56 protein-coding genes and 1 pseudogene (1 of these 57 cut by a window edge) are annotated in these 56,164 nt (G+C 63.3%); 22 read left to right on the plus strand and 35 right to left on the minus strand.

What is annotated here, in order from left to right:
• A protein-coding gene (locus tag ACYVKM_RS06755; RefSeq protein ID WP_460876847.1) for an NAD(P)-binding domain-containing protein crosses the window boundary here: on the plus strand, positions 1-450 show its 3' portion. Its footprint begins 345 nt before the window's first position; 450 of the gene's 795 nt are visible here — the last part of the coding sequence; its start codon lies off the left edge, out of view; it ends in the stop codon at positions 448-450.
• Positions 451-536: 86 nt separating this feature from the next.
• A complete protein-coding gene (locus ACYVKM_RS06760; protein WP_460876848.1) occupies positions 537-1,019 on the plus strand; it encodes a hypothetical protein in 483 nt (160 codons plus the stop codon).
• 94 nt (positions 1,020-1,113) lie between these two features.
• On the opposite strand, the gene ACYVKM_RS06765 is transcribed toward ACYVKM_RS06760, so the two are convergent.
• On the minus strand, positions 1,114-2,025 hold the full coding sequence (locus ACYVKM_RS06765; RefSeq protein WP_460876849.1) for a LysR family transcriptional regulator: 912 nt from the start codon (positions 2,023-2,025) through the stop codon (positions 1,114-1,116).
• 116 nt (positions 2,026-2,141) lie between these two features.
• Here ACYVKM_RS06765 and ACYVKM_RS06770 point away from each other — a divergent pair, with 116 nt between their 5' ends.
• Complete coding sequence (locus ACYVKM_RS06770) at positions 2,142-3,116, plus strand: MBL fold metallo-hydrolase (RefSeq protein ID WP_460876850.1); 975 nt, start codon at positions 2,142-2,144, stop codon at positions 3,114-3,116.
• A gap of 92 nt (positions 3,117-3,208) precedes the next feature.
• Here the strand turns inward: ACYVKM_RS06770 and ACYVKM_RS06775 are convergent, their stop codons facing one another.
• The gene (locus ACYVKM_RS06775) at positions 3,209-3,793 is read right to left on the minus strand and encodes a DUF1579 family protein (protein WP_460876851.1); all 585 of its coding nucleotides are present in this window, start codon (positions 3,791-3,793) and stop codon (positions 3,209-3,211) included.
• Positions 3,794-3,881: 88 nt separating this feature from the next.
• Positions 3,882-5,207 (minus strand): MFS transporter, encoded by a 1,326-nt coding sequence (locus ACYVKM_RS06780; RefSeq protein ID WP_460877794.1) that lies wholly within the window; start codon positions 5,205-5,207, stop codon positions 3,882-3,884.
• Between the two features lie 434 nt (positions 5,208-5,641).
• On the opposite strand from ACYVKM_RS06780, the gene ACYVKM_RS06785 reads away from it, so the two are divergent.
• Entirely contained in the window at positions 5,642-8,572 is a 2,931-nt protein-coding gene (locus ACYVKM_RS06785; RefSeq protein ID WP_460876852.1) for a ligand-binding sensor domain-containing diguanylate cyclase, read from the plus strand.
• Positions 8,573-8,616: 44 nt separating this feature from the next.
• Here the strand turns inward: ACYVKM_RS06785 and ACYVKM_RS06790 are convergent, their stop codons facing one another.
• The gene (locus ACYVKM_RS06790) at positions 8,617-9,003 is read right to left on the minus strand and encodes a hypothetical protein (protein ID WP_460876853.1); all 387 of its coding nucleotides are present in this window, start codon (positions 9,001-9,003) and stop codon (positions 8,617-8,619) included.
• Positions 9,004-9,209: 206 nt separating this feature from the next.
• On the opposite strand from ACYVKM_RS06790, the gene ACYVKM_RS06795 reads away from it, so the two are divergent.
• The 3 genes from ACYVKM_RS06795 (at position 9,210) to ACYVKM_RS06805 (ending at position 13,208) form a co-directional block, all read left to right on the plus strand.
• Positions 9,210-10,322, plus strand: a complete 1,113-nt coding sequence (locus tag ACYVKM_RS06795) for a sensor histidine kinase (protein ID WP_460876854.1) — start codon at positions 9,210-9,212, stop codon at positions 10,320-10,322.
• A complete protein-coding gene (locus tag ACYVKM_RS06800; RefSeq protein WP_460876855.1) occupies positions 10,319-11,107 on the plus strand; it encodes a LytR/AlgR family response regulator transcription factor in 789 nt (262 codons plus the stop codon). Before ACYVKM_RS06795 ends, ACYVKM_RS06800 begins: the two co-directional genes overlap by 4 nt.
• A gap of 223 nt (positions 11,108-11,330) precedes the next feature.
• Positions 11,331-13,208 carry a M61 family metallopeptidase gene (locus tag ACYVKM_RS06805; RefSeq protein WP_460877795.1) on the plus strand — a complete coding sequence of 626 codons (1,878 nt, stop codon included), beginning with the start codon at positions 11,331-11,333 and terminating at the stop codon, positions 13,206-13,208.
• 98 nt (positions 13,209-13,306) lie between these two features.
• Here ACYVKM_RS06805 and ACYVKM_RS06810 read toward each other — a convergent pair whose 3' ends face one another.
• Positions 13,307-14,710 carry an FUSC family protein gene (locus tag ACYVKM_RS06810; protein WP_460876856.1) on the minus strand — a complete coding sequence of 468 codons (1,404 nt, stop codon included), beginning with the start codon at positions 14,708-14,710 and terminating at the stop codon, positions 13,307-13,309.
• Positions 14,711-14,888: 178 nt separating this feature from the next.
• On the opposite strand from ACYVKM_RS06810, the gene ACYVKM_RS06815 reads away from it, so the two are divergent.
• The 3 genes from ACYVKM_RS06815 (at position 14,889) to ACYVKM_RS06825 (ending at position 17,227) form a co-directional block, all read left to right on the plus strand.
• Complete coding sequence (locus ACYVKM_RS06815; protein ID WP_460876857.1) at positions 14,889-15,236, plus strand: YciI family protein; 348 nt, start codon at positions 14,889-14,891, stop codon at positions 15,234-15,236.
• Between the two features lie 2 nt (positions 15,237-15,238).
• On the plus strand, positions 15,239-16,489 hold the full coding sequence (locus tag ACYVKM_RS06820; protein ID WP_460876858.1) for an RNA polymerase sigma factor: 1,251 nt from the start codon (positions 15,239-15,241) through the stop codon (positions 16,487-16,489).
• 96 nt (positions 16,490-16,585) lie between these two features.
• Positions 16,586-17,227: a dihydrofolate reductase family protein gene (locus tag ACYVKM_RS06825; protein ID WP_460876859.1), complete on the plus strand. Its 642-nt coding sequence runs from the start codon at positions 16,586-16,588 to the stop codon at positions 17,225-17,227.
• Between the two features lie 6 nt (positions 17,228-17,233).
• On the opposite strand, the gene ACYVKM_RS06830 is transcribed toward ACYVKM_RS06825, so the two are convergent.
• From ACYVKM_RS06830 to ACYVKM_RS06840, 3 genes are read right to left on the minus strand one after another with little or no spacing between them, the layout of a single operon-like run.
• The gene (locus ACYVKM_RS06830; protein WP_460876860.1) at positions 17,234-17,998 is read right to left on the minus strand and encodes a DUF899 domain-containing protein; all 765 of its coding nucleotides are present in this window, start codon (positions 17,996-17,998) and stop codon (positions 17,234-17,236) included.
• A 50-nt stretch (positions 17,999-18,048) separates the two neighbouring features.
• Positions 18,049-18,588 (minus strand): SRPBCC family protein, encoded by a 540-nt coding sequence (locus ACYVKM_RS06835; protein ID WP_460876861.1) that lies wholly within the window; start codon positions 18,586-18,588, stop codon positions 18,049-18,051.
• Positions 18,585-19,007 carry an ArsR/SmtB family transcription factor gene (locus tag ACYVKM_RS06840; protein WP_460876862.1) on the minus strand — a complete coding sequence of 141 codons (423 nt, stop codon included), beginning with the start codon at positions 19,005-19,007 and terminating at the stop codon, positions 18,585-18,587. Before ACYVKM_RS06840 ends, ACYVKM_RS06835 begins: the two co-directional genes overlap by 4 nt.
• Before the next feature lie 125 nt (positions 19,008-19,132).
• On the opposite strand from ACYVKM_RS06840, the gene bla reads away from it, so the two are divergent.
• The gene (bla, locus tag ACYVKM_RS06845; RefSeq protein WP_460876863.1) at positions 19,133-20,038 is read left to right on the plus strand and encodes a subclass B3 metallo-beta-lactamase; all 906 of its coding nucleotides are present in this window, start codon (positions 19,133-19,135) and stop codon (positions 20,036-20,038) included.
• Between the two features lie 79 nt (positions 20,039-20,117).
• On the opposite strand, the gene ACYVKM_RS06850 is transcribed toward bla, so the two are convergent.
• Together ACYVKM_RS06850 and ACYVKM_RS06855 are read right to left on the minus strand one after the other, a co-directional pair.
• On the minus strand, positions 20,118-20,663 hold the full coding sequence (locus ACYVKM_RS06850) for a peroxiredoxin (protein WP_460876864.1): 546 nt from the start codon (positions 20,661-20,663) through the stop codon (positions 20,118-20,120).
• Positions 20,664-20,791: 128 nt separating this feature from the next.
• Positions 20,792-21,634, minus strand: a complete 843-nt coding sequence (locus ACYVKM_RS06855; protein WP_460876865.1) for a class I SAM-dependent methyltransferase — start codon at positions 21,632-21,634, stop codon at positions 20,792-20,794.
• Between the two features lie 218 nt (positions 21,635-21,852).
• On the opposite strand from ACYVKM_RS06855, the gene ACYVKM_RS06860 reads away from it, so the two are divergent.
• Positions 21,853-22,260 (plus strand): hypothetical protein, encoded by a 408-nt coding sequence (locus tag ACYVKM_RS06860; RefSeq protein ID WP_460876866.1) that lies wholly within the window; start codon positions 21,853-21,855, stop codon positions 22,258-22,260.
• Between the two features lie 14 nt (positions 22,261-22,274).
• Here the strand turns inward: ACYVKM_RS06860 and ACYVKM_RS06865 are convergent, their stop codons facing one another.
• Entirely contained in the window at positions 22,275-23,390 is a 1,116-nt protein-coding gene (locus tag ACYVKM_RS06865; protein ID WP_460876867.1) for a hypothetical protein, read from the minus strand.
• Positions 23,391-23,802: 412 nt separating this feature from the next.
• On the opposite strand from ACYVKM_RS06865, the gene ACYVKM_RS06870 reads away from it, so the two are divergent.
• Complete coding sequence (locus ACYVKM_RS06870) at positions 23,803-24,174, plus strand: YciI family protein (protein ID WP_460876868.1); 372 nt, start codon at positions 23,803-23,805, stop codon at positions 24,172-24,174.
• A gap of 90 nt (positions 24,175-24,264) precedes the next feature.
• On the opposite strand, the gene ACYVKM_RS06875 is transcribed toward ACYVKM_RS06870, so the two are convergent.
• Entirely contained in the window at positions 24,265-24,420 is a 156-nt protein-coding gene (locus ACYVKM_RS06875) for a hypothetical protein (protein WP_460876869.1), read from the minus strand.
• A 354-nt stretch (positions 24,421-24,774) separates the two neighbouring features.
• Here ACYVKM_RS06875 and ACYVKM_RS06880 point away from each other — a divergent pair, with 354 nt between their 5' ends.
• On the plus strand, positions 24,775-25,908 hold the full coding sequence (locus tag ACYVKM_RS06880; protein ID WP_460876870.1) for a flavin-containing monooxygenase: 1,134 nt from the start codon (positions 24,775-24,777) through the stop codon (positions 25,906-25,908).
• Positions 25,909-25,945: 37 nt separating this feature from the next.
• On the opposite strand, the gene ACYVKM_RS06885 is transcribed toward ACYVKM_RS06880, so the two are convergent.
• Positions 25,946-26,656: a DUF899 family protein gene (locus ACYVKM_RS06885; RefSeq protein ID WP_460876871.1), complete on the minus strand. Its 711-nt coding sequence runs from the start codon at positions 26,654-26,656 to the stop codon at positions 25,946-25,948.
• A gap of 32 nt (positions 26,657-26,688) precedes the next feature.
• Complete coding sequence (locus ACYVKM_RS06890) at positions 26,689-27,543, minus strand: glutathione S-transferase family protein (RefSeq protein ID WP_460876872.1); 855 nt, start codon at positions 27,541-27,543, stop codon at positions 26,689-26,691.
• Positions 27,544-27,823: 280 nt separating this feature from the next.
• On the opposite strand from ACYVKM_RS06890, the gene ACYVKM_RS06895 reads away from it, so the two are divergent.
• From ACYVKM_RS06895 to ACYVKM_RS06905, 3 genes are all read left to right on the plus strand, one after another.
• Positions 27,824-29,413: a multicopper oxidase family protein gene (locus ACYVKM_RS06895; RefSeq protein WP_460876873.1), complete on the plus strand. Its 1,590-nt coding sequence runs from the start codon at positions 27,824-27,826 to the stop codon at positions 29,411-29,413.
• 225 nt (positions 29,414-29,638) lie between these two features.
• A complete protein-coding gene (locus ACYVKM_RS06900; RefSeq protein WP_460876874.1) occupies positions 29,639-31,681 on the plus strand; it encodes an alkaline phosphatase family protein in 2,043 nt (680 codons plus the stop codon).
• A gap of 112 nt (positions 31,682-31,793) precedes the next feature.
• Positions 31,794-32,270 carry a hypothetical protein gene (locus tag ACYVKM_RS06905; protein ID WP_460876875.1) on the plus strand — a complete coding sequence of 159 codons (477 nt, stop codon included), beginning with the start codon at positions 31,794-31,796 and terminating at the stop codon, positions 32,268-32,270.
• Between the two features lie 147 nt (positions 32,271-32,417).
• Here ACYVKM_RS06905 and ACYVKM_RS06910 read toward each other — a convergent pair whose 3' ends face one another.
• Entirely contained in the window at positions 32,418-33,968 is a 1,551-nt protein-coding gene (locus ACYVKM_RS06910) for a glycosyltransferase family 39 protein (RefSeq protein WP_460876876.1), read from the minus strand.
• Positions 33,969-34,241: 273 nt separating this feature from the next.
• On the opposite strand from ACYVKM_RS06910, the gene ACYVKM_RS06915 reads away from it, so the two are divergent.
• Positions 34,242-34,985 (plus strand): glutathione S-transferase family protein, encoded by a 744-nt coding sequence (locus ACYVKM_RS06915; protein ID WP_460876877.1) that lies wholly within the window; start codon positions 34,242-34,244, stop codon positions 34,983-34,985.
• 81 nt (positions 34,986-35,066) lie between these two features.
• On the opposite strand, the gene ACYVKM_RS06920 is transcribed toward ACYVKM_RS06915, so the two are convergent.
• The 10 genes and pseudogenes from ACYVKM_RS06920 to ACYVKM_RS06965 form a co-directional block, all read right to left on the minus strand.
• Positions 35,067-35,564 (minus strand): energy transducer TonB, encoded by a 498-nt coding sequence (locus ACYVKM_RS06920; protein ID WP_460876878.1) that lies wholly within the window; start codon positions 35,562-35,564, stop codon positions 35,067-35,069.
• A gap of 221 nt (positions 35,565-35,785) precedes the next feature.
• On the minus strand, positions 35,786-36,994 hold the full coding sequence (locus ACYVKM_RS06925; protein ID WP_460876879.1) for an MFS transporter: 1,209 nt from the start codon (positions 36,992-36,994) through the stop codon (positions 35,786-35,788).
• A gap of 430 nt (positions 36,995-37,424) precedes the next feature.
• Positions 37,425-37,949 carry a Spy/CpxP family protein refolding chaperone gene (locus ACYVKM_RS06930; RefSeq protein ID WP_460876880.1) on the minus strand — a complete coding sequence of 175 codons (525 nt, stop codon included), beginning with the start codon at positions 37,947-37,949 and terminating at the stop codon, positions 37,425-37,427.
• A gap of 64 nt (positions 37,950-38,013) precedes the next feature.
• The gene (locus tag ACYVKM_RS06935; protein ID WP_460876881.1) at positions 38,014-38,352 is read right to left on the minus strand and encodes a hypothetical protein; all 339 of its coding nucleotides are present in this window, start codon (positions 38,350-38,352) and stop codon (positions 38,014-38,016) included.
• Between the two features lie 453 nt (positions 38,353-38,805).
• Positions 38,806-39,171, minus strand: coding sequence for an ArsR/SmtB family transcription factor (locus tag ACYVKM_RS06940; RefSeq protein WP_460876882.1), 366 nt, complete (start codon positions 39,169-39,171; stop codon positions 38,806-38,808).
• A complete protein-coding gene (locus ACYVKM_RS06945) occupies positions 39,155-39,616 on the minus strand; it encodes an SRPBCC family protein (protein WP_460876883.1) in 462 nt (153 codons plus the stop codon). Before ACYVKM_RS06945 ends, ACYVKM_RS06940 begins: the two co-directional genes overlap by 17 nt.
• A gap of 278 nt (positions 39,617-39,894) precedes the next feature.
• Positions 39,895-40,452 (minus strand): NADPH-dependent FMN reductase, encoded by a 558-nt coding sequence (locus ACYVKM_RS06950; RefSeq protein WP_460876884.1) that lies wholly within the window; start codon positions 40,450-40,452, stop codon positions 39,895-39,897.
• Positions 40,449-40,865, minus strand: coding sequence for an OsmC family protein (locus ACYVKM_RS06955; protein ID WP_460876885.1), 417 nt, complete (start codon positions 40,863-40,865; stop codon positions 40,449-40,451). Before ACYVKM_RS06955 ends, ACYVKM_RS06950 begins: the two co-directional genes overlap by 4 nt.
• Before the next feature lie 99 nt (positions 40,866-40,964).
• Positions 40,965-42,995 (minus strand): LTA synthase family protein, encoded by a 2,031-nt coding sequence (locus ACYVKM_RS06960; protein WP_460876886.1) that lies wholly within the window; start codon positions 42,993-42,995, stop codon positions 40,965-40,967.
• 205 nt (positions 42,996-43,200) lie between these two features.
• A pseudogene (locus ACYVKM_RS06965) lies at positions 43,201-43,377 on the minus strand (VOC family protein); the annotation flags it as partial.
• A gap of 232 nt (positions 43,378-43,609) precedes the next feature.
• Here ACYVKM_RS06965 and ACYVKM_RS06970 point away from each other — a divergent pair.
• The gene (locus ACYVKM_RS06970; protein WP_460876887.1) at positions 43,610-44,278 is read left to right on the plus strand and encodes a 2'-5' RNA ligase family protein; all 669 of its coding nucleotides are present in this window, start codon (positions 43,610-43,612) and stop codon (positions 44,276-44,278) included.
• Between the two features lie 265 nt (positions 44,279-44,543).
• Here the strand turns inward: ACYVKM_RS06970 and ACYVKM_RS06975 are convergent, their stop codons facing one another.
• Positions 44,544-45,524 carry a YXWGXW repeat-containing protein gene (locus tag ACYVKM_RS06975; protein ID WP_460876888.1) on the minus strand — a complete coding sequence of 327 codons (981 nt, stop codon included), beginning with the start codon at positions 45,522-45,524 and terminating at the stop codon, positions 44,544-44,546.
• 383 nt (positions 45,525-45,907) lie between these two features.
• Here ACYVKM_RS06975 and ACYVKM_RS06980 point away from each other — a divergent pair, with 383 nt between their 5' ends.
• A complete protein-coding gene (locus tag ACYVKM_RS06980) occupies positions 45,908-46,438 on the plus strand; it encodes a PepSY domain-containing protein (protein WP_460876889.1) in 531 nt (176 codons plus the stop codon).
• A gap of 76 nt (positions 46,439-46,514) precedes the next feature.
• On the opposite strand, the gene ACYVKM_RS06985 is transcribed toward ACYVKM_RS06980, so the two are convergent.
• Together ACYVKM_RS06985 and ACYVKM_RS06990 are read right to left on the minus strand one after the other, a co-directional pair.
• On the minus strand, positions 46,515-46,940 hold the full coding sequence (locus ACYVKM_RS06985) for an organic hydroperoxide resistance protein (protein ID WP_460876890.1): 426 nt from the start codon (positions 46,938-46,940) through the stop codon (positions 46,515-46,517).
• Positions 46,941-47,037: 97 nt separating this feature from the next.
• Positions 47,038-47,505, minus strand: a complete 468-nt coding sequence (locus ACYVKM_RS06990; RefSeq protein ID WP_460876891.1) for a MarR family winged helix-turn-helix transcriptional regulator — start codon at positions 47,503-47,505, stop codon at positions 47,038-47,040.
• A 145-nt stretch (positions 47,506-47,650) separates the two neighbouring features.
• Here ACYVKM_RS06990 and ACYVKM_RS06995 point away from each other — a divergent pair, with 145 nt between their 5' ends.
• The gene (locus tag ACYVKM_RS06995; RefSeq protein ID WP_460876892.1) at positions 47,651-48,778 is read left to right on the plus strand and encodes an FAD-dependent oxidoreductase; all 1,128 of its coding nucleotides are present in this window, start codon (positions 47,651-47,653) and stop codon (positions 48,776-48,778) included.
• A 40-nt stretch (positions 48,779-48,818) separates the two neighbouring features.
• Here the strand turns inward: ACYVKM_RS06995 and ACYVKM_RS07000 are convergent, their stop codons facing one another.
• The 7 genes from ACYVKM_RS07000 to ACYVKM_RS07030 form a co-directional block, all read right to left on the minus strand.
• Complete coding sequence (locus tag ACYVKM_RS07000) at positions 48,819-49,619, minus strand: siderophore-interacting protein (protein ID WP_460876893.1); 801 nt, start codon at positions 49,617-49,619, stop codon at positions 48,819-48,821.
• 209 nt (positions 49,620-49,828) lie between these two features.
• The gene (locus tag ACYVKM_RS07005) at positions 49,829-49,957 is read right to left on the minus strand and encodes a hypothetical protein (protein ID WP_460876894.1); all 129 of its coding nucleotides are present in this window, start codon (positions 49,955-49,957) and stop codon (positions 49,829-49,831) included.
• A gap of 57 nt (positions 49,958-50,014) precedes the next feature.
• Positions 50,015-50,689 (minus strand): PadR family transcriptional regulator, encoded by a 675-nt coding sequence (locus tag ACYVKM_RS07010; protein ID WP_460876895.1) that lies wholly within the window; start codon positions 50,687-50,689, stop codon positions 50,015-50,017.
• 198 nt (positions 50,690-50,887) lie between these two features.
• The gene (locus ACYVKM_RS07015) at positions 50,888-51,655 is read right to left on the minus strand and encodes a TIGR00266 family protein (protein WP_460876896.1); all 768 of its coding nucleotides are present in this window, start codon (positions 51,653-51,655) and stop codon (positions 50,888-50,890) included.
• 199 nt (positions 51,656-51,854) lie between these two features.
• A complete protein-coding gene (locus tag ACYVKM_RS07020) occupies positions 51,855-53,216 on the minus strand; it encodes a sensor domain-containing protein (RefSeq protein ID WP_460876897.1) in 1,362 nt (453 codons plus the stop codon).
• 172 nt (positions 53,217-53,388) lie between these two features.
• Complete coding sequence (locus tag ACYVKM_RS07025) at positions 53,389-53,760, minus strand: DUF5329 family protein (protein WP_460876898.1); 372 nt, start codon at positions 53,758-53,760, stop codon at positions 53,389-53,391.
• Positions 53,761-54,013: 253 nt separating this feature from the next.
• On the minus strand, positions 54,014-55,594 hold the full coding sequence (locus ACYVKM_RS07030; RefSeq protein WP_460876899.1) for a phospholipase D-like domain-containing protein: 1,581 nt from the start codon (positions 55,592-55,594) through the stop codon (positions 54,014-54,016).
• A gap of 337 nt (positions 55,595-55,931) precedes the next feature.
• Between ACYVKM_RS07030 and ACYVKM_RS07035 the strand changes: the two genes are divergently transcribed.
• Entirely contained in the window at positions 55,932-56,120 is a 189-nt protein-coding gene (locus tag ACYVKM_RS07035) for a CsbD family protein (protein ID WP_460876900.1), read from the plus strand.
• Positions 56,121-56,164 lie beyond the last annotated feature (44 nt).

The following is a 56,164-nucleotide window of genomic DNA, read 5'->3' on the forward strand; positions in this document are numbered from 1 at the left end:
TCCGTTGCATTTCGGCGTGGCATCACTCCCTTGTACCCCGCGGCTGATCCTGCACGCGGCCTGTTCAGTCGACTCGGCCGTGTCATCGAGGTTGCAGACGAAACCGCTTTCGACCTCTTCTCGGCCTCGACGGCGACGATTGCCGCGCATTTCGCTTATCTGAATCGGATAAGTGACTGGCTTGCCGCCCGCGGGATCTCGCAACCGGCAGCTCGACAATATGTCGCAGCGATGTTTGGGGAGGTCGCCGCATCCCTGCAAGGGAGTGATCCGGATTTCAGAGAACTGGTGCGAGAACACGCCACGCCGGGTGGCATCAACGAGCTTTTCTGCCAGGTGATTGGCGACAGGGGTGTATGGGAAACCGTCGATACTGGTCTGGACCGTGTCCGGCAAGCGTTATTGGATCGGGGAAATGGTTTCCGGGCGGGAAAGACGGTAGTGGATTGAGTTGAAAGATCGCGCAGCGGCTTGGAGGAGGGGTCCTCAATGCTCTTTGTCGTACTCTGCCACTCGCCAATCCACGCGGAGGTCATGTGAAAACACTCGTTGCCGTCCTGCTGATCGCTGGTGTGGTTCAGGCCACACCGATTCTTGCGCAGTCATCCGCCGCTTCCCCTTTGCTCGGCAGCTGGGCGGTCGATGTTACGCGTTTGCCGATTCCGCTGGCGGCGCGGCCGAAGAGCGTCACGATAATGTTCAGCGACGCGGGCAACGGGAAGTGGACGACGCATGTCGACATCATCGACGCCAGTGGAGCGGCGAGCCACGCCGTAAGCTGCGCCGCCCTTGATGGCACAGCCGCGCCTGTCAAGGACAGCATCGAGGCCGATACCGTCGCCTTGAAGCTGCCCGCACCCAATGTCCTGGTCATGGATCTGGTGAAGAAGGGTATTCCGGCGTCGACGCGCGTCTATACCGTCGCTTCGAACGGCAGGACGCTGACCGAGACCGCTGCCTATGCTGGGGGCAACGGCATGCCGATGATGCGGACGAACTATTTCACGCGCGTGCGGTAGCCGACGCAGGCGGTGCCGATCCAGGGATATTTCCCTCGGTTGAATATCGCTGATCCCTTTTGTTGCTGTTCCGTTTGCCGCTCTTCGCCAACAGTCAGAAGCGATCCCAATACGGCGGGTCGTCGAAGCGGCTTTTAAGGTGAGAGATAAAGAGCTTTGCCTTCGTCGTGTGCGAGCGCCCCGGCATGCGGACGGCGTGAATCGCTGACCCGGATGCTTTTGGCGATGCGGGTATTTCAGGAAACAGGGACACCAGTTTTCCCGCCCGGACGAAGTCGCCCACCAGCCAGCTGGCGAGGTGGACGATGCCGATGCCGGCGACGGCGGCCTCCAGCAGCGCCTCGGTGTCGTCGGTTCGCAGCGAGCCGCGGACCGGAAGAGCGGTGTCCCGATGAACTCCTGCAAAGCACCACCATCCCGGTGGTGGTGCCGACGCGAACGTGAGGCAGTTGTGTTCCACCAGTTGCTCGGGTGTCGCGGGACGACCACAGCGAGCCAGGTAGTCGGGACTGGCGCACGCCAGCCTCCTCGACGGTGCCAGGCGTGTGGCGACCAGGTCGCTGTCCGGCAGTATGCCGATGCGAATCGCGACATCGACGCGCTGCGCCATCAAATCCACGCGTTCGTCGCTGAGATGCATGTCGATTTCGATCAGCGGATAGCGCTTCAAGAAATCGGCGATGGCGGGAACGACATGTCGGCGGCCAAATGCGGCCGGCGCGGTGACCGTCAACAGGCCGCGAGGATCGGCGTGAAGATCCGCCAATCCGTGTTTGGCGTCATCCATTTCAGAGACGATGTTGCGGGCGCGCGGAAGGAATTGCTCGCCGGCGTCGGTCAGCACGAGCGACCTCGAACTTCTGGCAAGCAGCTTCACGCCCAGCTCGGCCTCGAGTGCGTCGATCTTGCGGGCGATGGAAGACACCGCTACATCGCGACGCTTCGCAACGGTCGTGAAGCTGCGTTCCGTTGCAACCTCAATGAAGGCCCTGATGGCATCGAGCATTGCCGATGTTCCTTTGCGTAAATCGCAAAGGAAGTTTGCGATTGTCTTTATTGTAGTGAAATTCGCAATCTTCCACTATCGCTTCGCCATCAACCCATCCCATTCAAGGAAAACCCATGCCATCGAACATGCTCAGCAAAGCCATCCGCCTCGCGACCGTTGCGACTGTCTTCGGACTCACCGCATCGCACGCCTTTGCGGGTGCGCCGATGGCCAGGACCCCTGCACCGGGCTATTACCGATTCATGCTCGGCAACTTCGAAGTCACCGCGCTCAGCGATGGCACGGTGGATCTGCCGGTCGAGCAATTGCTGCAGGAACCTGCCACGAAAACCGTCGCCGCGCTGGACAACGCGTTCCTGAAAACGCCGCTGCAGCTTTCGGACAACGCTTACCTCATCAATACCGGAAAGCGCCTGGTTCTGGTCGACACGGGCGCCGGCGATCTGTTTGGCCCGACGCTCGGAAAGTTGATGAGCAATCTGAAGGCCTCGGGCTACAAGCCCGAACAGGTCGATGACATTTTCCTGACCCATATGCATCCGGATCACGTCGGCGGCCTGTCGGCGAACCACGTGATCCAGTTCCCGAACGCGGTCGTTCACGCCGACCGGCATGAGGCCGACTATTGGCTCAGTCAAAAGAACCTGGACAGCGCGCCGGCGGCGTCCAAGGGCTTTTTCCAGGGCGCCATGGCTTCGGTCAACCCGTATGTGCAAGCCGGTAAATTCAGCCCGTTCGACGGCAGTGTCGAGCTGGTTCCTGGCGTCAGGTCGTACCCCAGCTTCGGGCACACAGTGGGGCACACCTCTTACATGATCGAAAGCGAGGGGCAGCAATTGCTGCTGATGGGTGATCTGATCCACGTGCCGGCGGTTCAGCTCGATCACCCGAACGTGACCATCGCCTTCGACACCGACCCCAAAGAGGCAGCCGCCTCCCGTATCAAGGTATTCAACGAGATGGCCAGGGAGCGCCCGCTCGTTGCGGGGGCGCACCTTCCGTTTCCGGGCATCGGTCATCTGCGTGCCACCGGAAAGACCTATCAATGGGTGCCGGTCAACTTCACCCGGATGCCTGCCGGACAGTAGAAGCCGCACGGACACCATTGCTTTGAAGGCCGACTAGTGGCCTTGGACGAAAACTGTGGAAAGCGGGGGCGGAAAACGGTCCGTATCCCTGGTTACCGAACCCGCTCCAGCGTCTGAACCCAGTTCGTCTCCCACGTCTTGCCGCCGTCGGGCGAGTAGGCCTGCTCCCAATGGGCGGTGTTGCGGGTTATACCCGACCAGATAAAGCGGACCTTGATCGGTTTTCCCCTGAGCGTGTCATCCGCATAGAAGGTGCCGACGCCGTGCACGAAGCGTCCCTTCACCGGCGGATCCAGATTGCCGAACGGATTGCGGCCGTCGATCCACCAGATGGCCCACTGGCCGGTTTTCGGATCGTACGCGCGGGGTGCCACGCCCCGATAAATACCGCCCGGCATGTTGAACACCGTGTCATCCACGTTTGCCCGGCCTTCCATCAGCCTGCGCGAGCTGATCGTGCCTTCGAATTCGATCCAGTCCTGGTGACCGGACAAGGGCTCCTTCAACTTGCGGCTGTGGACGCGCCAGTCGCCAACCAGGAAATCGAAGTCGTGCAACCCGCTCATGTCGGGTCGGTCCAGGGGCTTTGGGGTGTCTTGCGAGGCAAAGGCCGGCGGCACAAGAGCGGCCACGGCCATCATCGCGATGATCGCAAGCACGGTACGGGAACGCTTCACGCAACACCTCCTTTCAGTCAGTGTCCTGTCCAGCTTTGAGCAAGGCTGACATCGGGCGCCATCGGCCAGCAAGTCCCTTTCGCGCTGGTTAAATATCTCTGACCTCTTTTGCGGCCCGCTCACGGGCATGGGCTCCGACCAGGCCCGGATGCGTCTCCGGCATGGTCAGGAGCACGGGCATGACGGCTAGGGCGACCACGGCGATCATGGCGCCGGGCACGGCGGTCCATCCGGTCATCCGGACGAAAAGCCCGGCGAGGAAGGGTGTCAGGCCGCCGAAGATGGCAGTGGCGACGGTCACGCCCAGTGCCAGGCCGCTGAGCCGGCCTTCGCCGGGAAACTGCTCGGCGGTCGCCGGGGCGCCTACCGCGCTCACGCCACCGGCGAGGCAGGCCAGCACGATCGCGCCCGCCACGATGTGCAGCTCGCCGCCGCCTGCCATCAGGCCGAACATCGACAACGGCAGCAGCATGCCGGCGACACCCAGCCAGATCAGCATCGGCTTGCGTCCAACCCGGTCGGAGAGCGCGCCCGCCAACGGCGTGACCAGGATGACCGCCACCGCGGCGAGGGTCGACAGCCCCAGCGAACGACCCTCGGCAAGGATGCCGGACGAGCTCAGGAACGCCGGCACATAGGTGATGCCGACGTAATAGGTGATGGAGCCAAGCGCCGAGATGGCGAAGGTGCGCAGCAATGCGGGCCGGTGATCGGCGAGTGTGAGGCGGAGCGGGGACTCGGGCACGGTGTGCTGCTTCACCTGGCGCAGGAAGTCCGGCGATTCCTCCATGGTGGATCGCGCGAACCAGACGCAGCCGGCCAGCGCCGTGCCTACGAAGAACGGAATGCGCCAGCCCCAGCCGCCGAGATGGGCGGTACTCATCGTGCCGACTACCAGGGCGGAGATCGCCACGGCCAGCAGCGCGCCGACCTCGCTGGCGGCGGAGGCCAACGAGGTAATCAATCCGCGGCGGTCCTCGCGCGCGCCCTCCAGCAGGTAGGCGACCACGCCCGTGTATTCGCCGCCGACCGAGAACGCCATCAAGCAACGCAGCAGGATCAGCAGCCCGCCCGCCGCCGGCCCGATCGCGGCATAGTCGGGCAGCAACGCCGTGGCGAGCATCGCCATCGTCATCAGCATCATCGACAGCACCAGCGTGCGCTGCCGCCCGATGCGGTCGCCGATATGGCCGAATACCATCGCGCCCAACGGCCGCATGCCATAGGAAACGGCGAACCCGCCCAGCGTGGCCAGCAGCGAGTTTTCGCCGCCACCGAAAAACACCCGCGACAGCACCGTGGCGAAATACAGGTAGAGCGTGAAGTCGTACCACTCCACCACCGTCGACAGCGCCGCGACAATCATGGAGCTGCGCGAGACTTCGGGAGCGCTGTGCTTTTCGGACCAGGTCATGCGGGTGGTGTGCCGGAAGAAAGGGAAAGGCAGAGGTGAGAGTGCGCCTTTGGAAATGCGTTTCTCATGCAGAGGGCCTGGGAGACGATCCCGCAAGGTACCGGTGGGACTTTGGGAAAGTAAACCTGACATCGTTAGCGTGACGTCCTTGGAGAAGCTGGCCGGGGAGGCAGCGACACGAGTTTCAGGTTCTTCACCGTGTGCATCGGAGGCTTGCTGCAGCGCGCTCATCGCCGGGCTCAGCACCGAATCGCTGCCCCGGATCAGGCCTTGGTGGCTTGACCACACTCTGTGAGCACGCGGTAGAGCCGCCAAATCACCGGGATATGCCATAGTTCGCGCATCGGTCTTCCGGACCGACGGCTGATGGGCGCGCTGCCGGATGGCACGGTGTCGCGGCGAAAGCCGGATCGCAGGGGGCGGTTGGATTGCGCATGAATCGTTGTATCGGGGGCTGGTGTTCGCTTGTCCTGGTGCTGTGCGGCCTGCTGGCGGTTACGCCGGCTCGCGCGCTCGACCCCGATCGCGCGATCGGGCAGTTGACCCACGTCTGGTACGAGAACCAGTTGCCGCAGGGCACGGTGCTGTCCATTGCGCAGGGCAAGGGCGGCTCGATCTGGCTGGCGACGTACGGTGGCCTGGTTCATTACAGCGGCGCGGAATTCGACACCATCGACCCGCGCGTGGCACCAGTATTGAAGAGCACGGCGATCACGGCGGTCTATGTCGATCGCGATGGCACGCTCTGGGTCGGCACGTTGAACGATGGACTGTACCGCCGCCGGGGGGGCGAGCTGGAGCAGGTGACGCTGCCCGCCAGCATCAAGAGCGTGTTCGGCATCATGCAGGATCGCGGTGGCGCGCTCTGGCTGACCACCAACGCCGGCGTCGCGCGGATGGGCGCGAAGGGGATCCGTCTGCTCGGCGAGGAAAGCGGGTTTCCGCCGCGCGGGTTCTATCACGCGATCGTGGCCGATGCGGCGGGCGGGGTGTGGATCGCTGCTGATGACTTCGGTGTCGTGCACTGGCTGAATGGCCACGTCGAGACGTTCGATACCCGGCGCGGCCTGCCGACCAACGCTGTCCACAGCCTTGCGATCGATCATGCCGGCACGGTCTGGGTCGGCACGCAGGACGGGCCCGTGCGCTACCGCGACGGGCATTTCGAGCGTGACCCGCGTCTGGCCGCGCTCGATGGGAAGCGTATCTATTCCCTGTACGGCGACCGTGACGGCAACATGTGGTTTGCGCCGCTTGGCGGCGTGGGTATCTGCCGCCTGACCGCTGCACGCTTCGATTGCGACAACACGCTGACCGGCCTGGTCGGCGAGACCGTGCGCTCGATGTTCGAGGATCGGGAAGGCAACCTCTGGCTGGGAACCACCTCCAGCGGCATCCACCGCTTCAGTGATTCGAAACTCGTCACCGTCACCGGGAAAATGGATTCCAACGCGGTGCGCGCCGTCTACCAGGATCGCGCGGGCACGTTATGGATCGGCACCGACGGCTCGGGGTTGTCACGATACGAGAACCAGGTGCTGGTGCCGGCAACGGCGATCAACGCGAAGCTGTCGAGCCTGCTGCTGCGCGCGATCGAGTCCGATGCGACCGGCAACCTCTGGGTGGGGTCGGTCGATGGGGTGAGCCGGATCTCGCCCGATGGCACGGTACGCAACTTCGGCATCGGTGATGGCCTGCCCGGCACGATCGTGTTCGCGTTCGCGCCGAGTCGCGATGGTGGCATGTGGGTGGCGACCCTGCAGGGCGTGGCGAAGATCACGTCGAACAAGATCGGTGGCGACAAGGTCAGCGTGCTCCAGGGAACACGCGGCGACGACACGCGTGCGCTGTACGAGGATCCGGCCGGGCGCCTGTGGATCGGCGAGCGCAGCGGCTTGCGCTGCCTGCGCGATGGGGTGGTCGACCGCTGCGGCACCGATGGCCTGCCGGGCATCAGCGTATTCGCGTTTCATCCGGAACCCGATGGCGACCTGTGGCTTGGTACCAGCGTGGGGCTCATGCGCGTGCGCGGGCAGGCAGTGCAGGCCTTCACCGAGCGGGCAGGCTTCTATGGCGACGCGGTGTTCGCCATGCTCGACGACGGCGATGGTCACTTCTGGGTAAGTTCCAACCGCGGCATCGCGCGGCTCGCGTGGGCCGATATCGATGCGCTCGATCGTGGTGTCGCGAAGCAGATAGAGCCGCGCTGGTACGGCAAGAACGACGGCATGCTGTCGCAGCAGGCCAATGGCGCTTCGCAGACACCGGCTTGGCGTACGAACGACGGGCGGATGTGGTTCGGCACGGCGAACGGCGTGGTCATCGTTGATCCGAAGCACGAGCGCGTTAACCGGCTGCGTCCGTCGGTGGCGATCGAGCACGTGCTGGTGGACGGCAAGGACATTGCACCGGAGCACATCGGCCGGATCGGTCCCGGCGTGGAGCGTATCGAATTGCACTATGCCGCGATGAGCTATGTGGCGCCTGCCGCGGTGCAGTATCGCTATCGCATCGATGGCTTCGACCATGGCTGGATCGACGCCGGCAACAGTCGCGTTGCCTACTACACCAATCTTCCACCCGGCGACTACGTGTTCCGGGTGATCGCCAGCAACAACGACGGCGTATGGAATGACGACGGCGCGAGTGTGGGCTTCACGATCGTGCCGAGCTGGTACGCCAGCTGGTGGTTCCGCACCCTCGTGGCAATGGCCATCATCGGCCTGCTCGGCGTGATCTATCGGCTGCGCGTGTGGCGCCTGCACGAGCGCCAGCGCGAACTGACACGTGAGGTCGCGCAGCAGACCGAGGCGTTGCGGAACGCCAACGCCGAGCTGAAACGCATTGCCGCGTTCGACGGCCTTACGCACATTGCGAATCGCGGTGCGTTCGATCAGAGGCTCCGCGAGGCCTTTGACGAACACGCGACATGCGGTGCGTCACTCGCTGTCCTGATGTGCGATGTCGACGCATTCAAGGACTATAACGATACCTATGGTCATCTCGCCGGCGATGTCGCGTTGACAGCCGTTGCCGGTGCGCTGACGAAGGTGCTGCATCCGGACACTGACCTCGCCGCACGCTATGGCGGCGAGGAATTCGCCGTGTTGCTCGGCGGACGCGATGCCACCGAAGCGGCAACGGTCGCGCAGCGCATGCTCGAGGCCGTGCGTGCGCTGGCGATCGAACATCGCTGCTCCGATGTGGCGCCACACGTGACGATCAGCGTCGGCATCGCCGCCGTCATGCCAACCACAACGGACTCGCCGGAACAATTGCTACGCTGCGCGGACGAGGCCCTGTATCGCGCCAAGGCAGCGGGGCGAGATCGCATGGGCGGCGGCCTCGGGCTTGCGGGGCGATAGCTCCGACCACGAAGGGGAAACCTCAGACCCTGACCTTGGCTTGATCATGCTCCGGAAGGTTTCGGGCTGCCGTTGTGTGGCATCAGGCGCAGGCCACTGCTTCGGCAGACATCGATGCGCGGAAAGAGCTGGGTATGTCCGTCGTGGAAGATGACACGCAGGTCGCGCAGGCATCCGCCGGCAGGGACGTCGAAGGTCATTGATGTCAGGCCGCCCCGCAGTGGCTGGCCAAGAGTGATGTCCTGGAAGGCATCACGGTCGGCAGGCGCGATGGCGAGCGCGATGACACTGTCGAACGTGGCGTTCACCAGATTGAAGTGTCGCGCGGGTTTGCGCATTGCGTTGGCGCTGGCCGCCGATGGAACGACGAACAGGTTGCCAAGCGCGACAGCAAACATGGTGACGAGGATGGTGGCGCGGGTCGGATTCATGGAGGTGCTCCGGCTGAGGTGAGGTGCCGCCGGTGGCTCGTAAGCACATGGTCGGCACCGCGATATGGCCGGATGGAGGTGTTCTGCGAAAGCGGTTCGGGATGAATCGTCGTAACGTGGTGGTGAATCGTAGTGGCGTGGCGTTTTGCTTTTCAGCGCGATGCGGCGCCCCTAGGATGTTCTCCAACATCCGCAGGATACTGACGATGAAGATCCGTCTGGGCAATACGAAAATCGGCCTGTGGCCCTATCTCGGCCTGTGGACGGCGGTGGTCATGCTGTTCGCGATGCAGAATTTTGTGGCAGATGTAATGAATGGACGCACGTGGTCGGCGTGGGATTATCTGCGTTGGTCGGGAATCCGCTGGTACACCTGGGCGGCACTGGCGCCGCTGGTGTTCCGGCTTGCCGAACGCTATCCCATACATGCGTCGCTGCGTCTGCGCGGCCTTGGCGCCCAACTGATCGCGAGCATGACGGTCACCTTGCTGGCGTTGGTGATCGGGGCGTTTGTTTCAACCGCGTTTGAGCCTAGTAGCTTCGATGAGCAACTGCGCTATTTCCTGGGCTTTTATGTCGCTACAGGATTGCTGACTTATTGGGCCTTATATGCGGTACAGCGTGCCGTGCAGTTCTACGAAGAGAAAACGCACCGCGAAGTGGAAGCGAGCCAGTTAGCCACGGAACTCGCGCAGTCGCGCCTGCGAGCGTTGAAGTCGCAATTGCAGCCGCATTTCCTGTTCAACACGCTGCACGCGATAGCGACCTTGCTGGATGAGGACACGTTGTCGGCTGAGGACATGCTGCTGCGCCTGAGCGATCTGTTGCGTGCGTTCCTGGAGGACTACGACGGTCAGGAAGTCAGCTTGCGGCGGGAGCTGGTGCTGCTGGATCTCTACCTCGGCATCCAGCGCATACGCTTCAAGGATCGCCTCACCACGCAGATCTACGTCGCCCCGGATACGCTGGATTGCGCCGTGCCCAGCCTGATCCTGCAGCCGATCGTGGAGAACGCCATCACTCATGGGATCAGCAAGCGCATCGGCGTGGACTGCATCGAGATCGAAAGCCGGCGCGAGGGCGACACGCTGTGCATCGATGTGCGCAACCGCAACAGCACGCTGGAGGCCGGAGCTGCATCTGCGTCGGGGCATGGTATCGGCCTGTCGAACACCGATTTGCGCCTGCGCGAACTGTATGGCGATGTTGCGCAGGTGCGCCTGGACATGATCTGGCCCGAGGGCGTGGTCTGCCGGCTGCGCCTGCCGTTTCGCGAGATCGACGAACAGGACGATGCGCCCGAGGTCGCGTCCACATGAGCATCGCCACCCTGGTCGTGGACGACGAACCGATTGCGCGCCATGCCATCGTGCGCCTGCTGCGTGACGATCCCGACATCGAGCTGCTGGCCGAATGCGGTGATGGCGTGTCGGCGGTCGAGGCGATACGCAGCCAGTCGCCGGACCTGGTCTTTCTCGACATCCAGATGCCTGCCATGAGCGGCATGGACGTGGTGGCGACCATTGGCGCAGAGCGCATGCCGGCGACGGTGTTTGTCACCGCCTTCGAGCAGTACGCAGTGCGGGCGTTCGAGGCGAATGCGGTGGATTACCTGGTCAAGCCGTTCAGCCGGGAACGTTTCGCGAACACGCTGCGGCGTGTGAAGGCGCGACTGTCCACCAGCGAGGGTGTGGGTGGGGCGGCCTCCGTTCGGATCCTGCAGGCGCTCGATGCCTTGCGCCAGCGCGACGACTATATCCAGCGCCTTCCCGTGCGCATCGACGAGCACATCAGTTTCATCGACGTCGACCAGATCGTGTGGATCAAGGCCAGCGGCAACACCGTGCAGCTCCACCTGGCCGACGGCGTCCACGAAATGCGCGAGACCATGAGTGCACTCGCGGCGCGACTCGATCCGCGGCATTTCGCGCGCGTCCACCGCTCGGCCATCATCAACGTACGCCGGATCCAGGCCATCCACCCGTGGTTCAACGGCCACCACGTCGTCACGATGGATACCGGCCAGAAGCTGCGCATGAGCCGCTACCAGCACGAAACCTTTCTGCGCCTGGTCTCCGCCAGCGGCGGGAAACGGGTGGAATAGGGAAGCGGGGCAAACGGCAAAGCGGGGCTTCATTTCGACCTGGCCGGGTTCTTTCCCCGTGCCCGGAAATAAACTGAGCCTGGCTACATACGCTTGTGCGGTGGTGTTAAGTTGTGCGGATTCTTGGGTCCGCCTGCTGGAGTCCTTCATGTCCGTTGCCTCTTCCTCCCGGTTGCCATCCGATGCACGTCGCACGCTTGTGCGTCTTGCTGTGGCCATATCGATGGCCCTGACGACCGGTGCTGCATGCGCGCAGGATCCGCGAACCGACCAGGTGCCCCCGCCACAGGACACGCCCTATGCCGGCACGGTTGCGCTCCATGTCGATGCCAGCGACACGTTGCAGGGCATCTTCCGCGTGCACGAGACGATCCCGGTGAAGGCCGGCCCCACGACGCTGCTGTACCCGCAATGGATTCCCGGCGACCATTCGCCGAGCGGTCCCATCGCCATGCTCGCCGGTCTCAGGCTCAGCGCCAACGGCAAGCCGCTGATGTGGAAGCGTGACAAGTACAACGTGTACGCGTTCCATCTCGACGTACCCGCGGGTGTGTCCAGCATCGATGCCGATTTTCAGTATCTTTCCGAACGCAGTGGCGGGTTCGAGATCACCGATCGCATGATGGACATGGAATGGAGCAAGGTGGCACTGTATCCGGCTGGCCACTTTTCGCGTGACATCACCTTTGCGCCCAGCGTGACGCTGGCGCATGGCTGGCAGCTCGGCACTGCGCTGGAGACGGCCTCGCAGTCGGGTGACACCATTACCTTCAAACCGGTGACGTTCAACAATCTGGTCGATTCGCCGATCTACGCGGGCCAGTATTTCAAGCGTGTCGACCTCAACCCGGGCGGCGACGCTACGGTGCACCTGGACATCGTCGCCGACGCGCCGAAGTACCTGGAGATGACGCCCGAACAGGTGCAGGTGCACCGCGCCCTGGTGACGCAGGCGGTGAAGCTGTTCGGCTCGCACCACTACGACCATTACGACTTCCTGTTCTCGCTGTCGGATGTGCTGGGCGGCAATGGCACGGAGCACCACCAGTCCAGCGAGGATGGCCTGGGCACGGACTACTTCACGGCCTGGGCCGACAACGCGACCGATCGCGACCTGCTGGCGCATGAATACACGCATTCGTGGAACGGCAAGTTCCGCCGTCCCGCCGATCTGTGGACGCCCAACTTCAACGTGCCGATGGGCGATTCCCTGCTGTGGGTGTACGAGGGGCAGACGCAGTACTGGGGTTACGTGCTGACTGCGCGCGCCGGCATGTGGACGGCGCAGCAGTTCCGCGACGCGCTGGCCATGGTGGCGGCCAACTACGAGCGCAACCGCGAAGGTTTCCAGTGGCGCACGCTCGAGGACACCACCAACGATCCCACTGCCGCACATCGCATGGGCCTGCCGTACCGCAGCTGGCAGATGAGCGAGGATTACTACAGCGGCGGCCAGATGATGTGGCTGGAGGTGGACGCCAAGCTGCGCGCCCTGACCCATGACGGCAAATCGCTCGACGATTTCGCGCGCGCGTTCTTCGGTATCGACAACGGCAGCTACGTGACCAGGACCTATGACTTTGACGACGTGGTGGCGGCGCTGAACGGCGTGGCCAAGTACGACTGGGCGAGTTTTCTGCACGCACGCGTCGACGCGCTCGACCCGCCGCTGCAGAACGGCATCGCGGCGACCGGCTGGAAGCTTGTCTACACCGATCAGGAAAGCGCGTACGAGAAGCAGTACAACAGCCGACCACAAGCGCCGCGTCACTTGTACAACTTCGCCTGGTCGATCGGTTTGACGATGAACGACAAGGGACAGGTCAACGACGTGCGCTGGGATGGGCCGGCGTTCAAGGCTGGCGTCAGCACCGGCGCCACCCTGGTCGCGGTGAACGGGCAGACCTATTCGAGCGATGTGCTGAAGAGCGCGATCGCGGCAGCCAAGGGCAGCAAGACGCCGATCCAGCTGCTGCTGAAGTACCAGGGCGGCTACCGCACGGTACCGGTGGATTACCACGGTGGCCTGCAATACCCGCATCTGGTGCGTGTCGAAGGCACGCCGGATTATCTGAGCCAGATCATCGCGGCGCGCAAGTAGAGGCGGGGCCACCGCAGCGCCTCGATTCTGGCGAAGTGCGCGTGTGATCCGGGTTGCAGATTCGCCTGCCTCACCTGGTGCTGGTGCGGCAAGCGAATTCAGGTAATCACCGCCTTGCCCTTTGACACTTCCGTCAGCGAATGGTGCAGGTTCCGCAAGGCCGGCAACAACGCCTCCGGCTCGCGCAGCGCCTTGCGCGCGACGGCGATGGCCTTGCGCACGCCGCCTGGCGTCTCGCCCTGGTCGATCAGCGCGATCGCCGGCTCGCGACAGGCCAGCAGTGCATCCGCCCAGTCCGCGGGCTGCAGCAGCCGGAAGTGCCGTGTTGCAAGGCGGCTTGCCCTGAATGCCGGGGCGATCTGCATCACCTGGCTCACTGCCATCGCGAACTCGTCGGTTGTTCGCATGGGCGTGGCGGGATCAAGCGCATCGGCCAGCGTCGCCAGTGCGTCGGCAATGCGCCGTCGCAGCACGGCGGTCGAGCGAACGGGATAGACCAGCCATGCGGAGGCGACACCGATGATCGCGCCGATCACGATTTCCTCCATGCGCAGCCCCAGGATGTGCGATGCCGACGAACCCTCGAAACCCTGCAGCAGGGCAAGCGCGAGCGTGACAAACAGCGCCCACCATGCGTAACCGAGCGGACGCAACCATATGCCGAGAAAGACGGCGACAAGGATCAGTACGATGGTGGCCGTATCGTGAGCACCGATGTGCAGAGTGAATGTCATCGCCATCAGTGTGCCGGTGGCCGCGCCCAGTACGCGCAGCACACTCTTGTAGGCGACATCCAGCCGGCCGCGATTGCCGCTGTTGACGATGAACGCGGTGAGCACGATCCAGGCCCAGCGTTCGGCGAAGAATAGGTAGCCGATGAGGAAGGAAGTGGTCAATGCGACAGCCATCTGGATGGCCATGCGCGTACTCGCGATGGGGTGCAGCGAACTTTCATGTACCGGTGTGCTTGCCGAAATCGCCGTCACGTGTGCGGGCGGCAGCACGCGCAGGCGACGGGCTGTTGCGTGGAAGACAGCCACCCACACCAGTGCCAGCAGCGCGACGATCACCGGGATGAGTAGAGCCATGAGGTGGCTCGCGTGGCGTGTCGGCACATACGGCGTGGTGAGGATCGCCACGAAAGGCAGCGCAATCAGCGAACCAGCACGACGCGCCATCGGGCCGAACCGGCGCAGCCAGATCGACACGAACATGCCCGTCACGAAGATGGCCGCGCCGATCCACGGCATGCGCAACAGCAAGAAGCCGACCCCAGCCGCAACGAGGCCGACCACCGGCAGCATGACAAGGGCTTCCAGCCGGCCACGCAGGTCGCGATCGAGATGGCTGCGCGAGAACGACAGGCACAACACCACCGCGAGCACGCCCGGGCCGGGTTCCGGATCGATCGCCATGGTGCAGGCCAGCGTGGTCAGCATGGCGAGCATCGTCACAATGGCTTCCCGCAACGCGCGACCGGTTGCACCGACGCCCATGGCCATGCCCTGTTCCCGTGCGTTGGAGGTTGTGGCGGTCATCCGGCATAGAGTATTCGAGATGTGAGCCGGGTTGCCCGGGTCGATCCCTGACAGGATCAACCCTGTCCAAATCGCCGAACCTCGCGCGTCATGGGAATGGCGGCGCACACTGCCCGCCGATCACTCATTGCGGAGAATCCCGATGCAATACCTATTGATGCTGTATGCGAACGAGAACGAATGGTCGCAGATGACGCCGGCCGAACAGGAGCAGGGCGCCGCGGCCTATGGAGCCTATACGCAGGCGTTGAAGGCGGCGGGTGTACTGGTCGGCTCGAACCGCCTGCAAGACAGCGTGACGGCGACCACCGTGCATGTGGCGGACGGTAAATCGCAGGTGCTGGATGGCCCCTACGTGGACTCCAAGGAGCAGTTGGGCGGCTACTACCTGATCGACGTGCCTGATCTGGATGCGGCACTGGCCTGGACGGCGCGCTGCCCGGGTGCGAGCCATGGCACGATCGAAGTGCGACCGGTCTGGAGCATGTAGGGTTGGATAGCGCGGCGCAGGCGCGCAGTACCGCGGACGCCGTCGCACGGCGCAGCTACGGCAAGCTGGTCGCCTTCCTGGCCGCCGCCATGCGTGATGTGGCGGCGGCCGAGGATGCGCTGTCGGAAGCGTTTGCCGCGGCGCTGGCAGACTGGCCGCTCAGCGGCTGTCCGGCGAATCCGGAAGCGTGGTTGCTGACCGTGGCCCGACGCAAGGGGATCGATGGCATCCGGCGCCGCCGCAGCGGTGAAGCAGCGGCCGTGCAGTTGCAGGTCCTGGCGGAGCTCGACGCAGCCACATCGACGGTGATGGATGACGCGGCCATTCCGGATCAGCGTCTGGCGCTGCTGTTCGCCTGCGCACATCCGGCCATCGATGCCGGCATCCGCGCACCATTGATGTTGCAAGCCGTGCTCGGGCTGGATGCGAAGACCATCGCCTCGGCGTTCCTCGCTTCACCGGATGCCATGGGCAAACGCCTCGGGCGGGCGAAGCAGAAGATCCGCCAGGCCGGCATCCGGTTTGCCATCCCGGCGCGCGACGAGCTGGCCGGACGACTGGACGGCGTGCTGGATGCGATCTACGCCGCCTTTGCGGAGGGCTGGAGCGATCCCGGCGGCACCGATGTGATCCGGAGCGATCTCACTGCGGAAGCGCTGTTCCTTGCCGGGCTGGTGGCCGGGCTGCTGCCGCAGGAACCGGAAGCGCTGGGCCTGCTGGCCTGCATGCTGCATGCGGAGGCGCGGCGTCGCGCACGCCGTCATGCGGACGGCGATTACGTGCCGCTGGCGGAGCAGGATGTCATGTTGTGGGATGCGGCGATGATCGACGAGGCCGAGGCGCTGCTGTTGCGTGCGAGCACTTTGGGCCGCATCGGCCGCTATCAGCTTGAAGCGGCGCTGCAGTCGGCGCATGTCGAGCGCCGCCGCAGCGGGCGCACCGACTGGACGCCCGAGGTGCAGATCTACGACGCGCTGCTCGCACTCTCCGGTTCGCCGGTGGTCGCGCTCAATCGCGCGCTGGCCATCGCGGAACTGCAAGGTCCGCACGCCGCACTCGAGATCGTGGATGCGCTCGCCGCCGACGGCCGGCTCGTCGATTACCAACCCTACTGGGCAGCGCGGGCGGCGCTACTGGCCAGAATCGAGGCCTACCCCGAGGCCCGTGATGCCTTCGATATCGCGATTGGCCTCGCCAGCGACCCCGCCGTCCGCCGCTTCCTGCAGGAACGTCAGGCCGCGTTGCCGCGCTGAGTTCGCTGCGCACCGGGCACGAGATGGTCGATGTGGCACTCCTGGCATCCGTTGCCGTGTGGCAAGGTATCGGTCATCGTCATTCCGGAGTCGGTCATGGGCAAGGTGCGCGTTGCGGGTTTTTCGGTGTCGATCGATGGCTTTGGTGCGGGCCCCGAACAAAGCCTCGAAAATCCGCTCGGCAAGCGCGGACTGGAATTGCATCAGTGGTTCTTCGGTACCCGGACCTTCAGAGCCATGACCGGCGAGGGGGGCGGATCGGACGGGGTGGACGAGGCGTACGCGCGGCGCTCGATGGAAGGCGTCGGTGCGTTCATCCTCGGCCGCAACATGTTCGGCCCGGTGCGTGGCGACTGGCCCGACGAGTCGTGGAAGGGCTGGTGGGGAGACAATCCGCCGTACCACGCGCCCACCTTCGTGCTGGCCCACCATCCGCGCAAGCCGATCGAGATGGAGGGAGGCACCGTGTTCCATTTTGTCACCGACGGGATCGAGGCCGCGCTGCGCGAAGCCCGGGTGGCGGCTGGCGATCTCGACGTCAAGATCGGTGGTGGCGTATCGACCGTGCGGCAGTACCTTGAGGCCGGTGCGATCGACGAGCTGCACTTCGCCGTCTCGCCAATCGTGCTCGGACGGGGCGAGGCGATGTTCGCCGGCATCGACCTGCCATCGCTTGGTTATCGCGTGGTCGAGTACGTGGCGACCGACAACGCCATGCACGTCGTGCTGCGGAGATAGCGATTCCTAGTACTCGTCGTGCCGGCGCCACCACAGGCCTGTCTCGTTGCGCCCCTTCGGTGCGCGGTCGAGCCACTGGTACATGCCCCAGAGGCCGTCCAGTCCGCGCGCATAGGTGGAATAGGTGTGGTAGACGACACCGTTCTCGAGCATGAAAGCGCTCAGGCCCGGCCGCTCGCGCATAAAGGTGGCCACATCGGTTCCGGTCGTGGCCGCGAACGCGGCGGCACCTTCGTTGCCGCTCTCCGGATTCTCGCGTCTCGGCAACGCAGCCTCGTGCCGGTAGTTGTATTCGATGCCGCCCGCGTGCTGCTGTGCCTCGGTGAACCAGACATTGAAGTCGGTGTTGAAGTCGCCACCGAATGAGGATGCCCACGGAAACGTCCACTCCATCCGCCGTTTGTACGCCTGCAGCTTTGCGAGCGGCGCCCGGGATACGGCCGAAAGTGTGACGTCATGGTGCGCCAGGTGGGCGACGAAGCCGTTGAAGCCGTCTGCGATCGACGAGCAGGACGGACACCCTGCGGTGTAGTCGGGGCCGAACATGAAGTGGTAGACGAGGAGCTGCGAGCGTCCTTGAAAGAGATCGGCAAGCGATGCCGGGCCCGCGTCGGTCTCGAAGCGGTATTCCTTGTCGATCCGGACCCAGGGCAGCGCCTGCCGTTGGCGTGCCAGCTCGTCGCTGCGTCGTGTCAGCTCCTTCTCCGCCTCGAGCAGGTGCAGCCGGGCTGCAAGCCACTGTTCATGGGTACCTGTCGTGTGGTCGGTCATGATCTCTCTCCGTCGTGTTGGAAGAGCCGTGCCTGCACTCGTGCGTTGCGTCAGGCCGGCAGGCGTTCGTCGTATTCCGCCCGTAGCCGGCTCCAGCCGTCCCAGAACGGCTCCGTCGTCGTGCCGCTTGCACGGGCGACGAGCAAGTTCAGATGCATGTGCCAGCCGGCACCGACCAGCAGCATGGTGCCGCGCTCGAGCAGGCGGCGATGGATCACCGTAAGCAACACGTCGTCGCCCTTCGGTTGCAGTTCGATGGACACGTCGCCTCCAGCGCGTCCATTCCAGGTAAAGGCGAGCTTGCGCGGTGGATCGAGCTCGGTAATCTGGCTTTGCATCCGGTGCTCGGCGGAGAAGCCATCCGGTCGCTGGCCCGGCGGATCGGTCAGCTCGTCGTTGTGCCAGACGAGTTCGAAAGGCGCGCCGATTTGCATGTCCATCACACCGGCTGCCAGCCACTGGCGGCGCAGATCGCTTTCCGTGAGATACGCCCATATGCGCTCGATCGGACCGGGCAGGAGTCGCTGGATCGTCAGCGTGGTGGGTTCGGTCAATACACCGTAGGCATCCGGGGTCTCGAGTTCAATCATGGGTTCTCTCCCTTTTTGGGTGGGGTTTTGCGTGCATCCGCCTCGCGGAGCAAGCGTTCGAGCACGTCGAGACGACCCGTCCAGAAGTGCTCGTAGAAATTCAGCCACTCGTGGGCGCTAGCCAGCGGTCCCGGGTCGAGCCGGCACAGGTGGGTGCGGCCACGTACCTCGCGCCGGACCAGTCCGGCGTTTTCCAGCGCCTTGATGTGCTTCGAGGCGGCTGCCAGCGAGATGGCGAAAGGTTCTGCAAGCTGGCCTACCGTTCGCTCGCCATCGGCCAGTTCGCGAAGCATCCGCCGGCGCGTGGCGTCGCCGAGGGCATGAAAGATGGAATCCAGCTGGGGTGTTTGTAATTCAACCATGTGGTTGAATATAAGCGTGCGTTTTCGGAAAGTCAACCGATTGGTTGAATGAAGCAAGGCGAGGGGCGCGACTTCTTGACCGTTCTTCGACGGGCTGGATGTCCGCAAAGCGTCAGGATTTCGCCTGCCGCGGGTCAGGCGCGGTGGCGATGCTGTGCGCTTTATGACGACGGAGCTTTCTCATGTCTTTACGCCTGCTGGCCGTTATCGCACTGACGTTCAGCCTGACCCTGCCGGCCGCCCATGCGGAACAGCCGTCGATGAAAACATCGCATGGTATCGACCGCGGAGCGTGGAACGCACCGCAGAAGCCGTTCCGCATCTACGGCAACACCTGGTATGTGGGGCCGTACGGCCTGTCCTCGATCCTGCTGGACACGGGGCAGGGACTGGCGCTGTTCGACGGCGACCTGCCGGAGTCGGCGCCGGTGATCGAGGCGAACATCCGCGCGCTGGGATTCCACGTGCGTGACGTCAAATGGATCCTCAACTCGCACGCGCATGCCGACCATGCCGGCGGCATCGCTGCGCTGCAACGCGACAGCGGTGCGCAAGTGCTGGCCAGCGTAGACGGCGCGCGCGAGATGGCGTTGGGTGGCGCTGATCGCGACGATCCGCAGTATGGCGACATCCCCGACTACCCGCCGGTGCGCAACGTGCGCGTGGTGCGCGATGGCGAGGCCGTGCTGCTAGGCAACGTGGCGATCACCGCGCATTACACGCCGGGCCATACGCCGGGCAGCACCTCGTGGACCTGGACTTCATGCGTGGGCGGGCGCTGCCTGCGCATGGCCTATGCCGACAGCCTCACGGCGATCGGTGCACCCGGTTTCCGTTTCGGTGACCATCCACGCCGTGTCGCGGCGTTTCATCAGGCGATCGCTGCCGTGGCCGCCTTGCCCTGCGACATCCTGCTTACCCCGCACCCCGACGCCAGCGATTTCTGGGAGAAGGTGGCGCGGCGCAAGTCGGATACGGATGCCGCTCCGTTCATCGATGCCAGCGCCTGCCGTACCTATGCCGCCATCGCCGCGAAGAAACTGGACGCGAGGTTGGCGCAGGAGCAGGCCGGGGCCGGGACGAAGTGATTCAAGGCGCCGCCCCGTATTCGGGCGGCGCCCCTCGGCTTGAGGCGAACTCCGGACTCCAGCCTGCGGGCTCGGCGCCTTATTTCTCGAGTGCCTTCACCGCATCGAGCGTCTCTTGCACGTGCTTGGTGGGACTGAGGCTTGAATAGACGTGCGTGATTTTCCCCGACGGGGCGATCACGTACGAGGTCCGGTCCGACCAGCCGGGCTTCAGCAACAGCAGGGCGTCGTATTCCTTGGCGATCTTCGCGCCGTCATCGGCGGCGACCGGGAATTTGCCGCTGCAGTGTTCGGTTTCCTTCGAGAAATCCGCCAGCTCGCTGGTGTGACCGGCGGTGACACCGATCACCGTGGCGTGCAGCGCCTTGAACTGGTCGATGGCCTGCGAGAACAGGTGCGCTTCGATGTTGCAGCCGGACGTGTGCGCGGCGGGGAAGAAATAGACCACCACCGGACCCTGCTTCAAGGCGTCGGATAGCTTGAACGTGAACGGTTTGCCGGCGAGGTAGGCCGGCGCGGAGAAATCGGGTGCCTGCGTGCCTTCCTTCAGTGCGGCGAAAGCCGGTGCCGCGAGGGTTGCGGTAACGACCAGGGCGAGGGCAGCGAACTTCATCGAAGACTTCATGGAGGATTCCTGTAGCGAGGGGAGGGCAACAGCTTTATACGCCAAAGCGTCTGGGCGGATGCCGCAAGCGTGCTCCTGACCGCCGACCGCGCCCGGGCGAGTTGCGCGCGCCATGCCGTGCCCCGCATCTAACTTCGTGTCGCCAGCACACCGTCCAGCGCCAGCTGCGCCTTGAACCCGGCCTTTTCCAGCCGTTTGGCGACCTCGCGCGGCACATCGCGGCCGCTGGTGAGCTTGTTAGGACTGCCGGTGTAGTGGAACAGGCGCCCACCGCGGCGGAGCACGCGCGCCAGTTGATCGTAGAACGCCTGCGAGTAGAGCTCGCCGGCGATGCCGAAGCGCGGCGGGTCGTGCAGCAGCGCGTCCACCGAAGCGTCGGCAATCTGCGCGATGGCCTGCGATACGTCGGCATGGGTGAGCTGCAGGCGGCCGCCGCTGGCGGGTGCATCGGGGTCGGGCGACCACGGGTTGAGCGTGCGCAGCCACAGCACGTCGGGGTTCTTCTCGAACGAATGGATCTGCGCCACGCCCGCCTCCAGACAGCAGGCCGCGAAGTAGCCCAGGCCGCCGCAGGTATCGAGCAGCACCTTGCCGCGCGGCTCGACCAGCGCCACCTTGCGGCGCGCATCCTCGAACGGAGACTCCTTCGACGTGGGCAGCATCTTGATGCCGTCGATCTCGAAGGTGGGGGCGCCCCACTCGGTAGGCACCAGCTTGATCAACGAGCCGGCAAAACGCGACACCGGCGCAAACCCGTCGCCGTCCCAGACATAGATCGTGCGGTCTTTCAGCGCGTTCGGATACGGATAGCGCCGCTCGCGCCACTGCCAGGCGTCCGTCTGCAATGGCACGTTGCCGTTCGAACGGCCCAGGTCCAGTGAGCCGATCCATTCGCGTGCACCGGCATCGCGTGCGGCCAGCAGTGCCTCGGCGATCGGGCGTGTGAGCAGGGGGCCGGAATAATGCGACACGACGGGTGCTCCTGGGCAGCGGCAACTGGCGGCAAAGCGATCAAGGGGCGGCATCGTAACCCACGGATGGGGCCCGAACTGTTGATGGGCAGGGTAACCGGGCATAGCCTCCTGAAGCGGGAGTCGACCTGGGCGGCTCGACATTTCCATTTTGCTCACTGGCGCAGGTCTATGCTGTCGGGGTTGCGGCGGATGCCGCGTTACTCCGGAGTGGTGCCATGGCAAAGAACTTCACTCGTTGCTTACCGATGCTCCTGCTGGCGCTCGCGCTGCCCATGGCCGCGCAGGCGGAGAATTCGGACAGTGCGGCATCGAAGCAGATCGCGACGGCCAGCGCACACGCTGGCATGGCGCTCGGCGCTGCGGATCTGAAGATGGTGCATACGCATCTGCACCATGTCATCAACTGCCTGGTCGGGTCGTCAGGCAAGGGCTTCGATGCCCAGGCCGGAGATCCGTGCAAGGGCATGGGCGAGGGCGCCATCGTCGATGCCAAGGGCGATGCCGCTGCCCAGTCCAGATTGCATGAGGCATTGACCGAGGCCGAACATGGCGTGAAGGCCACGACGCTGGACGGTGCACATGCGGATGCGAAGCAGGTCCTGAGCACCCTGCAGGCGAAATAGAACCGGAGCACCTTTCACTGGAGCGGCCATGGCGCGGCACGCCAGCAGGCCTGGTAATACTCCCTGAGAGTGCTTCGCACGGGACCGAGCTCGAAGCTGAAGCCGTAACGGAACGCGCTGGTCCTGCCGCCGACCCATGCGCCGACGGATCGCGCAAACATCAGTTTCACCAGCTGGGTCGGCGGATAGGGCCGGGCGATCATCACCGATTCACCGGCGACACTGGCGCCGTCCCGCTGCTGCGTCAGCGTCTCCTGTCCGTTGATCTCGAAATACGAGCGCGTTCCACGCGCCACGATCTCCCGTGCGCGTTCCGCACCGACCAGATCGTATGCGGTGAGCGTCACGCCAGCGGGTCCGCACTGGAGCGTGATCCGGTGCTCGCCGTGGCGGTCGACCTGGCTGAGTACCAGGTGAGGCGCCTTGGGCGATGGCTGGTACTTCGCTGCGAGAGGCAGGCGTCCATTGTTGGCAAGCCCCGTGGACATCATCTGGTCTGCCGTCAGCCATGCCGTCCCGCCGCCTGATGCTGTCGGTGTCGACGTGAGCACACCTGGATCGATGCCCATGTCCTTCAGATATGAAACGACTTCGCCCGGGGGCACCTGCGCGGGTTCGGGGTCACCTGCCTTCGGGTCCACCGCGTGGTGCGAGGACAGGCCGATACGATCACTACCGGTGGGAGCCCACCGATAGAACCCTCCCAGGTACGCATAGGTGCATGCATCCACGCATACGGCCGTCTTGATCGCATATCCCGCATGCCGGGGACGCCTCGGCGTGCCCAGATGTGTCGTCATCGAGCCTGCCCGGAACAGTCTGCCCAGCGCGAGGCCGGCACTCAGGTCCCCGCTCGGCGAATTCAGATAGATATCGGATCCGGCGGGAATCTTTCCCGACCTCACGAAGGCCTCGAATCGTTGCGGCGCACCGGCGTCGATGACGCCATAGAGATAAACCTGCGGAACCCTGGTGACGGCGAGGGTCAGGCGGTCATCGTTGATCTGGATGGACAGTGCGCCAGCCGATTCCCCCGATGCCCCTGCGTTTCGAATGTGCGCCTTGACGCCATCGGCGTGAGCCGCCGGCATCGGACCCATGCCGGCGGCCAGCAACAAGGCGATACACAAGGGGTAGTGGCGCCATCTTCCGCGGCGGGGGGAGCGCCCATCAGGGTTACCGTATTGCACTGCTGCTCCTGAAGTTCAAACCATGCAGTGTCCTTGTTTCAGATGTCCTGCAAGTGAACGCCACTGCAGTCTGAGTGCAATCTTGAGGCAGGCTCCATGGTTACCGAACGCGGCGCAACCGGGTCAATGCTCCCTGGAGACGGGTGACGAAGCAAAGTCAGGCCTGGATGGAATCCGTCGGCGCGGCATCGATATCCCGGATGGAGCCGGGCGAAAAGTGGCAGACGGGAAATCCTTGCGGCGTGTGTCGATTTGGTTTTCTTCCGTTCGTTGCATGGATAGCCGTGGAGCTCAGGGTGCGAAATCATCCGGAACCCGGCCGGGATCAGCCAGCAATTACGGGAGAACCATGATGCGATTCCTTTCGATGGTCAGAATCAACGAGAACAGCGGGCAGCAACCCAGCGAGCAATTGATGAGCGACATGGGCAAGCTGATGGAGGAGATGACGCGGGCCGGTGTATTGCTCGACACCGCCGGCCTGCGACCGACGTCGGAAGGCGTGCGCGTGAAGCTCTCGCGCGGAAAGATCAGCGTGATCGATGGTCCGTTCACCGAGACCAAGGAAGTGATCGGCGGCTACGCGATGATCCAGGCGAGCTCGCGCGAAGAGGCGATTCAATGGACCAGGCGCTTCCTTCAGGTCCACGGTGACGAGTGGGATATCGATTGCGAAGTGCGCCAGGTGGCAGAGCCTGACTTCGGGGCCGGATGCGGCGCCTGAAGTCAGGTTGGCGGCGGAGCATTCCCAACAAGGGGAGGCAGGGACATTTCCCGGGCGGGTGGTGACTCTGCCCGTTACGGTTTCAGCAGCTCAGCCGGCCGAACTCGTCACGGCCGCAACAGGGGCATGGCTTGCCGCCACCTTCGATACGGTCGTCTGCGACGTCAGCATGGCGCCCAGGGTGAACACGCAGATCAACAGGCAGACGGCGAAAAGGCTCTGCAGCATCAGGGTCTCGAATTTCATGGTGGCTCTCCGCGAGTGAGGAAATGAAGCTTTCGAGGTATCCATGGCAAGGCCCGTGCCAAAGCCCCGGATTCTCGGGAGACCGCATTCTCAAGCCATCTCGACCATCACCTCCAGGCAAGCGTGACTGTCCGCGGACGATGCCGATGCTGTCCGGACATGGCGCGGACAACACGCAGGAGGCCTAAAGGCACGGGAGGCACAAGCCGGCTGCTTCAGCTCGATGGGCTTGTGCGAGGGATGCTTGCCGGATACCGGCATTGACCACTCATGACAAGCGGCATAGCCTCTTTCAAAACACATTCAGCCTGCCCACGCTGGCCGAGCCCCATTCTCCGTTGAGGAGCACGTCACATGCCACAAGCCGCTGTGGTGATTGTCGGGGCAGGGGCGGCTGGCCTCTCCGCCGCCGGCGCATTGCAGCAGCGTGGTATCGAGTCCGTACTGCTGGAACAGGATGCCGGGATCGGCGGAACCTGGGCGCGACGTTACGATCGACTTCACCTGCATACCGTGCGCGCGCATTCCGGTCTCGCCCATTATGCGATTCCCCACCGCCATCCGACCTATCTGGCCCGCGATGATTACGTCGCCTATCTCAACGAATACGCCAGTCATTTCAACCTGCGGGTCATCACGGATTGCCCGGTAGAGAGGGTCAGGATCGAGCCGCAGGCATCGGTCCGATGGAAAGTGTCGGGCACACAGGAACACTGGCAGGCACGGGTCGTCATTGTCGCCACCGGACAATATCGCGTGCCTCGCGCGCCGATGCTGCCTGGACTGGAAACCTATGGCGGCGAGTTCAGCCATTCGGTCTGCTACCGGAACGCGTCGAGGTATGCAGGCAAGCGTGTGCTGGTCGTCGGTGCCGGAAACAGCGGCGCCGAAATCGCTACCGATCTGGCCGAGCACGGCGCTGCGTTTGTGGCCATCAGCATTCGCACGCCTCCGCCGATCGTGCCGCGCGATCCATTCGGCAGCCCGGTCCAGCGGACCAGCATGTTGTTGAGCTTGCTGCCGCCGCGCATCGCGGACCGCATCGGCAAGATGACCGCGCGGCTGGTGCTCGGCGATCTGTCCCGCTATGGGCTGGCTCATGTCGATTGGGGGCCGTATTCGACCGGCCGCATACCCGTTATTGACGTGGGCTTCGTGAGTGCCTTGAAAAGGGGATTGGTGGAGATCCGGCCGGCCCTGGTGCGTCTGACCGCGGCCCAAGCAGTTTACGCGGACGGACGCACGGAGCCCTTCGACGCCATCATCGCGGCCACCGGTTTCGAAACCGGGCTGCACTCGCTGCTTGGAACTTCGGTGGCGCTCGACGATGCCGGTGAACCGCAGGCCAGCTCCGGTGAGCCCACGAGCAGCCCGGGGTTGTTCTTCATCGGCTATACCCACAGCCTTCGCGGGCACTTGTTCGAAGCGAATCTGGCCTCACGAAAGCTCGCGATGCATGTGGCCAGATACCTCGAGCAATCCGCCTGAACCACAGGCGGTGTCCAAAGCGCACTTCTTCCCGGCATCAGCTGCCGTAGTCGAGTTTCGGATACCAGTCGGCGCCACGCCCCTCGGGCGTCACGTCGAGGATGGTCCACAGCGGCATCAGGTCCGGAGCCCCACGCGGGTCCTGGCCGGGGTCGGCGGTCTCCATGCCCATTTCGCCGGACCAGAAATGGCGGACGGTTCCGTCGCGGCGGGTGAACACGTTGAAGGCTGCGTCGTCGTCGCCGTTCTTGCCGATGCCGTGGTAGTCGCGGCTGAAGCTGCCGTCGATGTCCGAGTACAGCTTGAGATTGCGCCAGCCGCGTTCCTTCTTGAACGCGGCGAGTCGCTCGATCGGCGAGCGCGCGACCACGGCCAGCGCGACACGTTGCGCCACGTCGCGCGCCTCGCCATCCCATGCGCTCAGCAGTGACGTGCACATCGGGCAGGGTCGCGCGCGCTGCGGGCCGAACATGTAGCTGTAGATGACCAGCGTGTGCTTGTCGCCGAACAGGCCGGCGAAATCGACCGGGCCGTGTTCACCCTGGAAATGATAGTCGCCGGTGACTTCGCCGCCCGGCGGCAGTGCGCGACGCTGCTCGGCGACTCTTTCGATGTGCCGGCGCAGTTCAATCTCCTCGGCGAGCAGCGCCTGGCGTGCGCGACGGTAGGCGTCGCTTTCGTTCGGGAAACGCATGCTGTTCCGCTTCACCAGTTCGGTGGCGGGAACAAGGGTCTGGTTGCTTGCCATGTCGGTCTCCGGTTGGGGGAGGAGGGGCGGAGTCAATCACGATCTGGTGCGCCCAGCGGAAACAGCGGGCGATACGGGCGTGCCTCATCGACCGCACGCGCGAAAGACGGGCGTGCCAGAAGCCGTTGCCGGTAGGCGGTCACGTTCGAAAACGACGCGTCGATGCGATGCGTCCAGTCGGCATAGAACAGGAACGGTGCTGCGCCGCAATCGGCCAGGCTGAAACGGTCACCGGCGGCCCATTCACGGTCTGCCATCGTCTTGTCGAGCCAGCCGTAGGCGGTGTCGAGCATCGTGCGTGCTTCGGCGACGCCGCGCGCGTCGCGCTCCGCTTCCGGCCGCAGACTGTCGGCCACGATCTTCTGCTGCGGTGTCGAGATGTAGTTGTCGAAAAAACGGTCCATGCTGCGCACCTTGAGCGCGGCGCGGGCGTCGCCTGGCAGCAGCGACATCGGCCCCGGATGATGCAGGCCCAGGTACTCGATGATGATGCTCGCCTCGACAACCGGGCGGCCGGCGTCGACCAGCACAGGCATGCGCTGCAGTGGCCAGAGCGCCGCCCAGGCCTGCAGCACCTGCGGCTTGTCCTGTGACAGCAGGCGCCATTCGAACGGGGTGCCGTTTTCATAGAGCGCAACCAGCACCTTCTGGCAGTACGAGGAGAACGGATGCGCATACAGGACGAGATCGTATTCAAGTGTGGCGTGATGGCTGGATGGCATGGTGGTTCCCTGGGATATGGCGCCCCGGACAGCTGATCCGGATCGGGTCTCTTCATCCTTGCGACGAACGGATACGCGTGGAATCGACACGTCGGGAAACTTTCTGTCAGCGTCATTCCGGCCAAAGCCGGAATGAGCTCTGCTACGTTGAAGCCGGTCATCCATGTTGTTGATGCGAAAGGCCAAATGGATGGATGAGCAATCTTGCTGTCGTGAAGCAATTCCGGCTTTTGCCGGAATGACGAGATAAAGAGCAGGACGCCTCCGGCTCGATGATCTGCCATACGTCTGTCACGCACCCTGCCTAGGGTAGCCCGATGAGACGCGCCTTTCGTTCCTGCGGGCAGCACGTTGCCCACGCTTTTGTTTGCACAACCGAGCATGCTGGCCGCGGCGGTGGGCGGTGACGCTCTCGCGTCGTCGCTTTCTGTGTGGAGCCGGCAGCGTGATCGGTGGCCTTGCGCTCGCCGATGCGCTGCGCGCGGCATCGGCGCACACGATGCCGATGCGCATGGCGATGCCGACGCTGGCGGCGCCGAAAGTGCCACTGGTGAACCCGGCCACCTTGGCACGTTTCGTCGACCCGCTGCCGGTGCCGCCGACCGCGCGACCGACTGGTCGCCGCCCGCATCCGGCGTATCCCGGTCGCACGTTGCCGTATTACCGGATGGAGATGCGTGCGTTCAGCGCGCGCCTGCATCGCGATCTGCCACCGACGCCTCTATGGGGTTACGACGGTCGCTCCCCCGGGCCGACCTTCGAGACCGTGCGTGGCGAGCCGTTGCTGATCGAATGGGTCAATGCGCTGCCGGCGAAGCATTTCCTGCCGATCGACCACAATATCCACGGCGCGGAACGCTCGAAACCTGCCGTGCGCGCGGTGACGCATGTGCATGGTGCGCGCGTGCCAGCTGGCAGCGACGGCTGGCCGGAAGACTGGTTCGTGCCGGGCCACTCGGCGCTGCTGCATTATCCGGGCGTCCAGGATGCAGCGAGCCTTTGGTACCACGATCACGCGATGGGCATCACCCGGCTCAACATCTACGCCGGGCTGTTCGGCGCATTCAATGTACGTGATGCGGACGAGCAGGCGCTGGGCCTGCCATCCGGCGACTGCGACCTGCCACTGATCCTGTGCGATCGCCTGATTGCGCAGGACGGCCAGCTGTACTACCCGGTGTCGGATGATCCGTCGGCACCGTGGGTATCGGAATGCCGCGGCAACGCGGTGTTGTGCAATGGCAAGCTCTATCCGTATTTCGAGGTGGAGCCGCGGCGTTATCGCTTGCGCCTGATCAACGTGGCCAACACCAGCTTCTTCGACCTGTCGCTGTCGCAAGGGTATGTGTTCCAGCAGGTTGGCAGCGACCAGGGGCTGCTTTCTGCGCCGCTGCAGCGCTCGCGCATCGAGCTCTATCCGGCCGAGCGTGCCGACGTGGTGGTGGATTTCACCGGCATGGCGGGGCAGGTGGTGCATCTGCGCCAACAGTCCGAGGCGATCCTGGAATTCCGCGTGCGCGACCGCGAGCGGCGCGATGCCTCCGTGTTACCGGCCATGCTGCGGCCGGTGCCGCGCATCGATCCTGCATCGGCGGTACGCGAGCGCACGCTGACCGTGGGTGAACAGGACGATGCAAGCGGCAATCCGATGATGATGTTGCTCGACGGCCGGATGTGGTCCGACCCGATCACCGAAAAACCGAAGCAGAACACCATCGAAACCTGGAGCTTCGTCAATATCACCGGCGATGCGCATCCGATCCACCTGCATCTGGTGCGCTTCCAGGTGATCGACCGGCGCCCCTTCGATCTGTTCGCGTGGAACGCCCATCGCGTCGTCAAGTACACCGGCCCGGCACAACTGCCGCCGCCACACGAGGCAGGCTGGAAGGACACCGTGCGTGCCGATCCCGGCATGGTGACGCGCATCGCGATGCGTTTCGAGGGTGAGCCCGGTCGTTATGTATGGCATTGCCACTACCTCGAGCACGAGGACAACGAAATGATGCGGCCCTATGAGCTGTTGCCCGGGTGATTCGCCCGTTTGCTGCAGCTGCGCATGGCGTGAACTGGTGCACAGGATCGCGTGCCGTAGCCGCACTGTCATCTCGGGGGCGTTCATTGTCGTGGCAATGCCAACGTAGCGTCATCTGCGCGATTCACACTGCCTGTGGCTCGCGAAGCGCCACGCGCTCGCAAGCCGGCAATCAGGGGGATCACTCAAGGCAGTCTTTGCCGGTCGTCAGCAGGAGATCCAGTCATGCGCACAATGTTTGGCCGCAAGCGGTTGAAACCGCTCTTCATCGGTGTGCTTGTCGCCGGCGTTGCCGGTGTCGTCAGTGCACAGACCACATCGCCACCCGACAAGGATGCAACGTTCCGCAAGCAGGTACCCGCTGCAAGTACGCAACACCAGCCCGGCTTGCCCGGCGGTGTCGTGTCACTGCACGGTCCCGGCCACGCCGGTGATCGCAGCGATCTCACGCTGACGCCGATCAAGCACGTGATCCTGCTGATCGGTGAAAACCGCACCTTCGATCACGTCTATGCCACCTACCAGCCGCCGCACGGCCAGAGCGTGCGCAACCTGCTGTCCGAGGGCATCGTCAACGCGGATGGTACGCCGGGACCGAATGTCGCCCTCGCACGCCAGTGGCAGGCATCGAACAGCGGCGCCTACTCGCCGGCCCCGACCCGCACTGCGCCCTATGCACAGCTGCCGGCCATGAACACCGGTGGCGCACCGACCCAGGCGCCGTTCGCCTCGGCGGCGCAGGCGCAGTCCATCGAGCCGGCACTGCCGCAGGATGCCTACGCCGAACTCGCCGAAGGTGGCACCGGTCTGCCCAACGACGTCGTCGACACGCGCTTTCCGAGTCTGCTGCCTAACGCGCCGGTCGACATGCACGCATCGATCAGTGCCGACGACTACGCCAACAGCCCGGTGCATCGCTTCTTCCAGATGTGGCAGCAGCTCGACTGCAACGTGCAGGCCGCCACGTCGAGCAACCCGAGTGGCTGCCGCAATGACCTGTTCCCGTGGGTCGAGACCACCATCGGTGCCGGCAACAACGGTGTGACACAGCCGGTCGGTTTCACCGATGAGAGCACGGGCGAAGGTTCCACTGCCATGCAGTTCCTCAACATCGCCAAGGGCGACGCGCCGTACTTCGCCGAGCTGGCGCGCCACTATGCCCTGAGCGACAACTTCCATCAGTCGGTGATGGGAGGTACCGGCGCCAACCACATCATGCTTGGCTTCGGCAGCCTGATTTACTACGCCGACCCGCAGGGTCATCCGGCGTTGCCGCCGGCGAACCAGATCGAGAATCCCAACGCGCAGGCCGGCACCAACAACTGGTACGTGCAGGACGGTTACGGCGGCGGCTCCTACGTCAACTGTGCCGATGACACACAGCCGGGCGTGGGGCCGGTCAAGTCGTATCTGAAATCGCTGCCTTACCGCACGTTCCGCGGCACTGATTGCAAGCCGGGTGCGTATTACCTGGTGAACAACTACAACCCGGGCTACCTCGGTGATGGTACGCCTGCGCCGCTGGGCAGCCAGCAGTTCACCATTCCGCCGACCACGCAGGACAACCTCGCGCTGCTGCTGGAGCGCCATAAAGTCAGCTGGAAGTACTACGGCGAGGGCTGGGGTAATGGCAAGGAAAACGGTGAGGCCGGCACATTCTGCAACATCTGCGATCCGTTCCTGTACTCCACCCAGGTGATGACCAATCCGAACCTGCGCCAGAACAACCAGGACATCAACGATCTTTACACCGACATCCAGAACGACACGCTGCCGGCGGTGTCGATCGCCAAGCCCGATGGCATCCTGGACGGCCATCCGGCCTCGTCCAAGCTGGAGCTGTTCGAAGGCTACGTGAAGAAGATCGTCGAGATGGCCAAGGCGAATCCGAAGGTATGGAACGACACGGTGATCATGGTGACGTTCGATGAGGGCGGCGGCTATTACGATTCGGGTTATATCCAGCCGATCGACTTCTTCGGCGACGGCACGCGCATCCCGCTGCTGGTGATCTCGCGCTACTCCGAGGGTGGTCGCGTGGTGCACACGTACTATGACCATGTGTCCTTCGACAAATTCGTCGAGGCCAACTGGGGGCTGCATGAGGCGATCTCGGCACGCAGTCGTGACAACCTGCCCAATCCGATCGCACGACGCAGCGATCCCTATGTGCCGGTCAATGCACCGGCGATCGGCAACCTGATGGACATGTTCGACTTCGACAGTTTCCACCCGTCGGATGCGGCCGTTGCTGCATTGAAGGACTGAGCATCGTGCGGATCACGCCCTGCCTGTTTATCGGCAGGGCATCCGTCTGCTCCGGCGTCCGACATGATGCGGACGCCGGTCTTCTCCTCAATCCACGGAGGATGCTCCAGCCATGATTGATTTCATGCGGCATGCCCGGCGACGTCGGCATCGTTCCGTCGCGGAGCGGGGTTTCATCCTGTTGTTGATCGCAGCAGGCTTCGTCAGTTCACCGGGTCATGCCGATCCCGGCGATTTCGCGGCGATGCCGGGGCTGTGGAAGGTGGTGAAAACCCCGGTCGATCATGGTCACCGTGGCAAGCCGGTGATCGAGTGGCATTGTGTGGACGAAGGTGCCGATCCCTGGGCCACTTTCACCAGATTTTCCCTGCCGGCACTTGCCCCGTGCCAGGTCGGAGAGCGGCATCGAAGCAGCACGACCCTGGCGTGGGCGGTGAACTGCGGCGGGGATCCGCCGGCACATGGCCGCGGCCATGTGGACTTCGACTCGGCGGAACACTACACGGCCAGCATCGCGCTGCAGGATCGTGGCGAGATCGAACAGGTCGAAGGTCAGCGCTATGCCGCGTGCACCGGACCCAGCGATTGAGAGGGCATTCCGCCCGGGGCCGATACGCAGTGTTTCCGACGCATCACGCCCGTTGCAGTTTCGGGGAACGTTGAAAAACTTTCCGGTGATGTCATTCCGGCCTTCGCCGGGATGACGGTGGCGCGGGCTGTTCGAGAGGCCCCATGGTCAATCGGCATCGGTGGGCGCCGGGAACATCAGGATGGTGATTTCCTTGCCTTCGGGAATCTGCAGGGCAGGAGTGCCCAGAGCCGCGATGCGGTCCTTGAAGGCATCGAGATCCTCATGCTGACCCAGCGCGGAGCGACCATTCACCGCCCAGACACGGCTGCCTTGTCTCCAGCGTGCCAGGGCCACATCGAGCTGCGGGGTTACCAGTGCGGTGGTTCCGATCGGCGCAGCGCCTTTCGGTTGCAGCACCGCCAGCATGGTGGGCGCGTTCGGATCGCCGGTGAACACGGTATCGCCGGGGCGCACGCTGGCGGCCAGCGTGGCGGCAGTCATGTCCCAGCGCGGCTTGGTCTCGATCCGGTAGACCGGTGCCAGGTTGACCACGCACACCAGCATCAGCACGGTCACTGCGACAGGCAGGACGCGACGCGGCAGGGCGGCGGCGCCGATGCCCGCCAGTATGAAAAACGGCGCTGCGCTCCACAGGATGTAGCGTGGCAACACCATGGATTTGATCAGCGAGATCACCAGCAGCAGCAAGGGCAGCACCGCGAAGCTCAGCAGCAGGATGCGTCCTTCCAGCCGGCCACGCATGCGCCACAACCCGGTGGCTCCCAGCATCGCCACTAGGAAGCCAAGCAATGGCACGGCCGTGGGCAGCACACTGAACCGCACCACGGCGGCCATGCGCATCAGATACGCGCTCTTGGCGGCGACCTTGAGGTTTTGCCAGCTCAAGGGAGGGATCCAGTCGAACTTCTGCAACATCTGGCCGTCACTTGCCGCCAGAATCGCGCCGTAGAAGGGTACGCAGCACACGAGGATGATCGCCATGCTCAGTAGCCAGTTTCGCCCGAAGCTGATGCGCGGGCCAGGTGACTGTTCCGAACGAAGAAGACCGCACCAGATAAGCAACAGCGAAGCGTTGGCGGCGATCAGCCACGGTGCCGCGTCACTGAGTACATCCAGCGCGCCGATCGTGCCGAACACATAAGACATCCAGCCGCACCAGTCGAAATCGCGGTGGTGGAAATCCAGCGAGGCCCGCGCCGGATTCTGTGCCAGGCGCACCAGGCCCCACAGCGCGATGGTAATCAGCAAGGTGACCAGTGTGTAGGAGCGCGCTTCCTGGCCGTACTGCACCTGCAACGGCGATAGCGCCATCAGCAGTCCGGCCACAATGGCGGCGCTGCGACCGCCGACGCGTCGCGCGATGGCGAACACCATGCCGACGGACAAGGTGCCGAACAACGCCGAAGGGATCCGCAGCATGGCGTTGGCCGGGTTGAACTGCGAGATCAACTGCAACAGCAGGAAATAGCTCGGCATGTGCCGGTTGGCGTAACTGTCGGCAATCAGGCTTCCGGTGCCGAGATGAATCCGCTGGAAGGTCAGCGCCTCGTCGAGCCAGAACGGCTGGCGTTCGATGTGCAGCAACCGGGCCAGCAAACCGATGCACAGCACAAACACCATCCATGCGATGTCACTTGCGGGCCATGCCCCGGTGGTGTCGGTGGGCTTGTGACTGCCCAACCCGGGCGCACTCATGGGCGGAGCGTCATGGCGATCATGTGCGTGGTCGCACGATGATTGCGAGGGAAAATATTTCACCGACATGACAGTGCAACGATCCATCCCGACCGAGATCTGAAAGCTAACGCGAACCACCTCGATCGGTTGTCAGTACGGAATTACGTGTTGGTTCGCGTTCAGTCGCGAGCTGGACAAAAGGTTGGACATCATTCATTGACAGCCGCTGCTGACACGACGTTGTCAGTAGCCCGGTACCAAGCTGTGCGTATCCCGTCGCAGAGCATGCCCATGTCGTCATCGAGCATCACCCTTTATGCCACCCGTGCCGGTTTCGGTCTGCCCGATACCAGTCCCTTCGTGATCAAGAGCGAAGTCCAGCTGAAGATGGCCGGCCTGACCTATGACAGGACATCGGCCATTCCGCCGCAGGCACCGAATGGCAAGCTGCCTTTCATCAACGATCACGATGAAGTGGTCAGCGACTCCACCTTCATCCGCGCGCACATCGAGCGCAAGTACGGAGTGGATCTGGACGAGGGTCTCGATGCACGCCAGCGGGCAGAATCATGGTCGATCGAGCGGCTGCTCGAGGACCACCTCTACTTCGCCATGGTCTGGTTTCGCTGGATCGATCCGGACAATTTTGCCAAAGGGCCGGCGCACTTCGCCGATGGGGCGCCTGAAGCGGAGCGTACACAGCTGCGTCTAAACCTGCAGGCACGCAAGGCAGTCGAGCTGCATGCGCAGGGATTGGGCCGGCATGCGCCTGCGCGGATCGCCGATCTGGGTGCTCGCTCGATCGACGCGCTGTCGCATCTGCTTGGCGACAAAGCCTGCCTGATGGGTGAATCGCCCAGCGGAGTGGATGCCACGGCCTTTGGCGTACTTGCCTCTGTCAGTACGCCCTTTTTCGACACGCCATTGCGCCGGGCGGTGGAAGTGCGGCCGAACCTGGTCGCCTACGTCGCCCGCATGATGCAGCGTTATTACCCCGAGCATGCGTGGGGTCAGCTGCAGCCAGCGACCAACTGACCTGCATCGATCATCGTGCGCCACCCAGTCAGCCAACCTGGAAGGGCGGTCAGCTGCAGATGGTCGACTGGAAGTGCCGGATCAATTGGCCAGGCTGAAACGCACCGGGACTCTCAGGGAAGCACCCATGCTCGTGTCGAAATGCCAGTGGCGAACAGCATCGAGGGCAGAGCGATCCAGATCCTGGAAACCGCTGGACTGGTACACGCTGTCGTCTGTTACCGATCCGTCAGCTGCAAGTTCCACCCGGACGATCACCACGCCCTGGTGATTTTGACGCATTGCCTGGACCGGGTACCTTGCCGGCGACGTGGCCGCTGATGGCGGTGGTGACACCAGGGGCGGCACACAATCGATCCTTTCGCTTTTTTGCAGCGATGCCAGATTATCGCGGTCGGACGGCCCCATGACCTTGCGGTTGAGCTGTTCCTTGATCTGCTCTCTGGTCTGTTCGCACCGGAATTGCTGGCGCTGCTGTTCCGGCGTCATCCTGGCGGCGTCGCTGGCCGTCGGGTTGCTTGCCGGAGGCGTCTGGCCGAAACAGGTCGTGGAAATGGCCAGCAAAGCCAGAATTTTCAAATATCGCATCGTCATGCCCCCTGTAGTAATCATTCGGTCGATACGAGTGAATCGCACCCGGCCTCCATCAACCTTAGCTCACGCACTTCGGAGGATGCAATTGGATGCCTAGACGGCCACACAAAAACGCCACGTCGAGGTGTCTGGAGCACGGTATGACTGGATCAAGCGAAGCTTGATATGGCGCTCGTATTTCAGGGAAAGGAGCGGCAACGCAGCGATCACGTTGCGCTGCTTGCGGCGCGCGTCTGCAGCATGAGTGTCAACACAATCGCCAGCGTCGCCGCCACGGCCGCGAAGCCGTAGATCGCGCCGTAGTTCATGCCGCTGGCGATCCAGCCGCCGATCGGGCCGGCGACGGCCATCGCCACGTCGAGGAAGACGGAAAACACTCCGAGTGCGGAGCCGCGGCTGTGTTCGGGCACGCGATGGACCGCCTCCACGCCGAGGGCCGGGAACACCAGCGAAAAGCCCAGACCGGCAACAGCGGCACCCACTCCAGCCATGTGCACGTCGCTTGCCAGCCACAGCGTGAGCAGCCCGATCGCCTCGATCGCAAGCGACGCCATCGCCACGCGATAGCCTCCCAGCCAGTTGATGGTGCGGCCGAATATGAAGCGCACGCCGACGAACATCACGCCGAACACGCTCAGGGTCAGTGCGGCGCCGTCCCAGCCGCGAGTCGCATAGAACAGTGTGATGAAGGTGGCGATGCAGCCAAAACCGATCGAGCCCAGCGCGAGTCCTACACCGTAGGGCACCACACGGGCAGCCACGGTGCGGAACGGCGCGCGTTCGCCGGCGGTTACGGCCGTGGCGCGCTTGAGCCGCGCCAGCGGCAGGACGGCAAGCATGAGTACCAAAGTCAGCATGCCGATCGCAGCGAAGCCGAACTGGCGCTGCAACAGGACGCCGAGCGGCGCACCGGCGGCGAGTGCGCCGTAAGTGGCCACGCCATTCCACGAAATCACCCTTGCCGTATGCTCATGGCCGACCTGACCCATGCCCCAGGCAATCGAGCCGGTGCCGACGCAGCTTTCGGCGCAACCCAGCGCCAGCCGCGCCAGCAGGATCAGGCCGAGGCTGAGCGCGGGCCGATCGGCCGCGATGGCACCTGCCAGCAGCAATGCTCCGCTGATCGCGCACATCGCCAGTCCGGTCAATACCGTGCGCTTGGGTCCCTGTGCATCGGCCATGCGCCCGGCATGTGGGCGGCTGATCAGCGTCGCCACGTACTGCATGCTGATTGCCAGCCCGGCCAGCATCGCGCCGAAACCAAGATTGCTGTGGACGAAACCCGGCAGCACCGCCAGCGACAGGCCGATGGTCAGGTAGGTGGCGAAGGTGAAGGCGACAGTGCTGAGGATCGGCAACAGCACGCCGGGACGGCGGCTTTCCGCAACCGCGGAAACGCAGGAGGCATCGGTCATGAGTCAATCGGGGAGTGAGATGGGCTGTTGGCCGAAGCCATGAGCTCAGCTATTGTAAACGTGGATGACGCATTGCAGCATCAGTGCGCCGCATGAAATTTTCTTCATCAAATTGAATTGGGCTTGCCGGCTGGGCAAAGGCAGAAGCGAGGGGCTTTGGCTGGCAAGGTCAGGCCAATGATCGTGATTGGCAACGACGAGCGGGGTATGACATGACGGGCTCGACCGATATCGGCCGCGACAGCAGGATCGTCATGCATGTCGGTGGTTCGGCCGTAACCCGTGATAGTGACGACTGGATTGATGCTTTCAATCCGTGCCGGTCGAGCCGCTTGTCGAGCACATAAAAAAGGTCAGAGAAATTCTCTGACCTTTGTTTATTGCCGGCCTGCTGTCATCGCTCTTGACCGGACATGGTTCCGGGCTGCATCTAGCCGGAAGAAGCAGCACTCGCTGGAGCACTGGTCTTGTGCTTGTGTGGTGCATTGTGGCGCTTCGTACTCTGGTTCCGGTACATCACATCAGCGGTCTGCTTTTGATCGGCCGACAACACGGCGTACAGATCACTCCAGGCGGAAGAGAGCTTCTGCATGTTGTCCGCATGGTTCTGGGCAAGTTGCGCGTAGGATTTCATGGCTTCGTCAGCGTTCATCGACGAAAGCTTCTGTGCGCGGTCGTGGAAGGCCTGGGAGGTTTTCATGGCGTTGTCGCGCATGGTCTGCGCGAAGGCATCCCACTGCTTCGACTGCGCATCGGTGATCTTCAGCTGGGCATGCAGATCGCTGATTCGCTGTTCCACGGCATCTGCGCGTTTTTGCGCGTGTGTTTTTGCGGCCGGCGCAGTCGAAGAGGGGGTGTCCGAAGCCGCGGCTGTCTGTTGCGCCCAGACGGCACTCGTAAGCATGGCAAACGTCAACAATACCGGCACAGCAACGTTGCGAATTGCGCTTTTCATGGTTGGATGCTCCGATTCACATGGTCCGATCGACGACGGTCCCGACAGGGAGCCGTCGTGGCGCTTAATTCTGGTATGGCTGGTCCGACGGCGGTGGCGGCGTGTTGTTGTCGTAGTAGACCTCACCCGGAGGGGGGGGCGGAGGCGCTGATGTGTAAACCACGGTCGGTGGCGGTTGTGTCACATTTGAATTGGCTATGGCCGTACCGGCAATCACGCCCAGCAGAGCGCCGGCGATGAGAGCGCCGCCGTTGCCACCGCCGCCGCGGCGATAGTCGTGTCCGCGATATTGAGGAACCGGCCGCCCGTGATATCCACCACGCCGGTATTGTTGTGCGTGTGTAGGCAGCGCAGATGCCGTCATTGCAACAGCAAAGACGGCCACGGCGATCTTGCGGTACAAGGGGGTTCGAGAGGCGTGAGTCATGAACGTATGCTCCTCACTGTGTCGCTGTTATTGCATGCCTGGGACCAGCATCGAATGCATGCAAGGATGTGAATCACCTCGGCGACATGGGCAATGACGGTAACGCTCGGCATGTCATTCCGATCGACGACGACCGAGTCTATGCCAAATCGTGTGTAGGTTTAATCAACCGGCACGAGGAAGTGGGGATTGGTTCATCCCACGCCGGCTCTGGGGCGTACCTGCCCGCCCTGATTCCGGAGAAATGCCATGCGGAAAGAGTGGATGACCGGCATTGTCGCCTGGCCGGTCTTGCAGGACTTTGCGTGCCGTAGGGCTGCACGCGGAGCCGCTGGCCATCGAGGCCTTCGGCAAAAGCATGCAGATCCATACCTGCGATGTGGTTCAGGTGCTGGGCGACAAAGCCGGACGAGCACGGTATGGTCGCCGTCACCGTTCCACGGTCGCCTTCAGCCTCATCAGCGCGTGATCCCATTGCTGCGCGATCACGTCGAGCGAGTGTCGCGCCTGTGCCAGCTGGGTTGCTTCGAACTCCCACAGGCGTTCGCGCCCGAGCTTGATGTCGCGCACCAGTCCGGCATCCGCGAGGATCTGCAGGTGCTTGGTGACAGCCTGCCGCGTGATATCGGTGCCCGAGGTGAGCTGGGCGATCGACATGGCGCTCCCGGCACACAGGGCAGCGACAAGACGCAGGCGCGTTTCGTCGCCCAGCGCGGCGAAGATCGGTGCCGATTTGCGCAGCGCGGGATTCTTCAGCGCAAGGCGTCTTGGAGGCAGGTCAGGACGTGGCGACATGCTTCTCGATGTTCTTCATCTGCTGGTCCCAACCACCGCTGTTCATGCGGAATACTTCCAGGCGGCGCGTCGCAGGAATGCTGTCGAAACCGGATTCGACGAGGCGAAGCAAGGTACCCCCGCTGGCATCTTCCAGCTCGAACACCACCAGGGTGGTGGGTTCCTGCGAATAGTCAACCGAGGGATCCACTGCATAAGGATGCCAGCGGAAGGAAAGCATGCGCTCCGGTTCGACACGCTCGATCAATACATTCCACAAGAGGTGTTCGTATCCCGGATAGGTGATGTACCCCTGTGTATGCTGGCCAGCGACGAAGTGTTTGCCCTTGAGCGCCACCCCGAACCAGTCGCCGAAGGCCTCGGCATCGGCAAGCGCGCGCCAGACCCGCGAGCGTGGTGCCTTGAGCAGGATCTGTCTTTCGATACGATCGGTTGAAGTGCTCATATGCATCCTCCTGGTTGCATATTAGATCGACGAAATGAAAAGAGCAACTTTATGGTTGCATGATTGACGGCGCGAACCGGGGGCGGAATGAGCGCGGGCAACTTGTCAGGTTCCGATGCTTATGGCCACCTCGAATACCTGCTTTTGCCGTCATTCCAGCGAAAGCGCGAAATGCCTCACGACAGTGAGGCTGGTTATCCAAATGGCTGTTGCGCAAGATCAAAATGGATTCCGGCCCTTGCCGGAATGACGTCCCGGGAAAGTTTTTCGAGATTTCCTTATGACTGGCCTTCGATGTAGTTCGCGAAGCCGCGCACGAACTCACCTAGTTGCTGACGTATCGTTGCGTCCTGCAATTCACCTTGTTCGTCGAACACCTTGTGTGCACGCGACACCAGCAGGCGCCCACCCGACCAGTGCCGTGTGCCAAGCGTCTTCAGCACCGGCAGCCAGCCGTTCTGGGCGAGGATCGTGCCGAAGCCGCCGGGTGACGCACCGATCACGGCGAACAGGCGATTGCCGAAGACACGCGGAATGTCAGCTGCCGGCCGCGAGAGCCAGTCGATCGCATTCTTGAAGACCCCGGGTATGCCGTTGTTGTATTCCGGCGTTACCAGCAGCACGCCATCGCTGGCGACGATGCGTTCCTTCAGCGCGCTGACCGCCGCGGGCAATCCTTCGCGTGCTTCCAGATCGCCGTCATACAGTGGTATCCCGTGCAGGGTGGCGATATCCAGCGCAACGCCGGTATCGACCAGGGCCTGCGCCGAGTGCAGCAGGGCGGTGTTCCAGGACTGCGCACGCAGGCTGCCGGAGATGCCGAGGATGCTGGTCATGGGCGGTCGGTTTCCAGTCGCGTGGCGATGCGAACCTCGCCGGTCAGTACCTTGTGGATCGGGCAGGCGTTCGCAATCTGCAGGAGACGTGCGCGCTGTTCCTCGGTCAATGCTCCCTGCAACGTGATGGCACGCGTGATGTCGTTGCCGGCAGTGGGCGTGCCTTCGGGGTTGAAGCGCAGCTCGACGCCGACGCCGGTCAGCGGCCACTGCTTGCGCGACGCATACATCTCCAGGGTGATGGCAGTGCAGGCGCCGAGTGCCGACAGCAGCAGCCGATGCGGCGACGGGCCTGCGTCGGCGCCGCCATCCATGATGGGTTCGTCAGCCAGCCAGCGGTGCCCCAGGTCGTCGACCAGTGTCACGGTATAGGGTATGGAACTCGTGCTGGCATGCACGGCGGGAATGGTCATGCGGCTGCTCTCCGTCTGGTGGTTGGGACTATCTTCTTCCTGTCCGCGCTGGATACGCAAAGGTTGCGCCGGCCATTCGACGTGACCGGCGATGCACGACTAGTTCCTGCGTTCGAAGATGCGGTTGGCACGTTCCAGCCGATAGTATTTTTCGACTGCGGTCTTGTCGTCCGCGAAAGGCTTCAGATATGGCGTCGGTATGCTGCCTTCCGGATAGACGCCGTGCGTATCGGTGGCATAGAAATCATCGCCGATCGCGGCGAAGCCGATGGGCTGGTGGTTGTCCTCGAACAGTGACGTGCCGAGAAAGCTGTTGTCGGCCTGTTGCACGCCGAGCAGCTGCAGCAGGGTCGGCGCGAGGTCGATCGAGGTTCTACCATTGGCATCGTAAGTGGGTGGCAAACGGTGGAACGGGTCGTAGATCAGCAGAGGAATCTGGTCTACGAAGTAAGGCTGGTAGTTCTTTCCGGCTACCTGTCGGTAGGCTGGGTCGGGATAGGTGGCGTGATCGGCGGTGAAAACTAGGATGGTGTTCTTTGCGTAGTCGCTGGCGAAGAAGTAATCCAGGAATGTGCCTACAGCGTGGTCGTAGTTATGTAGCTTGTTCAGAGCCGAGTTGCTGCCATCACCGTATTTGGCGCCGAAGGCGACGACATCCAGAAAAGCGTGTGTGCCGAAGTTGTAGATGCCGGTGAAGAAGGGCTGACCGGGTTTCGAGAGTGTGTGCCGTTCCAGCAGAAGATTCAGTGCGTGGAACAGCTCGCCGTCGCTCAGGGCGCCTTCCACGGTATACATCGGATTGCCTGGCGCAACGTGTTGGCTGACATCGTCGAAGGAGAATACCTTGTCGAACCCCAGCATGCGCAGCACCGTATTGAGTTCGACTGTGTCATGGTGGGGCGACAGGAAATCGGTACGGTAGCCAAGATCCCTGAGAATCATCGGCACCGAGCGGTACTGGATGGCGACCAGCGAGGATCGCTGTTTGGCGTCTTCCCAGGCATCTGTATCGCCGCCACCACCTGCCCATGGATAGCCGGAGACGAGCTGGCCCTGCAGGCCACGGTAGGTGGCGGCAGTGTGGTTGTAGTAATGGATCACGCGCATCGAGCGTGCTGCCAGGCGATCGATGTTGGGTGTCAGGTCCGGATAGCGGCCGCCATATGCGCCGATCAGGCGTGTGGAGGTCCCCTCGGTAAAGATGACTATGACGTTCCTGATCGCGGTCGTGTTGCCAGTGGATGCGAACGGAAGTGGTGATGTATAGGTGTCGCGCTTCTCAAGGGGAAAGGTCGCGTTGCTGGTGCTGTCGTCACGCAAGAGCGCGGATGGCAGCAGGATGCTTGAGCGAAGCACTTCCCAGTAGCTGCGCATGAAGCTGCCGATCGGCGCCTGGCGATAGCCGGTTTCGAGCAGGCCGCTGCTTCCTTGCCAGGGAAAAAGAGCGGCTTGAGCTAGCATCAGCGCCAGCATCAGCGGTAATAACCAGGGCCTGCGCGGCCATTGTGCTGGCGTACCGGCAGGGCTTACGCGCAGCATCCATCGTGTGCGTAGGTAGATTGCAGCATGAATCACCCACCATAGCGCCGCGGCCAGCATCGTCAGATAAAGTGAACGCAGCTCGACAATCCGGCTTTCGGCGCGATTCTCAATGGCCAGTACCGTGATGAAATTTCCTGACAGGTACAACGCATAGATCTGGGCTGCATAGATGGCACTGACGATCGCGGCGACCAGCGCATTGAAAAGGCTTGCCACCATGCCACTGAAATCACGATCCAGCCATTCCGTGAGGCCGAGGAACAGGCCGAGTTCAACCAGTGGCGTGGCGAAGCGGAAAAGGGACTGCATGATCGAGCTGTCATGCACATGCACCACGCCATACAGCGTGACCAGATAAGCGAGATAGAGGCCCGCGACGAACACATATCTTGATGGCGCCGACCACGCGCCGATGCTCATGGGCCTTGTCTTTCGCACCATCCGGGTTCTCCTGGCCACCTTCCTTGGGATCCAGGAGTCGGGCGCGTCTCGCTTCCACGCCGAATCCATGCATGCAGGATGTGATGGTTGAGGAACGGTAGGTGCTGTCAAGCCACACTGCAAGCTGTTTCCGTACGGTTCATGCATGGCTATTGGGCCTGTTTGATCAGCGCGACAGCATGCACGATCAGCTGGACTGAGCCGCGCCAGACGGGCAGACAGAACGCCGGCAGATGTATGCGGGCTACGTCATCACCTTCTGCAGGACATCCAGATCGACCTTCTTCGTCTGCACCGCCGCGATGGCCTTTTGTGACTTCGCCGGATCAGGGGCGCCCAGCGGCTGGATCAGTTAGGCGGGCGCTACTTGCCAGGACACGCCATAGCGATCCTTCACCCAGCCGCATTGCCGTGCTTTCTCGTCACCATCTTTGGTCAGGCGATCCCGGTAGTGATCCACCTCATCCTGCGAATGGCAGTGGACGACGAGCGACATGCTTCGCTGGATCTGAAGACAGGGCCGTTGTTCGGCACCGTGAAGTCCTGTGCATCGAACTGGAACACGATCGTCACCACCGGACCTTCAAGCCACCGGCAGGCCGGGGTGACACATTTACCTGCGCTGGCTCCGCTACGGTATCCGGTGCGGGGATCGGACCGACGTGGACACTTGTGGTGGCGTCCGACTCACGGCAGGCTGAACAGGCGCCGTAGCGCGGACATGTCGTTGTGGAAACCGAAGTGTCGTTGTCGTCTTTGCCGTGGAGGCTCAGCTTATTCCCGTCCCGACGATCCACCGCGAACTTGCCGACGGCATCAGCTTCTTCTTTGCCGTACTGCCGGATGATCAGGCCCGTTCGGCGATCGCTGGCGCCAGCGAGCGTTTCCGCAAATCGCATCGGGTAAGTGGCGCACTGGTCGGGACCGACAGCCTCCATCTGGCGATCTGTCCGACGGGCAGGCCCGAGCGACCACTGCCATCGCTGGAAGGCGCGTTACTGGCTGCTGCCGGTGCAGTGCGTGCCTGCGCTTTTGATATCACGCTGGATTCGGCCATGCGTTTCAGTGTCAATGATGGCCGTTTCCCGTTCGTGCTGTGCGCGGACAGCAGCAGCGCGTCGTCGGCATTGACGCTGCGCCAGACCATCGCCGAGGAACAACGTCGTGCCGGGCTGGTGGTAACCGGTGTTTCCAGCTATCTGCCGCATGTCACGTTGCTGCACGGCCATGCGGTCGATGCCATCCAGGAATCGATCGTGCCGGTTCGCTGGACGGTGCGTGAGTTTGTACTGATCCGCTGCTTCTTCGGCCAGGCTCGCCAGGAGGTGGTCGAGCGCTGGCCGCTGGAGCCTGTGCCCGCAACCCGGCTTGCCGGCGCGCTGGACTTTTCCGATCTGCCGGATCTGGGCGAGTTGCCTGAGGACGAGTGATTCATCCGGCACGTTCAGGCAACGCCGGGTTGGTCGCATGCGTCATCGGTGCATCAGCCTGTGTGTTCGGCGAGCCAATGGCGGAATGCCGCTGTCGGTAGCGGAGGGCTTACCAGATAGCCCTGGATGGCATCGCAACCCAGTCTGGCCAGTACGACGCGTTGCTCCACAGTCTCGACACCTCCTGATGATGCAAAAAAAACGAGCCAGGTTGCCCTGGCCCGTCAGGTGTCTGGAATCACATCCAGGATGTGCACGAACAAGGTCAGTGCCTCTCTCCGTAGCTCCCACGGTTGCCACCACCACGGGCTGCCTGGGCATGCGCCTGTGGACGTGCAAGATGGTAGGTGGACGCCGCTGGCCGCATCGATCCCTGGTATCTGGTCGGGCTGCGCATGGGACGTGCGTACGAAGCCGAATTTGCGCGGCTGTACGACACCGGTCGTTGTGCGCTGTAGCTGGTGCGGCCATTCATGGAGTTGCTGCGCAAGGCGGATACCCGGGTCGACCTGGCTGTCGCTGCGTTCATTGCCGGACTCGTTGTCCTGTGGGCCCGGACAACGCCGTTCGCGCCGAAGGCGCCTGCTCGGGGTGTGGCGGCAATGGCCGGCACGCCATGATTGACCGAGGCTCGCAGCGCACGGTTCTGGCCGGCCATGCGGACCTGTTGCTGCTGTGCTGCCAGCGGCTGCATATGACGGTCGTGCACGGCCAGTTGATCCTGTGGGGTGGGGCGTGCCATCAGGCCGCCCCTGCCACCGTTGTAACTGACACGACTGATGCTCGTGTTGTAGGTGACGTTGCGGTTGTAGTTGAACCGGCCATGGTCCCAGTAACCGCCCCGGTAGCCCACCCCGTCGTAGCCGTAGCCATAGTTGATGCCGCCATAGAACCCCACGTGCCGCCCCCAGTAGCCGCGGTTGAAGACATAGAAACCGTTGCTCCAGCCCCAGTATCCGGGTGTCCACAATGCGCCCACATAAGGGGCCAGCACCCAGGTGCCGGGAACCCAGAAATAGCCACCATCACCGTAGGCCCAGTAGCCAGGCGTCCAGATATAGCCCGGGCCGGGCATGATGGGTAGCGCGTAGATCGGCAGTGGCGGCGGCGCGATGCTTACCGAGACGAATACACCCGCGAAAGACGAAAACGATATCGTCAGGAAGCATGCGGCGGCCATCCACATGGTCAGGCGGCGAAGCAGGTGCGATCGCATCGTCGGACGATTGTTCACATGCAGTTTCATCGGAATGCCCCCTATGGGGAGTGACGTGCCTAGTCACGATAACGGGTCGGTACTTATCCGGTGGACGATCTGCGCATGAGCGCCGAATGCTGTTCATGCGGGAGTTGGCAAGATGTATTCCGCGTAACTTCGCGGTGACACCGGGCATGCGTAGAAGAGGCGACCGGCGTCATCGGAGCCCATCGAGCGCCGATCTCGTGCAATGCCAGGTAAGCCCGATTGGCTTTTGAGGTCACTCTGCATACCTGCTTGCATCGAAGTGAAGTCAGGCCCGGCAGTTGCCCGGACATGCACGGCTGTTTTGATAGATGCGACTGATTATCATTGGTATTTCAAGGAAACTCCGTTAAAGTCCGCGGGATTCCCTTCGATGTAAAGGCTTTATGTCCACGGCACACCGTTTCCTCAAGACCGCCCGCAGCATCCATCTCTACCTCGGCGTGTTCACCGCGCCCATGCTGTTGTTCTTTGCGATCACTGGCGGCCTGCAGACCTTCAGCCTGCATGAGACGACACGCGGCAGCAGCTATACGCCACCGGCCTGGTTGGCGAGCATGGCGCAGTTGCACAAGAAGCAGACCACGGTGATGCCGGTGCGGCGTTCGCATCCGGTCGAAACGGCAGCGCCGGCGGCTGATCCTGGCAACGCCCAGGCCATCACGCTGCCTGCGACGAACGCGATAACGGACGCACGGGCACCGACATCGCCCAGCCAGCCGGTCAAAAACGCCAGCGAGTCGCCAAAGAAGAATCTGCTGCCGATGAAGATCTTCTTCGCCCTGGTATCGCTGAGCCTGCTGATCTCCACCTTGACCGGGCTTTACATGTCCTATCGCTACAGCCGCAAGCCCCGGCTGGTCAGCTCGGTTCTCGCTGCCGGCATCATCGTGCCGCTGCTTCTCCTGTTGTTCTGAGAACGCACCATGCACCGGCCGGGAAGGTGACGGCGACCATCAACGGTCGCCGTCACCGATCTCCTCCCGGGTTGCGTCAGACAACGGTAAGGGTGACGTCGATGTTGTTGCGGGTGGCGTTGGAGTAGGGGCACACGATGTGCGCCTTCTGCACCAGCGCCTCCGCGTCTGCGCGAGCCAGGCCGGGAATCGAGATACTCAGTGCGACCTCGATGCCGAAGCCGGTCGGGATCGGACCGATGCCGACTTGTCCCGTCACCTGGGTGTCCGCCGGCAGCTGCAGCTTCTGCTGGCCAGCCACGAACTTCATCGCGCCGAGGAAGCAGGCCGAGTAACCGGCTGCGAACAGCTGCTCCGGGTTGGTGCCATCACCGCCGGCACCGCCGAGTTCCTTGGGCGTGGTCAGCTTGATGTCGAGAACGCCGTCGGACGAGCTGGCGCGGCCGTCACGACCGCCGGTGGCCGTGGCCTTGGCGCGATACAGGACTTTTTCGATGGACATGGGATATTTCCTCGGTTGGGGTGGAAGGGACTTGCGAAAATAAATAGTCAGCTATCAAGTAGCGTGCTATGTTTCAAGGCAAATGGAGACGAGCCGGTCAGGCTCCGTCGGACAACCTGGCGCGCAAATCCTCAAGCTCGCTCTTCAGATGCTTCAGTTCGCCCGGTGTGCATTGCGTGGCACAGAACACCGATTCCTGCACCTTGCCTGCCTTGGCCTGCAAGGCCTTGCCGTTGGCGGTCAACGTGATCACCACATGTCGCTCATCCTCGCGCGAGCGGAGACGTGCCACCAGTCCTGCGGTTTCCAGACGCTTGAGCAGCGGGGTCAGCGTGGCCGAATCCAGGAACAGCCGCGCGCCGATCTCCGACACGCTCAGGCTCTCGTCCTCCCACAGCACCATCATCACCAGGTACTGCGGGTAGGTGATATCGAGCGGCTTGAGCAGCTTGCGATACACCTTGTTCATCGCCAGGCCGGCCGAATACAGCGCGAAGCACAACTGCACATCCAGCCTGGGAGCGCTGGTCGGAGTCATCGACTTGGGGTCGCGTGCGGATTTCATGTGGCGCACAATACATAGTGCACTATTAAATTGCAAGCGATTTTATCGAAGCGTGGTGCGCCCATGACGCCGGGTAGCGATGCATCCAATACACACAGCAAGAGATACCGTCAGCATGGACCTACTGCCATGGGGGCGCCGCCACATGTCTGCTGCCATCCGTACACCCTTGCTGATCGTCGGCGCCGGACCTACCGGGCTGGCCGCAGCCCTGTTTCTTCGCCGTCGCGGCGTGCCGTTGCGCATCATCGATGCGGCGACGCAGCCGACCACCACTTCGAAGGCGCTGCTGGTCAATCCACGCTCTCTGGAGATCCTGGGGGCCTACGGCGTGGCGGAGCGCATCATCGCCGAAGGCTACGAGGTGATGGGCATGACGATGCATCGCGGTGGCCGCAAGGTGGCATCGGTTGACCTGCAACGCGAGCTGAAGTCACAGCTGCCGGTCGGCCTGGCGCAGGCACGCACCGAGGCATTGCTCACCGAGGCGCTGCAGGCGAAAGGTGTGCAGGTGGAGCGTGGCGTGAGCCTGCAGACGCTGCAGCAGGACGAGCAACAAGTGACGCTGATACTGCAGAAAGCCGACGGCAGCACGCAGACAGTGCAGGCGCCACTGGTGTTCGGCGCTGACGGTGCACGCAGTGCGGTACGGCATGCGCTCGGTGTCGACTTCGCGGGCAGTGCCCTGCCCGAGCCGTGGCAGTTGTGGGATCTGCGATTGCGTACGTCGCTGGATCGGCAGCGTGCGCATATCGGGCTGCAGCCGGACGGCTTCCTGTTCCAGATGCATCTGCAGGCTGGTGTTTGGCGCGTGATCGGCAACGGTGCGGACCCCCTGGCGCACTTGCTTGGCGACAGCGTGCCTGGCGAAGTCATCTGGCAGTCGCAGTTCCATGTTGCGCACCGGCTGGCCGGCAAGTTCAGTGTGGGCCGGGTGGCGCTCGGCGGTGATGCGGCGCATATCCATTCGCCGCTCGGCGCACGCGGCATGAACCTCGGCATCGAGGATGCCTGGGTATTCGCCGATTGTGCGGCCGATGCGATATCAGGCAAGCTCGAACGCATGCAGGAATATGCCGAGCTGCGCCTGCCAGTGGATCGTCAGGTCGTGCATCGCGTGGCCGCACTTACCCGGCTGATGTGCGGGCGTCCCGCACCGCTGCGCTGGCTGCGGGATACCCTGGCACCCGGAGCCATCAGGCTGCCGCCGGTGCGCCGGCGCATGCTGCAGACCATCGCCGGTCTCGATCATCCGCTGCGCACGCGGTACTGAGCCGGGGTGGTGCGGGCTTCGCCGTCATGCAGATGTCGGATCATCCGCCCTCGTCGTCGGCTGCCGCATCGGCCTTCCAGTAGCCCTTGGCCTTGATCCAGTCCTTCGGCACGCCGCGTTCCTCGCCGAGCCACAGGCGCATGTTGCGGGTGCGGCGCGATTCGGCGGCGATCCAGTAGCAAGTGTCGCCGGCGGGTGTGGGCAGTTCATGCAGTGCCTGCTCCAGCAGGTCGCTGCGATCGGTCGGGATGCCGTTGCGCTCCAGCCAGTGCTTGTTGACCCGGGCGCGTGAGCGCAAGGTTTGGCGGTCCTCTGCGTGCGGAATTTCCACCAGCACCTCGACATGTGTGTCTTCGCGCATCTGCTCCAGCCAGCGACCGATCGCGGGCAGTGCGGTTTCGTCGCCGACCAGCACATAGGTATCGTAGTCATCGGGGATGATGGTCGAGCCACGCGGGCCGCCCGCGCCAACCCGCTGGCCGGGCGCGGCCTGCACGGCCCAGCTGGCAGCGGGGCCGTCGCCGTGGAGCACGAAGTCGACGGTCAGTTCGTTGAGCTCGCTGTCGTAACGGCGCGGAGTGTAGTCGCGCATCGGCGAGTACTCGCGGCCGGGCGGATAGGTCGGCCCGTTCGGCCCCAGCACTGGTGGCACGATATCGCCGGCGCGGTTGGGAAAAAACAGCTTCACGTGGTCGTCCGGCGCGGCGCTGACGAAGCCGCGCAATGCGGTGCCGCCGAAGACGATGCGCTGCATGTGCGGGGTCAGCCGTTCGACGTGCAACACTTCCAGCGTGCGCAACACCACGGCATGGCGAATCATCTGATGGGTGTGGAGTGTCATCGGTAGGATCTCCGGGAAGATTGTCGGCTACGTGCTCCGCCTGATCCGCGCATGGCCAGAGGACGGGCGATGGTGATTGGTCAAGGCACACGGCTGTGTGCGGCATCACGCGAGCTGGTAGCCGAAGTGTCAGGCAACCTTGTGCAGTAGGGCGGAAGGGATCGGCAGGTACCGGTGCCGCCTGCGGAGGAGCCGCCACATGGTGTCGCTTATATGCCGCGCCGCCTCTGGTGATGGGCGGGATGATGCTCGCGTGCGGACTGCAGCAATGCCGCCGCATTGTGGACCGTGCCGAGTCGCAGCATCGCGGCAAGGATGGCACGGCACGGGGTGGTCATCAGCAGACCCTGCGACCCGCCACGCACCGCCAGGCGGGCAGGGCGCCGCTGCCGGTTTCATTCACGGCGCTCACCGCTGGCGATGGCGCTGGCAGCGCGTTCCAGGATATCGGCCACGCGTTGTGCCTCGGCCTTGTTCCATTCGCTGCTGCGCATCAGCAGGGCATGCTTGAGTGCATGCATCGCCTTGCGCACGCTCATCGGCGCAGCCATCTTCGCCGCCATCCTGGCGCTGTGCTCGGTGCGCGCGGTGACCGCGTCCACCGCGTCGCGGTTCTCGTCCAGATAGGTCCGCCCGGTGGCGGTGATGGCGTACAGCTTGCGGCCGCCCTGTTCGTTGGTAACCTCGGCATAGCCGAGTTCCTCCAGCATGGTGAGGGTGGGGTAGATCGCGCCGGGACTGGGCGAGTACTGGCCGTGGAACATGTCCTCGATGGTGCGGATCAGTTCGTAGCCATGGCGTGGCTGCTGCTCGATCAGGGCCAGCAGCAGCAGCTTGAGGTCGCCATGACCGAACATCCGGCCACCACCGCCACGGCGGCCGCCACCGCGCATTTCGTTCCAGTCGGCGAAGAAATCGCCGACGCCGTGGTGGCCGCCGAACGGGCCACGGCCAGCATGGCGCTCGTGATGGTCGTGCTGTCCGTGATCGCTCCAACCCGCGTCATGTCCGAAGGCGTGACCGTGATGGTGATGATGCAGGGCGTTGAGCAACAGATGGCGCATGCGCATGACAAGCTCCGATATATCGTTGAAGTAACTTTAAGATATATCGTAGAGCTATCGAAAGCAATGCGTGGCCCGCCCGCCGACAGCAGCCTGAAATGTGTGGTAGCCGGCGATGCTTGTGGCAGGAGACGGTTACCCGCGGCAGCTGGGCAACGGCATGTGGTCGCAGGCTCGCTGCGGTGCCCGTGTCGACGTGACCGCCTAGTTGTCGCCGCTCAGCATCGAGCCCACGATGCCGCCCAGCAATCCGCCACCCACGCTGGCAGAGGCCGCCTGGCCCCCGCTGCGGGGCATGTATTCGGCAAGCTGGTGGGCCAGGCGCGAGATGGGAAGCGTCTGCAGCCATACCGTGCCGGGGCCGGTGAGTGCAGCCAGGAAGATGCCATCGCCGCCGAAGATCGCGTTCTTGATGCCCGGCACCGTGGTGATCTGGAAGGCGACCGACGCCTGGAATGCGCCGACGTGGCCGGGATGAACCCGCAAGGTTTCGCCAGGTGCCAGATTTTTCATGATCAGCTCGCCAGACAGCTCCAGCCATGCCGTGCCGGTGCCGCCGATCTTCTGCAGCAGAAAGCCGTCGCCGCCGAAGATGCCGGCACCCAGCGATTGCTGGAAGCCCACGCCGATGGTGACCTGCGGGGTGGCGCAGAGAAAGCCGTGGCGATGCACCATGTATTCGCTGCCCGGGCCTACCGGCACCGGCACGATGTGGCCGGGGACTTTCGTGGCAAAAGCCACCTCGCCGGGGGCCTGCACGGCGCGGTACTCGGTCATGAAGAAGCTGCCGCCACCCACGGCCCGCTTGAACATGCCAAGCAGGCCACCGCCGCCACCCATCTGGGTGTGCGTGGTCATCTGCACCGAGGCCGTCATCCACGAGAGCTCGCCGCTCTCCGCGTAGACGCTGTTGTTGGGATCAAGCTGCACTTCGAGCACGGGCATTACCGTGCCCTGGATACGAGTCTGCATGGCGGGGTCCTGATGATGGTGGGCAGCAACCGGATTCGCGGGCGGAACGATTCGCGGATCTTACGCTTTCCGATATCGGCTGGTAGCCGCCGGATTCGACGGGTGCAATGGGACTGGCATCATCGGCGAAGGCAGCCATGCAACAGGCCTGTCTGCGAGTCGCGGCAACTTTTCATGCCAGTCGCTGGCTGCACCACGTCTACGCCGTGCCGTCAGCACAACGATCGCCGCCGGACTCCTGCAGGTCGGCCACCAGGAACCGGTTGCCACCCATTTTCTTGACGCGGTACATCGCGCTATCGGCCTGCCGGATCAACTGCTTGTTCTCGTCGCCGTGTTCGGGAAAGACGGCGACGCCGAGGCTCGCGGATACCTGCAGACACTCTCCGGCCAGTTCGAAGGGCTGGCTGAGCGAGGCACGGATCTTCTCGGCGACCATGGACGCATGTTCGGGCAGCTTGATGCTGCTGAGCAGGACAACGAATTCATCCCCGCCGAAGCGTCCGATCGTGTCCGAGTCGCGCACGCAGTGCCGGATGCGATGGCCTACTTCGCGCAGCAGCAGATCGCCGGTGGCATGACCATGGCTGTCGTTCACCTGCTTGAATCTGTCCAGGTCGATGTAGATCAGGGACAGCCGATCACCGTCCGCCCGGGCCCTGGCCAGCGCGGTGCGCAGGCGGTCATCGAACAACACGCGGTTGGGCAGGTCGGTCAGCGCGTCGTGGCGTGCGATGTGGTGCAGCCAGGTCTCGTTCTGCTTGCGCTCGATGGCGGCGGCCACCTGTGCCGAGACGAACTGCAGCAATACCTTGTCCTGCTCGCTGTAACGCACCTCGCCGGAGTAGCTCTGCACCACGAGTGCACCGATGACGCCCTTTTGCGAAACAAGCGGAACGCCGAGCCAATCCAGTGAATCCCTGCCGACGAGGGTGTCGGAACGGTCGGACAGGGTCAGCCGGGTATCGGGTGTCAGCAGCAAGGCCTGGCCGGTACGGATGACTTCTCCACTGAGAGTGCCGGAGTCGAGCTTGCGAGGGGCGGGCGCCTCGTCGTGCTCGTCGACGAAATAGGGGAAGCTGAGCTGGTCTTTCTTGTCGTCGTACAGGGCCACGAAGAAATTGGCGGCCGGCAGCAGGTCGCCGATGATCTGGTGGATGCGCCGGAACAGGGCAAGCAGGTCTTCGGCCGAGTGTGCCGCTTCGGAAATGGCGTGCAGCGCGGCCTGCATGGACTCGGCGTGTTTGAGTTCGGTGATGTCACGCGCCACCGCAATCCTCATCTGGTCGGCTTCCGACCAGCGGGCCGACCACATGATGTGGACGATCTGCCCATCCTTGCGCACATAGCGGTTCTCGAAATGGAGCTGGAGATGTCCGGCCATGACTCTCGAGGCGGCATCGAGGGTCTTCGCCCGATCCTCGGGAAGCACCAGGTCGAGCATTTGCCGGCCGATCATTTCCTCGGATGTGTAGCCGAAAATGCGCTCGCATGCGGCACTGACGAACATAAAGCGTCCCTGTACGTCGACCATGCAGATCGCGTCGAGCAGGAGGTCCATGACGTTCATCAGGGGTGGGCGGGCGTTCTTTTCCATCTATCTATGTATCGCGTCATGTACCGCGTGCTGGCAAGGATAGCGTCAGTCAAGCACATACCATGCCGATGGGCGGCCGGCATGAATCCACGGCTCAACTCCCGTCGGGCAGTTTCAAGGTTCGCGCGCAACATGGTCAATGAGCTGCTCCGGCCCTCGCCTCGTACTCGGCAAGCTTGTCGCGCAGGAAAGTGGCTGAATCGATGGTGTGGCCGTCGTGGAAGCGGATGCTGTACTTGATGCCGGACATCGAGGAGCCGGTTCCGCAATAAACGATGAAGTCTTCCGCCGTCTTTACGCGGCCGCCGGCAAAGCGCAGTTTCAGGCGCATGTGATCGGCGGCGCGTGCCGCATCGTAAGCGGTGCCATTGCGGATGAAGGCCGCATCCTTCAGGGCGGCCACCGAGTCGATGAGGTAGGCGATCTTCTGCTGCTCGGCATCCTGCTGACCGAACGCCGGCACGGCCAGCAAGCCGAACAGCAGCCATGCCGCGATCATCCTGTTCATGCGTCTGCTCCGATACACGCGTTGGTGTGCCGCAAGTGGGAATCGCGAAGACCTTCCCATGGCGTCACTCCGACGAAGGCCGGAAGAACTCCAAGACAGCGAAGCTGGTCATGGCTTCACGGCCGTTGCAGGGCTCTGTCAACCGTTCGCCGGGATGACGACAAAAACGGATTGTTCAAGATGCCAAGGTATCGTGTTTCGCAACCGTCGTTGGTGACGGACATTCGATTACGCGATCCTGTCAGGTGACCGATCAAAGCATTCCCTCGATCGGCAGGAGCCGGAGCAGATCCACTTCCAGCCGCCGTTTCAGGGTGGCTTCCGGATCGCGGTGGTAGACCACCGGCTTGCCGCCATCGCTGGCCAGCCATTCCATCTTCCCGCCATGCGGCGAATCGTGTGCGGTCAATACTACGTGGTAGGCCGTGGCCGGCAGGGTGGCCGTATCGAAAAACTGCGTCACCGCGACCGCCAGCTGCGGACAGTCGACGATGATGCCCATTTCGGTGTTGAGCAGTTTCGACCGCTGATCCATGTTCATCGAGCCGATGAACACGACCTGCTGGTCCACCACGATCGCCTTGGCATGAAGGCTGACGCCGGAGGAGGTGCCCTTGGCGGTTGCCGGCTGTTCGACACCTGCGGCAGGTCGCAGTTCGTAGAGGTCGACGCCGCCTTCGAGCAGCGCGCGCCGGTAGCGCGAGTAGCCTGCATGCACGGCCGCCTCATCGGTCGAGGCAAGCGAATTGGTGAGTACCTTCACGGTCACGCCGCGAGAAGCCAGGCTGGTGAGATAGTGCGAACCACGGTCGCCGGGGACGAAGTAGGGCGAGATCAGCAGCACATCCTGTTGTGCCTGGTCGATCATCGACTTGATGTGCGGGCCGATGCGCAATGACCGCTCGTCCCTGGCGTTATCGGCATCGATCTTGGCCGGCTGGTCGGCGACCAGCGTGGCCGGCCCCCAGAACCACGCGCCCGGGCGGTCGCTGGAAGGTCCATCGGGTAGCTGATCCAGCGTTGCCTGCGCATAATCGGACTGCGCGAACGTGCGTGCATCGTGGGCGAGATCCACGCGCAGTTTGGCAAGGTCGTAATGATTGGCTCGCTTTCCGTGAAAGGCGGTGACCGGGTAGGCCGCATCGCAGTTCCAGTATTCGTCGAAGGCGTGCGAGGCCTCCTTTACCACCGGCCCGATCGCGATCAGGTCCAGATCGCGGAAATTGGTGTCGCTGCCGGCGTCGAAATAGGGATCGCCGATATTGCGACCACCCACCACAGCCACGTTGCCGTCCACGATGAATGACTTGTTGTGCATGCGGCGGTTGAGCCGGTGTGCGTCGAGCAGGAATTGCGTGGTCTTGGACAGGAAGGACGGGTTGCGGGTGTGGAACGGATTGAACAGTCGCACCTCGATGTTCGGGTGCGCATCCAGCGCATCGAGCATGTCGATTTCATTGTGCACATTGATGTCGTCGAGCAGGAGCCGTACGCGCACGCCGCGGTCTGCCGCTGCCAGCAGGCGCTGGGCTACCAGTCGTCCGGTCGCGTCGTTGTTGAAGATGTAGTACTGCAGATCGATGGAGTGCTGTGCGTGGTCGGCCAGCGCGACACGGCTCATCAACGCGTTGTTGCTGAGCGTGAGCAGGCGGAAGCCCGACTCGTCGACATGCTGTCCCACCTGGGCATGGATGTAGCGCCCACTGGGTGTGCCCGTGGCCGGCGGCAATGCCTTTGACGGCTGCTTGACATAGTCGGTACGCAGCGATGAACAGGCACCGAGTGCCATCACGACGAGCGCCAGTGCAGCCATGAAACCTGTACGCCGAAGCATCAAGTTCACATCGTTCCCCCTGTCGAACCGCATTCCAGTCTACCGTCGCATGCCGTGCACTCCTGCTGTCGAACGAGGCGCACACGGCAGACGCTGGCCCGACGGGCTGGATACGGATTCGGGCGTGAAGGCAATGTGTGCCCGGTGCTGTGAACGTGGCGCGAGGTTGATCGTACCCGGCTCTTCAGCCGGCAGCGGGGCGGGCAGGCCACACCTGGCTGAACGCAAGCATCAGCACAACATCGTGCCAACGGCCCGGTCACGGACTGTCGACCCGGGTCCATCTATATCTGGGCCTGTCTGCAATCCTGCAGGCCTCATCCCCCGGAGATTTCGCATGGATCACAATCGCGTCGAAGGTACCAAGCACCAGATCAAGGGCACGGCCAAGGAAGTGGTTGGCAAGGTGACCGGCAACAAGGCGAAGGAAGTTGCCGGCAAACTGGAAAAGAACGTCGGCAAGATCCAGAAGGAAGTAGGCAAGGCTGCCGATGAACAACGTGACGCGGACAAGCGTCAGCACTGAGTGGACTCAAGGTTCGGACGGGCGCGTGGTCGGACTGCGTGTGC

The organism is Rhodanobacter koreensis (assembly GCF_054782855.1).

Coding starts and splice junctions, on each gene's coding strand:
- ACYVKM_RS06765 (WP_460876849.1), bottom strand. CDS start 2,025: ATGCTCGATGCCATCAGGGCCTTCATTGAGGTTGCAACGGAACGCAGC.
- ACYVKM_RS06770 (WP_460876850.1), top strand. CDS start 2,142: ATGCCATCGAACATGCTCAGCAAAGCCATCCGCCTCGCGACCGTTGCG.
- ACYVKM_RS06780 (WP_460877794.1), bottom strand. CDS start 5,207: ATGACCTGGTCCGAAAAGCACAGCGCTCCCGAAGTCTCGCGCAGCTCC.
- ACYVKM_RS06785 (WP_460876852.1), top strand. CDS start 5,642: ATGAATCGTTGTATCGGGGGCTGGTGTTCGCTTGTCCTGGTGCTGTGC.
- ACYVKM_RS06790 (WP_460876853.1), bottom strand. CDS start 9,003: ATGAATCCGACCCGCGCCACCATCCTCGTCACCATGTTTGCTGTCGCG.
- ACYVKM_RS06795 (WP_460876854.1), top strand. CDS start 9,210: ATGAAGATCCGTCTGGGCAATACGAAAATCGGCCTGTGGCCCTATCTC.
- ACYVKM_RS06800 (WP_460876855.1), top strand. CDS start 10,319: ATGAGCATCGCCACCCTGGTCGTGGACGACGAACCGATTGCGCGCCAT.
- ACYVKM_RS06805 (WP_460877795.1), top strand. CDS start 11,331: ATGGCCCTGACGACCGGTGCTGCATGCGCGCAGGATCCGCGAACCGAC.
- ACYVKM_RS06810 (WP_460876856.1), bottom strand. CDS start 14,710: ATGGCCATGGGCGTCGGTGCAACCGGTCGCGCGTTGCGGGAAGCCATT.
- ACYVKM_RS06815 (WP_460876857.1), top strand. CDS start 14,889: ATGCAATACCTATTGATGCTGTATGCGAACGAGAACGAATGGTCGCAG.
- ACYVKM_RS06825 (WP_460876859.1), top strand. CDS start 16,586: ATGGGCAAGGTGCGCGTTGCGGGTTTTTCGGTGTCGATCGATGGCTTT.
- ACYVKM_RS06830 (WP_460876860.1), bottom strand. CDS start 17,998: ATGACCGACCACACGACAGGTACCCATGAACAGTGGCTTGCAGCCCGG.
- ACYVKM_RS06835 (WP_460876861.1), bottom strand. CDS start 18,588: ATGATTGAACTCGAGACCCCGGATGCCTACGGTGTATTGACCGAACCC.
- bla (WP_460876863.1), top strand. CDS start 19,133: ATGTCTTTACGCCTGCTGGCCGTTATCGCACTGACGTTCAGCCTGACC.
- ACYVKM_RS06850 (WP_460876864.1), bottom strand. CDS start 20,663: ATGAAGTCTTCGATGAAGTTCGCTGCCCTCGCCCTGGTCGTTACCGCA.
- ACYVKM_RS06860 (WP_460876866.1), top strand. CDS start 21,853: ATGGCAAAGAACTTCACTCGTTGCTTACCGATGCTCCTGCTGGCGCTC.
- ACYVKM_RS06870 (WP_460876868.1), top strand. CDS start 23,803: ATGCGATTCCTTTCGATGGTCAGAATCAACGAGAACAGCGGGCAGCAA.
- ACYVKM_RS06875 (WP_460876869.1), bottom strand. CDS start 24,420: ATGAAATTCGAGACCCTGATGCTGCAGAGCCTTTTCGCCGTCTGCCTG.
- ACYVKM_RS06880 (WP_460876870.1), top strand. CDS start 24,775: ATGCCACAAGCCGCTGTGGTGATTGTCGGGGCAGGGGCGGCTGGCCTC.
- ACYVKM_RS06885 (WP_460876871.1), bottom strand. CDS start 26,656: ATGGCAAGCAACCAGACCCTTGTTCCCGCCACCGAACTGGTGAAGCGG.
- ACYVKM_RS06890 (WP_460876872.1), bottom strand. CDS start 27,543: ATGGATGACCGGCTTCAACGTAGCAGAGCTCATTCCGGCTTTGGCCGG.
- ACYVKM_RS06900 (WP_460876874.1), top strand. CDS start 29,639: ATGCGCACAATGTTTGGCCGCAAGCGGTTGAAACCGCTCTTCATCGGT.
- ACYVKM_RS06905 (WP_460876875.1), top strand. CDS start 31,794: ATGATTGATTTCATGCGGCATGCCCGGCGACGTCGGCATCGTTCCGTC.
- ACYVKM_RS06910 (WP_460876876.1), bottom strand. CDS start 33,968: ATGAGTGCGCCCGGGTTGGGCAGTCACAAGCCCACCGACACCACCGGG.
- ACYVKM_RS06915 (WP_460876877.1), top strand. CDS start 34,242: ATGTCGTCATCGAGCATCACCCTTTATGCCACCCGTGCCGGTTTCGGT.
- ACYVKM_RS06925 (WP_460876879.1), bottom strand. CDS start 36,994: ATGACCGATGCCTCCTGCGTTTCCGCGGTTGCGGAAAGCCGCCGTCCC.
- ACYVKM_RS06930 (WP_460876880.1), bottom strand. CDS start 37,949: ATGAAAAGCGCAATTCGCAACGTTGCTGTGCCGGTATTGTTGACGTTT.
- ACYVKM_RS06940 (WP_460876882.1), bottom strand. CDS start 39,171: ATGTCGCCACGTCCTGACCTGCCTCCAAGACGCCTTGCGCTGAAGAAT.
- ACYVKM_RS06945 (WP_460876883.1), bottom strand. CDS start 39,616: ATGAGCACTTCAACCGATCGTATCGAAAGACAGATCCTGCTCAAGGCA.
- ACYVKM_RS06950 (WP_460876884.1), bottom strand. CDS start 40,452: ATGACCAGCATCCTCGGCATCTCCGGCAGCCTGCGTGCGCAGTCCTGG.
- ACYVKM_RS06955 (WP_460876885.1), bottom strand. CDS start 40,865: ATGACCATTCCCGCCGTGCATGCCAGCACGAGTTCCATACCCTATACC.
- ACYVKM_RS06960 (WP_460876886.1), bottom strand. CDS start 42,995: ATGCATGAACCGTACGGAAACAGCTTGCAGTGTGGCTTGACAGCACCT.
- ACYVKM_RS06975 (WP_460876888.1), bottom strand. CDS start 45,524: ATGAAACTGCATGTGAACAATCGTCCGACGATGCGATCGCACCTGCTT.
- ACYVKM_RS06980 (WP_460876889.1), top strand. CDS start 45,908: ATGTCCACGGCACACCGTTTCCTCAAGACCGCCCGCAGCATCCATCTC.
- ACYVKM_RS06985 (WP_460876890.1), bottom strand. CDS start 46,940: ATGTCCATCGAAAAAGTCCTGTATCGCGCCAAGGCCACGGCCACCGGC.
- ACYVKM_RS06990 (WP_460876891.1), bottom strand. CDS start 47,505: ATGAAATCCGCACGCGACCCCAAGTCGATGACTCCGACCAGCGCTCCC.
- ACYVKM_RS06995 (WP_460876892.1), top strand. CDS start 47,651: ATGTCTGCTGCCATCCGTACACCCTTGCTGATCGTCGGCGCCGGACCT.
- ACYVKM_RS07000 (WP_460876893.1), bottom strand. CDS start 49,619: ATGACACTCCACACCCATCAGATGATTCGCCATGCCGTGGTGTTGCGC.
- ACYVKM_RS07005 (WP_460876894.1), bottom strand. CDS start 49,957: ATGACCACCCCGTGCCGTGCCATCCTTGCCGCGATGCTGCGACTCGGC.
- ACYVKM_RS07010 (WP_460876895.1), bottom strand. CDS start 50,689: ATGCGCATGCGCCATCTGTTGCTCAACGCCCTGCATCATCACCATCAC.
- ACYVKM_RS07015 (WP_460876896.1), bottom strand. CDS start 51,655: ATGCAGACTCGTATCCAGGGCACGGTAATGCCCGTGCTCGAAGTGCAG.
- ACYVKM_RS07020 (WP_460876897.1), bottom strand. CDS start 53,216: ATGGACCTCCTGCTCGACGCGATCTGCATGGTCGACGTACAGGGACGC.
- ACYVKM_RS07025 (WP_460876898.1), bottom strand. CDS start 53,760: ATGAACAGGATGATCGCGGCATGGCTGCTGTTCGGCTTGCTGGCCGTG.
- ACYVKM_RS07030 (WP_460876899.1), bottom strand. CDS start 55,594: ATGCTTCGGCGTACAGGTTTCATGGCTGCACTGGCGCTCGTCGTGATG.
- ACYVKM_RS07035 (WP_460876900.1), top strand. CDS start 55,932: ATGGATCACAATCGCGTCGAAGGTACCAAGCACCAGATCAAGGGCACG.